The following is a 53,061-nucleotide window of genomic DNA, read 5'->3' as shown; positions in this document are numbered from 1 at the left end:
GACCACACCGTTGACCTGGGGATGCCAGGCGTCCGTCGCGATTAATACCCGCATGGGAAAATCCCGAGAGTTTGATGATTCTCAGGCATCGACCATCAACGAAGGATATTTCAGGCGTGTGACGTCACAGAAGTGTCGGCGCGCTGTTTTGTTCGTTAACGAGCCGGCGGGGCCACGAAACTGTCATGAAACAATTCTTGCCGCCGTGAAACCGTTTTCGGTTTTCCGCGCAAATGTCCCGAAACGTTTTGCCGTTAGGAATTCAGGCAACGGAGCACCGCAACGGTGCCGCGGTGAGCAAAACACCGAGCAAACAGGGGCGATCACATGTTCAATCTGGACACGTTCAAGACGTTTTCGCGCGCCGTTGCACTCAGTGCCGTCGCGGTTTCCGCAATCGCATTTGCAGGTGCAGCCAAGGCCGCGCCGGTGCAGATCTTCCCGTTCTTCCAGCCGCTGCCGCCGATGACCGCGCCGCAGCCGCTGCAGCCGTATCAGCCGTCGTATCAGCCCTATCAGGCGCCGACCTACCAGACCGAGCCCGAGGATCAGGAGGCGGTCGAGCTGCCGGCCCGCTTCCGCCGCCAGACCGTCTCTTACGCGACGCGCGAAGCGCCGGGCACGATCATCATCGATACGCCCAACACCTATCTCTATTACGTGCTCGGCAACGGCCAGGCATTGCGCTACGGCATCGGCGTCGGCCGCGACGGCTTCACCTGGTCCGGAATCCAGTCGGTGAGCCGCAAGGCCGAGTGGCCGGCCTGGACTCCGCCGCCGGAGATGATCGCCCGCCAGCCCTATCTGCCGCGCCACATGGCCGGCGGCCCCGGCAATCCGCTTGGCGCGCGCGCCATGTATCTCGGGGGCACCATCTACCGTATCCACGGCACCAACGCCCCCGAAACCATCGGCAAGCGCGTCTCGTCCGGCTGCATCCGCATGACCAACGAGGACGTCACCGACCTCTATTCCCGCGTCAACGTCGGCACCAAGGTGATCGTGCTGCCGATGACCGAGCGCCGCGCAGACCTCGGCGCCGCGAGCCGCTGAAGCGACAGGACAACGTAACGCGAACGGCCCCGGAACCCACCGGGGCCGTTTTCGTTTGCCCTGACATCCCGTTGCGCCTGTTGCGGCGCAATCCCCGATGGAGGCGCAAATGCGACCACGAAGGCAACCCTCGCCAAGCCCATGGCTGCACGCCCTCGCCGGCGCCGGAGCACTGACGCTGCTCGTGTCCGCGCCCGCCTCGCTCGCGCAGCAACCCGCGCCTGACGACGCCGGCAAGCAGGCTTTCAACAATTCCTGCCGCACCTGCCATTCCATGAAGGAAGGCGACAATCGCCTCGGTCCCAATCTCAACAAGATCGTCGGACGCAAGGCCGGCTCGCTGCCGGACTACAATTACTCCTCGTCCATGAAAGAAGCCGGCTTCGCCTGGGACCAGGACAAGCTCACCCGCTTCATGGTCAAGCCGGACGAGGTCGTGTCCGGCCACAAGATGCAGCCCTATGGTGGCATCTCGAAGGACGAAGCGGGTAAGGTGGTTGCGTATCTGCAAGCGGCGGGCGGAACGCAATAGAAGGCGCCACCGTGGGGCAATTGGCTTGCGAGGTGCGGCCATCCTTCGAGACGCCCGCCTCCGGCGGGCTCCTCAGGATGAGGGCTGCGTGCGCGGCCTCATCCTTGCAGCAAGCCTGGAACGTCAGTTAGCCTCTTCCTGAGGAGACCGCGAAGCGGTCGTCTCGAAGGACGAGGCGTTCACGATGACAGACGGCGCATACCTCTACATTCTCCAATGCGCGGACGGCAGTTACTAGATCGGCACGACCCGCACCGAGCTCGAGATCAGAGTCGCGCAGCACAACGCCGGCACGTTCGAGGGCTACACAAAGTCTCGTCGACCCGTCACTCTGGTCTTCTCTCAATGGTTCGATCGCATCACCGACGCAATCGAATGCGAGCGCAAGCTCAAGAAATGGAGCCGCGCGAAGAAGGAAGCGTTTATGCGCGGCGACTTCGCCAGGCTGCATGAGCTGGCAAAGCGAGGATCACATCATCCTTCGAGACGCCCGCCTCCGGCGGGCCCTCAGGATGAGGCCTGAGTGCGGGGCAGCTCTCTAGCCGCGGCTCCGATGTCGATTAGCCTCATCCTGAGGAGACCGCGGAGCGGTCGTCTCGAAGGACGAGGCGTTCACACCGGCGGCGCGCTTACCGGCTGACCGCGCCCCGCCATCAGCCTCAGCCACGCCGCGGCGTGGAACGCGCTCATCAAGAGATACATCGGCACCATCCCGCCGAGCAGAGAGCCCTGCCCGGCGCCGCACAGCATCTCCGCGGGCCCACCCCCGGGCAAAGCCGTCAGCACGGCCATGATGGCGAAGGTCGGCGTGGCCGCCAGCCCCAGCCATCTGGCGAGGTGGCGCGCGGCCGCGACGCCGTCGGGGCTGGCGCTGGGGACCGCGCTGACCGGACCGGTCATTTCCGCTCTCCCGCGGCCTCCTCGCGGAAGGCTTTCTCGCCGGCGTCCGAGATCTCCACCCATCGCTTGTCGGGCGCGGCGCCTTCGGTGTAGCTGTCGTGCCAATTCCACCATTTGTAGGTCGGGGTCTGGGGGTAACCTTCCGGCGAATCTTCCCACACCTCCTGGCGGCCGAGCGGGGTGATGTCGAGATAGTTCCAGGTCCCGCCCATCTGCTCGTCACCGCGGCTCTTGACGAAATAGGTGCGGAAGATGCGCGTCCCGTCGCGGTAGAACACATTCGTCCCGTGCCATTCGTCGACGCCGAAATCGGCATCGAAGCTGTCGGTGATGGTGACCCAGGGCATGATCCAGCCCATCCGCTGCTTCAGCCTGACGATGTCGGCTTGCGGCGCGCGCGAGGCGAACACCAGCGTGGTGTCGCGGGCATTCAAGTGCGAGACATGGGCGACCTGGTCGGCCACCATGGAGCAGCCGCGGCAGGCCTGATCGGGCCAGCCGAACACGCCGGGCTCGAAGAAGGCGCGATAGACGATCAGTTGCCGCCGGCCCTGGAACAGGTCGTGCAGACTGAGCTTGCCGCCGGGCCCCTCGAACGCATAGGTTTTGTCGACAGCCATCCACGGCATGCGGCGCCGCTCGGCGGCCAGGGCGTCGCGGGCACGGGTATGCGCCTTCTCCTTCACGAGCAGCTGCAGACGGGCCGCCTCCCAGTCCTGCGGCGACACCACCGGCGGTGTCTGCATGGCGGTCTTTCCGTTGGTTCCTGCTTTTTCTGCTGATGTCATCATGACTCTCCAAAGCTTTTGCTTGACGTCCTGCCAACGATTTCTGGCACCAACCGGCCGCGGTGCGGGAGTAACAAGTGTGGCGGGATTGACATGGAATCGCTGATCACTGCCGCTGCGCGCGCGTTAGAGGCCGGCGATCCGCTCGGCGCCTTGAACCGCGTCGCGCTGCGCAACGATGCGCCGTCGCTGGCGCTGCGCGGCATCGCGATGGCGCAGCTCGGCGATCTCGCCAAGGCCAAGTCGCTACTGCGCACCGCCGCGCGCGCCTTCGGTCCGCGCGAGGCGGTGGCACGCGCAAGATGCCTGGTGGCCGAAGCCGAGATCGCGCTGGTCTCACGCGATCTGAACTGGCCGGTGAAGACGCTCGCGGCGGCACGCGCGACGCTCGAACAGCACGGCGATCTCGTCAATGCCGCCCATGCAGGCCATGTCGAGGCCCGCCGCCTGCTTCTGGTCGGGCGCCTCGACGAGGCCGAGCGCACCCTCGCCGAAGTCCGTCCCGCCATGCTCCCGCCCGCGTCGCAGGTCGTCCGCGAGCTCGTGCTCGCCGGCATCGCCATCAGGCGGCTCAGAACGAACGACGCGCGCACAGCGCTCGGCCGCGCGGCTCACGCAGCGCGCCTTGCAGACATTCCGGCGCTCGTGGCCGAGGTCGACAGCGCGAGCCTGATCCTCGACACGCCGGCAGCGCGCCTGATCGCCCGCGGCAGCGAACATCCGCTGTTGCTGGGAGAGGTCGAACGTCTGGCGACCTCGACGGCGCTTGTCGTGGATACCTTCCATCACGTCGTGCGCAGGCAAGGCGTCGCGGTGTCGTTCGGAACGCGTCCCGTGCTGTTCGCGCTCGTGCGTCTCCTGGCCCAGGCATGGCCAGCGGATGTCTCGCGCGAGACGCTGATATCCGGCGCCTTTCAAGCCAGGCACGCCGACGAATCGCACCGCGCGCGCCTGCGCGTCGAGATCGGACGACTCCGCAGCAAGCTCGCGCCGCTGGCCGATATCAGCGCGACGAAGCAGGGCTTCGTGCTGGCGCCGCGGAAGACGCGCGACGTCCTCGTGCTGGCGCGGCCCGTTGAGGAGAAGCACGCCGCCGTCCTCGCCTTTCTTACCGACGGCGAGCCATGGTCGAGCTCGGCGCTCGCGCTTGCGCTTCGCATCAGTCCGCGCACCGTGCAGCGCGCGCTCGAGGAGCTGGCGCGGTCGGGCAAGGTGCAGTCGTTCGGACACGGACGGGCGCGCCGCTGGATGACGCCGCCCGTTCCGGGTTTCCCGACAGGCTTGTTACTCCCCACGCCGCTCCTGAAGACGTAGGATGGGCGCAAGCATGAGGGATCGAGCACATGAAACGTTCAGCCGCCGAGATCGTCACGGAGTATGGACCCTTTCCAGGCGTCGAGGCCGTGCATGGCGTCACCTATGACGGCACGCGCGTCTGGTTCGCTTCCGGCGACAAGTTGAACGCGCTCGATCCGGCCGACGGCAGGATCGCGCGCTCCATCGACGTCGCCGCGCATGCGGGAACGGCGTTCGACGGACGGCACCTGTTCCAGATCGCCGAGGACCGCATCCAGAAGATCGATGCGGCTTCGGGCAAGGTGCTCGGCACCATTCCGGCGCCGGGCGGCGGCGGCGATTCCGGCCTCGCCTGGGCCGAGGGCTCGCTCTGGGTCGGGCAATATCGCGACCGCAAGATCCATCAGATCGATCCCGAAACGGGGAAGATCCTCCGCACCATCGAGAGCAAGCGCTTCGTGACCGGGGTGACCTGGGTGGACGGCGAGCTCTGGCACGGCACCTGGGAGAACGAACAGAGCGATTTGCGTCGGATCGACCCGGAAACGGGACAAGTGATCGAGCAGATCGACATGCCCGCCGGCACGATCGTGTCAGGCCTGGAATCGGACGGCGGTGACCGCTTCTTCTGCGGCGGAGGCAATCGCGGCAAGGTGAGAGCGGTCCGGCGCCCGCGGCAAAGCTAGAGCATGATCCGGAAAAGTGCGAAGCGGTTTTCCGAAAAGATCATGCTCAAACAACAACCTAAAGCGCGATGACGATTCATCCTAATCGCATCGCGCTTTAGTCCTTGGGTCTGGCGTGACGGCACGCCGACGGCGCGTTCACAATCCATAACCTGTTCGCCCCAATTCCACCCAACGGGTGCGCTCTAGCGCCCTCCTCGCCCGCCCTGTAGAATCCCCGTCGGGGCGACTTGGGGGATTGATGCGTCTGACGTGGAATCTGAAGACTATCCTGATCGGTGTCGCGGTGCTCGCGGCGTCGTTCTTCATCAGCCTGAAGGCGATGGACTTGCTGGCGCCGCGCGCGACGAATTCGGCGCCGCCGGTCGCACAGCTGCCGCCGCTGCCGCCGGCTTCGAAGAGCTCCATCGTGATCGCGCCGGTCGCCATCGCGCTGTCGGCGATCCGCGAGCAGGCCGAGAGGGCCGCGCCGCGCAATTTCGCCGGCAAGGCCGACAACCCGATCTCGCAGATCCTGGAGAATGCCGATATCGGCTGGTCCGCCGTCCGGGGCCCGATGGCGGCAGCCGGCGACAAGGACGTGCTGACGATCTCGACCCCGCTCACCGGCAAGCTCAACGTGACCGGCTCTCTGTCGTCGAAGGCCACAGGCGCGCTCGGCGATGCGCTTGGCAGCGTGCTCGGCGGCGACGCCGCGAAGCGGATCGGCGCGGTCAACATCAAGAACCTGAACGCGAGCGCGGAGATCAAGGGCAACGTCGTCGTCACCTCGCGCCCGAAGCTCGCCGCCGCCTGGTATCTGGAGCCCAATCTCGGCGCCCAGGTCAATCTCGGTGACACCAACCTCAACGTCGCCGGCGCCAAGGTCAACGTGCCCGCGCAGGTCAAGCCGCTGATCGACAAGACCGTCGGCGAGCAGATCAACGCCGTCTCCGAGCGCATCCGCAACGATCCCAGCCTGCGCGAGAATGCCAAGGCGCAATGGATCAAGGCCTGCCGCTCGATCCCGCTGCAAGGATCCAGCGCCTCGGCGGCGCTGCCGCCGCTCTGGCTCGAGATGAAGCCGGTGCGCGCGATCGCGGCGCAGCCGCGCGTCGATGCGCAGGCCGTGACCTTATTGCTCGGCCTCGAAGCCGAGACACGCGTGACCTCGACGCCGACCAAGCCGGACTGTCCGTTCCCCGACAAGATCTCGATCGTGCCGCCGACCGGCACAGGCGTGAGTATCGGCGTGCCGATCGACGTGCCTTTCACCGAGATCAACAAGCTGATCGCAGCGCAGATGGTCGGCCGCACCTATCCGGAGGACGGCTCCGGCCCGGTCGACGTCACCGTCAAGAGCGCCAACGTCATCCCGTCGGGCGACCAACTGCTGATCTCGCTTCTGGTGCGCGCCAAGGAGAAGAAGAGCTGGTTCGGCCTCGGCGCCGAGGCGAATGTGCACATCTGGGGCCGGCCGGTGCTCGACCAGGCGCAACAGTCGCTGCGGCTCACCGACATCCAGCTCGCGCTGGAATCCGAGGCCGCGTTCGGCCTATTGGGTGCCGCCGCCCGCGCCGTCGTCCCGCAGATGCAGCAGGCGCTGCTGCAGAGGGCAACCCTGGATCTGAAGCCGATCGCCGCCAACGCCCGCGAGAAGATCGCCGCCGCGATCGCCGATTACCAGAAGAGCGAGGACGGCCTCAAGGTCGAGGCCAGGATCGACAGCCTCACTCTCGCCGACATCGCCTTCGATTCCAAGACCCTGCGCGTGGTCGCGGAAGCCGGCGGCTCGCTGAACGTATTCGTGACGAAGCTGTCGGGGATGTAGCGCGTCCCTGCGCATCGCAGGGCCGTCGCATGTGAGAGCTCTTCCCTGCGGCCATCCTTCGAGACGCCCGCTTGGGCGGGCTCCTCAGGATGAGGGCGGAGTGCGCGGCAGCTGTTGCAACGAGCACGGACGCCGATGAGCCTCATCCTGAGGAGGCGCGCAAGCGCCGTCTCGAAGGACGAGGCGTGCGTGCAGGCGCCGCCACCCGTCAGAGGCGGTTGTCCCGCCACTCGCCGGACCCGCACAATTCCTCGTCGCTTGCGCCGCTGGCATTCTCGCTGCAGGATGCTAATCTCGCACGCGCATTGTAGGGGACAACGCGAGGACAACATGGAAGCCGGCATGGTCACGCCTGCGCCGGCGCTGGTGCGTTTTTCCGGCATTCAAAAGACCTATGATGGCGAGCATCTCGTGGTGAAGAACCTCGACCTCGACATCAGGAAGGGCGAATTCATCACCCTGCTCGGCCCGTCGGGATCGGGCAAGACGACCACGCTGATGATGCTGGCCGGCTTCGAGGTGCCGACCCATGGCGAGATCTACCTCAGCGAGCGGCCGATCAAGAACGTGCCGCCGCACAGGCGCGACATCGGCATGGTGTTCCAGAACTACGCGCTGTTTCCGCACCTGACGATCGCGGAAAACATCGCCTTCCCGCTCTCGGTTCGCAAGTCGAGCAAGGCGGAGACGCAAGAGCGCGTCAGCGCGGCGCTGCGCATGATCAAGATGGAAACTTTTGCGCACCGGCGGCCCGGGCAATTGTCCGGCGGTCAGCAGCAACGCGTGGCGCTGGCCCGCGCGCTGGTGTTCAATCCGCAGCTCGTGCTGATGGACGAGCCCCTGGGCGCACTGGACAAGCGGCTGCGGGAGCAGATGCAGCTGGAGATCAAGCAGCTGCACGAGACGATGGGCATCACGATCGTCTATGTCACCCACGACCAGAGCGAAGCGCTCACGATGTCGGACCGCATCGCCGTATTCAACGACGGCATCGTGCAACAGATCGACCGCCCCGACGCGCTGTATGAGCATCCCGTGAACAGCTTCGTCGCCCACTTCATCGGTGAGAACAATGTGCTCGCCGGCACCGTGGAAACCGTGGAGAGGGATTATTGCCGCGTCGCGCTGGCCGGTGGCAGCACAGTCGCCGCACGGGCGGTCAACGTGTCAGGCGCAGGCGCATCGACCTCTCTGTCGGTGCGGCCGGAGCGTGTCGCAATAATTCCCAATGGCAATTCCAGTGAGGGACCGAACCGGCTGCCGGCAAAAGTGCAGAACACCATCTATCTCGGCGACCACGCGCTGGCCGTGCTAGATGTGGCCGGCAACGCCGAGTTCATGGTCAAGCTTCAGCCGGGAGCGCATCACGGCCTAAGACCTGGCGAAAGCGTGTTCATCACCTTCCGCCCGGAAGACTGCCTCGCCCTCGATCCCGTCTGATCTGCCGGCGACGAAACTGAAACAATCAATGTCAACGCAACTCACATGAAGAAGGAACGAAGACCATGCTGAAGCGCAAGATTGCTCTGGGTTTCGCCGCGGCATTGGGCGCCGGTGTCGCGCTGACCAATGTCGCAGAAGCGCGTGACCTCACTGTCGTCTCGTGGGGCGGCGCGTATCAGGAGGCCCAGAAGAAGGTCTATTTCGAGCCGTTCAAGAAAGCATCCGGCATCGCGATGAACGACGAATCCTGGGACGGCGGCGTCGGCGTGCTGCGCGCCAAGGTGCAGGGAGGCGCCGCCACCTGGGACGTCGTCCAGGTCGAGAGCGATGAGCTCGCGGTCGGCTGCGAGGAAGGCCTGTTCGAGAAACTGGACTATTCCAAGATCGGCGGAGAGGCCGCCTACATCCCGCCGTCGGTCAATCCTTGCGGGGTCGGCGCCATCCTCTACGATTTCGTCCTCGGCTACGACAAGGACAAGCTGAAGGAGGCCCCGAAAGGCTGGGCCGACTTCTTCGACACCAAGAAGATTCCGGGCAAGCGCGCGCTGCGCCAGGGCCCGAAGACCACGCTGGAGATCGCCCTCATGGCCGACGGCGTCGCACCGAAGGACGTCTACAAGGTGCTGGCGACCGACGAAGGCATCGAGCGCGCCTTCAAGAAGCTCGACACTATCAAGGGCGACCTTGTCTGGTGGAAGGCCGGCGCGCAGCCGCCGCAATTGCTCGCCTCCGGCGAGGTGGCGATGACCTCGGTCTACAATGGCCGCATCGACACCGCGAACAAGAACGAGAAGAAGAACTTCGGCATGGTGTGGGACGGCGCGCTCTTCACCCTCGACAGCTGGGTCATCCTGAAGGGGAGCCCGAACAAGGATGCGGCCTACAAGTTCCTGGACTTCGTCGGAAAGGCGGAGAACCAGTCCAAGCTGTCGGAGAACATTGCCTATGGCACTTCGAACAAGGATGCCGCCGGCCGGCTCGCGCCCGCCGTCCTGAAGGACCTGCCGACGGCGCCTGATAACATCAAGAACGCGGTCGAGATCAACGTGGCCTTCTGGCTCGAGAACATCGACCGCCTGACCGAGCGCTTCAACAAATGGGCCGCGAAATAGCGGGAGCAGCTAGAGGTGCGCGCGGACAACTCGCCCGTGGCGCATCCTTCGAGACGCCCGCCTACGGCGGGCCCTCAGGATGAGGTCTGAGTCTGTGGCAGCGACGTTACTGGCACCAATGTCAATGAGCCTCATCCTGAGGAGACCGCGAAGCGGTCGTCTCGAAGGACGAGGCGCTTGCTCAGGCTGCTCCAAGAGGCTTTCTCCATGACAGCAGCGCCCGCGCTCGGCGCCGATAACAAGACTGAGGTGCCGCTCAAACGCCGATTGAGGCGTGCGGAGCGGACACGCCAGGTCAAGGCATTGGCGCTGGTCCTGCCGCTTCTGCTGTTTCTGCTCTTCACCTTCGCAGGTCCCATCGCCGGCATGCTGTGGCGCTCGGTCGAGGACTGGGAGGTGCGTCAGGTCCTGCCGCAAACGGTCGCTGCTCTTGCCAGTTGGGACGGCAAGGACTTGCCGGATGAAAACGCCTATGCGGCGCTTGCAAGCGACATCCTGGCAGCGCGCGCCGCCGGCACCCTTGCGATTGCGGCCAAACGGCTCAACTACGCGCTGAACGGCTTCCGCACGATCCTGACCAGCACAGGACGCAATCTGAAGGCGGTGCCTGAGCCCGGTACGGCCAGGGAGACGCTGGGCAGGATCAACCCCGCCTGGCGCGAACGCGCCACCTGGACCACGATCAAGGACGCCGGCGGCCCGATCACCGGCTTCTACCTGCTCGCCGCGCTCGACCTGACGCGAAACGCCGACGGCGCGATCGTCGCCGCACCACCGGATCAGGCCATCTACCGCGACATTTTCCTCCGCACCTTCCTCATCAGCCTCGCTGTCACGGCCCTCTGCCTGATTCTCGGCTTTCCGGTCGCCTACCTCCTGGCGACGCTGCCGCCCGGCCGGTCGAACCTCTTGATGATCTTCGTGCTGCTGCCGTTCTGGACGTCGCTCCTGGTTCGCACCTGCGCCTGGATCGTCCTGTTGCAGAGCAAGGGCGTCGTGAACGATAGTCTGCTCTGGCTCGGCATCATCGACGCACCCTTGCGCCTGATCTACAACCGCTTCGGCGTCTGCGTTGCCATGACCCACGTTCTGCTGCCGTTCATGATCCTGCCGCTGTACAGCAGCATGAAGGCGATCTCGCCCGCCTACATGCGTGCCGCCGCTTCGCTCGGTGCACCGCCCCTCACCGCCTTCCTACGGATCTACCTGCCGCAGACCCTGCCTGGCATCGGCGCGGGAAGCCTGCTCGTCTTCATCCTGGCGCTCGGCTACTACATCACGCCGGCCCTCGTCGGCGGCGCCGCCGACCAGATGATCAGCTACTTCATCGCCCTCTACACGACCGAGACGGCCAATTGGGGCCTTGCTTCGGCGCTGGGCGCGGTGCTGCTGCTCGCCACCGTTCTGCTCGCTCTCGTCTACGGCAAGCTGGTGCAGGGCCAGCAGGTCACGGGAGGGATGAAGAATTGAGCGACAATTCCTCCTTGCGCACCCCCAGCCAGCGCATCGCGTGGACCGCGACTATCGTTGTCTCCACGCTGGTGTTCATCTTCCTGATCGCGCCGATCCTGGCGATCATGCCGCTGTCGTTCAGTTCTGGCTCGTACCTCACCTATCCGCTGCCGGGCCTTTCCTTGCGCTGGTACGACGACTTCATCAATTCGCCGCGATGGATGAACTCGCTCAAGAACAGCATGATCATCGGCATCGCCTCGACGCTGTTGTCCATGGTGCTCGGCACGCTGGCGGCGCTCGGGCTGGCGCAGTGGAAGAGCCGGTTCAAGCCGCTCGTGCTGGCCTTCGTGCTGTCGCCGGTGGTGGTGCCCGGGGTCATCACCGCGGTCGGCCTGTACTTCTTCTTCGCGCCGATCGGGCTGACCGGCAGCTATCTCGGCCTGATCCTGGCTCACACCGCGCTGGCGACGCCCTTCGTGGTGATCACGGTCGGGGCGACGCTGCAGAGCTTTGACACCAACCTGGCACGCGCCGCCGCCTCGCTCGGCGCCTCGCCAATCTACGCGTTCCGTCGCGTGATCCTGCCGCTGATCCTGCCGGGTCTGGCATCAGGCGCGCTGTTCGCGTTCGCAACCAGCTTCGACGAGGTGGTGATCGTGCTGTTCATGGCGGGCCCCGAGCAGCGCACCCTGCCGCGCGAGATGTTCAGCGGCATCCGCGAGAACATCAGCCCGACCATCACGGCAGCGGCCGTGATCTTGACGACCGTCTCGGTCATCTTGCTCGCCACCCTGGAAGCCCTGCGCCGACGCAATGAACGGCTCAAGGGCAGCGGGGGTTGAGGACGCAGGAAGTTAAAGACACGACAGCGCGCCCGGTGAAAACCAGGCGCGCTTCGTTCAGGCAGTTACGCGAGCCGCATTACTCCGCGTACTTGAACTGCGGCATGTTTTTCAGCTCGTCCTTGCTGGCATTGAACACGGCGTGGTCCGGGTACCATTTCGACGCGGACGACGTCGATGCGGTCGCTGCGGGCCTGTCGGTACCGGTCGCAGCGCCGGTCGTCGTGCCTGCGGGCCGGGCGCCGGTGTTCGCGCCGGTGCCGGTATAGGCGACGGGCTCGTTGACGAACTTCAGCTTCTCGTAGGGCACGGCGACCAGATGCTCGCCCATGCCGAGGAAGCCGCCGACTCCGATCACGGCGATCTTGATGTCACCGTTCTTGTCCATCAGCAGGTCGTTGATCGTGCCGATGTTCTCGTTGGCCTCGTTGTAGACCTTCAGGCCATCCATCTTCGAGGTGCGCCACTGGCCGGAAGCCGTCGTGGTCGTTGCGGTGGCCGCAGGGGCCGCCTTGTCGGTGGTGGCGGCGGGCGGCGTTTGCGCGATTGCGACGGTCGCAAGTAGCGCGGTACCGGCGAGGCCGGTGACGATCGATTTCATCAACATTGTTGTCCTCTCCTTCACAAAAAACTCGTGCGGAGAAAACCGCTCTGATCGGGCGCAGTTCCGTGCGTGCCGCAATTTCGTCGCGCCATGCGCGAACTGTTCCTGCGTCACTCAGGAACATTTTGCGGTGCACGGTTCCCCGCCGAGGATCATGCGCATTGGGGCAAGGCAGGACCGCGGCGAGGACCGCGCCGACCCGGCGTCGCCGAGGTCAGCTCTTGTAGTCGATCAGGAGCGCGGCGAGGCTCGAATTGCCGGTTGAGCTGCCATTGGCACCGTAGGAGGAGGCCGACGATTGCGATTGCTGCAGCGCCTGGAGGAATTGCTGGAGGATCTCGGCCGTGGTCTGGTCCGTCGAGCTGCTGCTCGTCGAATCCGTCGTCGTCGAATCCGAAGAACCGTCGTCCGGCGGCGGACCGCCTGGTCCACCCGCGCCGCCCGCGAAGGCCGACTGAAACACGCTTTTCAGCTCCTCGGCCTGTTCGGAGGTCAGCGTCCCGTTCGACACTTCGCTCGAGATGAGGTCCTCGATCCTCGACTGCATCTCGTCCTTGGAGGGAGGCGCGCCGCTCGACTGGCCGCTCGATCGGCTCTGCTGGAGCGCCGTGTCGATATCCGTCAGCGCCGTCGAGAGCGCGGACTGGTCCGACGACGAGATCGTGCCGGCGGAGACTTGCGATTGCAATTCCTGCTGAAGCCGTTGCAGTGGCGATTGATAGCTGCCGGCGGAGGCCGCCGAGATCGAGGTCATGATGGCTCCCTTGGTTTTGCGGGTTTCGCCGCGGACCACGCCACGGTATGGTTAACGGCCTTAACGAGAGCTTGCCGCTCGGCGGTGTGGCGATTGCCGTCCGTTGCTGATCGCCCGGTAGAAACAATTCGAAACAAAAATCTTCGCCTTTTGGCCGGAATTTTGGACAAACAAGGTCCATGGCCATTCCCAATCCCAACATCCTGGTCGTCGAGGACGACCGCGAAACCCGGACGCTGATTGCGAAATATCTGCGCAACAACGCCTGCAACGTCACCGCCGTCGCCGACGGCCGCGAGATGTCGCGCGCTATGGCCGACCACCGCGTCGATCTCATCATCCTCGACGTCATGCTGCCTGGCGACGACGGCCTCAGCCTGTGCCGCAAGGTGCGCGCCGAAAACCAGACGCCGATCATCATGCTGACCGCGCGCGGCGAGGACGTCGACCGCATCGTCGGCCTCGAGATGGGAGCGGACGATTATCTGCCGAAGCCGTTCAATCCGCGCGAGCTGCTCGCCCGCATCAACGCGGTGCTGCGTCGCCAGGCGGCCGCGCAAGCGGCGAGCTCGGTCGACGGTGCCTCCGCGCTCACCTTCGAAGGCTGGCGCATCGATCTGCGCTTGCGCGAGCTCCGCAATCCCGCAGGCGCGCGCGTTGCGGTGACCAGCGCCGAGTTCGACCTGCTGCGCACGTTCTGCGAGCGGCCCGGCCGCGTGCTGTCGCGCGACAGCCTGCTCGACCTCACGCAGGGGCGCAACACCGGCGCGTTCGAGCGGTCCATCGACGTCTTGGTCAGCCGCATCCGCCGCAAGATCGAGCCCAATCCGGCCGATCCCACCCTGATCAAGACGGTGCGCTCCGGCGGCTATCTGTTCACGCCACGAACCGAGGTCGCGAAAACCGAGGCAGCAAGCGCCGAAGCGACCACAGTGCCCGCGAGCAGCTGAGGGGGACGACGATGAAGCCGTTCTCGTTCTTCCACCTCAAGGGTATCGGCGGGCAGATCGCCGCGCTGGTGCTGGCCTCGACAGTGGCGCTCCATCTCGTCATCACCACCGCCTTCCTGATCATCCGGCAGGACCGCCCTGATGCCCCGCCGGACCGGGCGCATCAACTTGCCGATGCCGCGCTGCTGCTCGAGGCGGCGGAGGCGAGCGAGCGTCCGCGCCTCGTCACCGATCTCGCGCGCGCCTTCCCCGGGCTCGGCATCGAGATGCTGGCGCCCGGCACGGCCAATCTCGCGGAGAGCGACAGCCTGCATCTGCGCTGGATGCGCCGCCATCTCGGCCGCGCCTACAAGACCGGACGGCTGGCTTCAGGCAGCATCGAGCCCCGTATCGGCGTGCAATTGCCCGACGGCACCGTGATCGCGGGCCAGGTCGATGGCGCCCCGCGGCCGTTGTTCTCTGGCGCGCCCTGGCTGATGGCACTGATGAGCGCCTTCATCTGCGTCACCGTGCTCGGCCTGTGGGCGGCGCGCGCGCTGACGAGGCCGCTGTCGTCCTTCGCCGCGGCGGCGGAGAATTTCAGCCTCGAGGGCGCCGCCGAGCCGCTACCCGAGCGCGGCCCGGAGGAGATCCGCGCGGTGGCGCGCGCGCTCAACCGCATGCACGAGCGGATCGTGCGGCTGATGTCGGACCGCACGCGGATGCTGGCCGCGATCAGCCACGATTTGCGCACGCCGATCACGCGGCTGCGCCTGCGCGCCGAGTTCATCGAGGACGAGAGCAACCGCAAGCGCATGCTGATGGATCTCGACCAGATGCGCGCGATGCTGGAATCGGTGCTGTCGCTCTTGCGCGACGACCGCAAGGTCGAGGCGGTGACGCTGGTCGACATCGCCAGCACGCTCCAGCTCGTCGCCGATCAGTTCGGCGACATGGGCCATGTCGTGCACTATGTCGGGCCGGCGTCCGCGACCGCCGCCGCGCGGCCCGACGATCTGCATCGCGGCGTCACCAACCTGGTCGAGAACGCGGTGCGCTTCGGCGCCGAGGTGACGATCCGCCTCGACGTCTCGGACACCATGCTCGTCATCGACGTCGAGGACGACGGCCCCGGCATTTCGGATGCGCGCAAGCAGGAGATGCTGGAGCCGTTCGTGCGCGGCGACGACGCGCGCACCATGGACTACTCCACCGGCTTCGGGCTCGGCCTGTCGATCGCGCGCGCAATCGCGCTCGGCCACGGCGGCGAGCTGTCGCTGCATGACCGCGCCCCGCGCGGCCTGATCGTGCGGATGCGATTGCCGGTCTCGCAGGCACCGCGCCTTGCCGCCTGATCAAGCCGCGAGCGGCGGGTGCTCGATCGCCTCGTGCGGGAAGATCGCCACCGCCTCGAAGCGGTAATTGCAGGCGTGGCAGGTCCAGAGATAGGAGACGCGGCCTTCGCCCGGCTCGATCCAGTCAGGGAACGGGATCGGTGTGCCACATTGTGCACAAGGGTTCTGCTTGGGAATGTCGTCGATGTCTGCAGGGGTCATGGACGTCTCCCGAGTGCTGGCTTTGACTAGCGATTGTTGGGCGAATGCGCGAAATGGACAGACCCGCTGTCGCGTAAGGCGCTCCACCAGCTCCGAGCTTAACCCAGGTTTAAGTCGCAAAAGCGACGAGCCGGCGAAAATCGCCGTTGGTGACATTTCGCCACATCATCGCCGTGTTCCCACGGCCTAACGCGCTCGGGCGCGGGTCCGTTATGCCGAGGAATATTTCGATGAAAATCTTACGAATTGTCGCGCTGCTCGCGGCCGGATTGACGTTGCCGCAGGCAGCTTTCGCCGGGCAAGCCGAATATGCCGAGATGGTGGCCGCCCATGCCCGCGCCAACGGCGTGCCGGAAGCGCTGGTGCATCGCGTCATCATGCGCGAAAGCCGCTATCAGCCGCATGTGGTCGGTCGCGGCGGCACCATCGGGCTGATGCAGATCAAGCTCGCGACCGCCCGCGGGGTCGGCTACACCGGCGATGCAGCCGGCCTGCGCGATCCCAACACCAACCTCACCTACGCCGTGAAGTACCTCGCCGGCGCCTACCGCGCCGCCAATGGCGATCACGCGCGAGCCGTGCGTTATTTCGCGGGCGGCTATTACTACGCTGCAAAGCGCCAGCGGCAGGAGGCCGTCCAGGTCGCCAATGCCGGCGAGACCATGGGTCAGGGCACTATGGGCCAAACTTGGCTCGAGCCGAACGGCAACCCGCAGCCGATGTTCGGCGCGCCGACGCACAGGAAGCTCGCCCAGCGCGTCCGCAACGCGCGGGCACAGGTTCCCGCTCATTGATCTCCGTCATGGCCGGGCTTGACCCGGCCATCCACGTCTTTGCATCCGCGCCAAGAATGGATGCCCGGGCCTTCGCCTCGCCGAAGCGGCTTCGGCCGCGCAGGCGGGACAAGCCCGGGCATGACGACTGTTACCGCGTTGACCACCCCATCCTGCTGGCATACATTACCACCGTTCCGAGGGGTGCTCCGAGGAGGAGCTGAGATACCGCTAAATGGGCAATACCGCCCAGGACCGCGGTGACCCTTTGAACCTGATCCGGGTCATGCCGGCGAAGGGACAGGGATGTTGCAGACCATTAAGCGACCGGATTCACCGGTATCCATTATCGGCGCAGGCATCGCGGGCGCCTGGCAGGCGTTGCTATTCGCGCACGCCGGTCATGCCGTCACCTTGCACGAGCGCGGTGACGAGGCGATGACGGATGCCACCAGCCATTGGGCCGGCGGCATGCTCGCGCCCTATTGCGAGGCCGAAGTCGCCGAGCCCATCATCAGCCGCCTGGGGCTGCGCTCGCTCGATCTCTGGCGGCGCGAGCTGCCCGACACGCCGTTCAACGGCTCGCTGGTCGTCGCCCACCCGCGCGAGCGCAACGATTTCGAGCGGTTTGCGCGCATGACCGAGCATCACCGCCGGCTCGATGCCGCCGGCCTAGCCGCGCTCGAGCCGTCGCTGGAGGGCCGCTTCCGTGACGCGCTGTTCTTCCCTGCCGAGGGCCATGTCGAGCCGCGCCGCGTGCTGCCGCAGCTGCACGAGCGCATCAAGGCTGCCGGCGGCACCATCAAGTTCTGCAGCGACGTCACCGCGAACGAGCTTGCAAACCTGAATCCTAAAAGCATCGTCATCGACTGCCGCGGCCTTGGTGCCCGCGACGAGCAGAGCGAGCTTCGCGGCGTCAAGGGCGAGATGATCCTGATCGAGACGGACGAGGTGCAGCTGGCGCGCCCGGTGCGGCTGATCCATCCGCGTTGGCCGCTCTACGTGATCCCGCGCGAGAACGGCCTGTTCATGCTGGGCGCGACCTCGATCGAGGCCGAAGACACCGGCGTCAGCGTGCGCTCCGCGCTGGAGCTATTAGGGGCCGCCTACACCGTGCACCCGGCGTTCGGCGAAGCCCGCATCGTCGAATTCGGCTCGGGGCTGCGCCCCGCTTATCCCGACAATCTGCCGCGCATCGGCATTCGCGATCGTAAGATCAGCGTCAACGGCCTCTACCGCCACGGCTTCCTGATTGCGCCCGCGCTCGCCGAGCTGACGCTCGCCTATGTCGAGCGCGGCCAGATCGACAACGAGGTGATGCAATGCGCGTGATCGTCAATGGTGAGCAGCGCGAGGTGATTTCGTCCAGCGTGGACGCGCTGCTCGCCGAGCTCGACTACGAAGGCAGCCATTTCGCCATCGCGCTCAATTACGACGTCGTGCCGAAGAGCCGCTGGGCCGAGACGCTGCTGAAAGCCGGCGACGAGATCGAGATCATCACGCCGCGGCAGGGAGGGTGAGCCGAATGACGGAGCGCGCCTTCCATCTGCCGCCCGTTCAGGGTTCTTTCCGTCATTGCGAGGAGCGCAGCGACGAAGCAATCCAGAGTGTCTCCGCGGATGAATCTCTGGATTGCTTCGCTTCGCTCGCAATGACGGCGGAGAGAGCGTTAATCGAGGAAACACCGACATGGTGACCTTCTACGGCAAAACCTTCGCCTCCCGCCTGCTGATCGGCAGCGCGCTCTATCCCTCGCCTGCGATCATGCAAGGCGCGATCCGCGCCTCCGGCGCCAACATCGTCACGGTCTCGCTGCGGCGCGAATCTGCCGGCGGCAAGACCGGCGATGCGTTCTGGAAGCTGATCCGCGAGCTCGATGTGACAGTGCTGCCGAACACCGCGGGATGCCGCACCGTGCGCGAGGCGGTGACGACGGCCAAGCTCGCACGCGAATTGTTCGGCACGAGCTGGATCAAGCTCGAGGTCATCGCCGACAACGACACGCTGCAGCCCGACGTCGTCGGCCTGGTCGAAGCCGCCGGCATCCTGATCAAGGACGGTTTTGAAGTCTTCCCCTATTGCACGGAAGATCTCTCCGTCGCGAGCCGCCTGGTCGAAACGGGGTGCAAGGTGGTGATGCCGTGGGCCGCGCCGATTGGCAGCGCCAAGGGCATCACCAACCGCGATGCGCTAAAACTGTTGCGCGAGCGGCTGCCCGACATCACGCTGGTGGTCGACGCTGGCCTCGGCGCGCCCTCCCACGCCGCGCAGGCGTTCGAGCTCGGCTATGACGCCGTGCTGCTCAACACCGCCATCGCCAAAGCCGCCGATCCCGTCGCGATGGCCAACGCCTTCCGCCTCGGCTGCGAGGCCGGCCGCACCGCTTACGAGGCCGGGCTGATGAATGCCCGCGACTTCGCCTCGCCCTCCACCCCTGTCGTAGGGACCCCGTTCTGGCATGCCGTATCCTGATCGCTTCTATCCCGTGGTCGACAGCCTCCAATGGGTCGAACGCCTGACCAAGCTCGGCGTCGGCACCATCCAGCTGCGCGCCAAAGAGCTCGACGATTCGCAGGCGCTTCAGATCGTCTCCGACGCGCTGGCAATCACGAAAGGCACGCAGGCCAAGCTGGTCGTGAACGACTATTGGAGGGCCGCGATCGTCGCCGGCGCAGAATACCTGCATCTCGGTCAGGAGGATCTCGCTGACGCCGATCTCGGTGCGATCCGCGAGGCCGGCCTCAAGCTCGGCATCTCCACCCATGACGACGCGGAGCTGGAGACGGCGCTGGCAGCCAAGCCCGACTACGTCGCGCTCGGCCCGATCTTCTTCACGACCCTGAAATCGATGCGCTTCGAGCCGCAGGGCATTCCCAAAATCACCGAATGGAAGCAGCGCATCGGCACCATCCCGCTGGTTGCCATCGGCGGCATCAAGTTCGAGCACGCCGCGGAGATCTTTGCCGCCGGCGCGGATTCGATCGCGGTGGTGTCCGACGTCACCCAAAACCCCGACCCCGACGCCCGCGTGCGGCAATGGCTCGACGGTTCGAAGGAGGCGGCGTGACCGAAACTCTCTCCACCGTCATTGCGAGGAGCCCTTGCGACGAAGCAATCCAGACTGTCTCCGCGGACGCAGTTCTGGATTGCTTCGCCGCGCTCGCAATGACGAAGAACTTCGTCACCAGCGTCGTCCCGGCGCCCAAGCATACGAATTAACCGGAGGATCCCATGAACATCCGCTCCAACCCCGACAAGACCGTCCCGGCCGTCACCACCGGCCCGCTTCCCTCCTCGCGAAAGATCTTCGCGACCCCCGACGCCGCGCCTGACATCCGCGTGCCCTTGCGCGAGATCATCCTCTCCGAAGGCGCGGGCGAACCGAACCTGCCGGTCTACGACACCTCGGGCCCCTATACCGATCCCTCCGTCACCATCGACGTCAACGCCGGCTTGGCGCGCAACCGCAAGCAATGGGTGCTGGAGCGCGGCGGCGTCGAGGAATATGAGGGCCGGCAGATCAAGCCGGAGGACAATGGTAGCGTCTCCACCGACAAGGCCGCGCGCGCCTTCTCGGCCTATCACAAGCCGCTGCGCGGCCTCGACGGCCACAAGGTGACGCAGCTCGAATTCGCCCGCGCCGGCATCATCACCAAGGAGATGATCTACGTCGCGGAGCGCGAAAACCTCGGGCGCAAGCAGCAACTCGAGCGCGCCGAAGCCGCGCTCGCCGACGGCGAAAGTTTTGGCGCCTCGGTGCCCGCCTTCATCACCCCGGAGTTCGTGCGCTCGGAGATCGCGCGCGGCCGCGCCATCATCCCCTCCAACATCAATCACTCAGAGCTCGAGCCGATGATCATCGGCCGCAACTTCCTGACCAAGATCAACGCCAATATCGGCAACTCGGCGGTGACCTCGTCGGTCGAGGAAGAAGTCGAGAAGATGGTGTGGGCGATCCGCTGGGGCGCCGACACCGTGATGGACCTCTCCACGGGCCGCAACATCCACACCACGCGCGAATGGATCCTGCGCAACTCGCCGGTGCCGATCGGCACCGTGCCGATCTACCAGGCGCTGGAGAAGTGCAACGGCGATCCCGTCAAGCTGACCTGGGAGCTCTACAAGGACACCTTGATTGAGCAGTGCGAGCAGGGCGTCGACTATTTCACCATGCACGCCGGCGTCCGCCTGCAATACATCCACCTCACCGCCAGCCGAGTCACCGGCATCGTCTCCCGCGGCGGCTCGATCATGGCGAAGTGGTGCCTGGCGCATCACAAGGAGAGCTTCCTCTACACCCATTTCGACGAGATCTGCGACCTCATGCGCAAGTATGACGTCTCGTTCTCGCTCGGCGACGGCCTGCGTCCGGGCTCGATCGCCGACGCCAACGACCGCGCGCAGTTTGCGGAGCTGGAGACGCTCGGTGAGCTCACAAAGATCGCATGGGACAAGGGCTGCCAGGTCATGATCGAAGGCCCCGGCCACGTGCCGATGCACAAGATCAAGATCAACATGGACAAGCAGCTCAAGGAGTGCGGCGAGGCGCCGTTCTACACGCTCGGGCCGCTGACCACCGACATCGCGCCGGGCTATGACCACATCACCTCGGGCATTGGCGCAGCCATGATCGGCTGGTTCGGCTGCGCCATGCTCTGCTACGTCACGCCGAAGGAGCATCTCGGCCTGCCCGACCGCAACGACGTCAAGACCGGCGTCATCACCTACAAGATCGCCGCCCACGCCGCCGACCTCGCCAAGGGCCACCCCGCCGCGCAACTGCGCGACGACGCCCTCTCCCGCGCGCGGTTCGAATTCCGCTGGACCGACCAGTTCAACCTCGGCCTCGATCCCGACACCGCGAAAAACTTCCACGACGAGACGCTGCCGAAGGAAGCCCACAAGGTCGCCCATTTCTGCTCGATGTGCGGCCCAAAATTCTGCTCGATGAAGATCACGCAGGACGTGCGGGATTACGCGGCAACGCTGAACGACCCGAACAGCGTGGGGATGTCGATGAGCGGCACCGCCGAGGACGGCATGGCGAAGATGAGCGCGAAGTTCAAGGAGATGGGCGAGAGCTTGTACCTGGATGCGGAGAAGGTGAAGGAGAGCAATCGCGTGTTGTGAGAGAGTTCTCCTCGTCATGCCCGGGCTTGACCCGGCAGCCATCCGAAAAAGAGGAGCCGGGCCGACAGCCCGGCTTTCTCTTCGAAACTCGCTTTAAGAAATCCTCTTCTTCAATAACGGCTGGTCCTCTTTGACCGCGGGCAAACATTCCACTTCCCAAGGGAAGCGCCGATTGACGTCCTGCCAGATGACCTGCAGACAGGGGAATGCACGCCGCGATTTCCAGTAGAACCAACCAGATCGCCGTGCCGAGATATTCGGGATAGGCCACGAACGGCACTTCCCAGAAGCCGAGCTTGTAGCCGTTCTCCAGCAAATCATCGGAGACATCGCCATCGACGAATTTATGGCCGGACTGCACTCGGTCACGGACAAGGTTGATGATGGCCTGCGCCGTTTCGGCTCTCTGGCCGAAAATGATGAGTTCGGGATGACCATAGTTCAGATGCAGACCAATTGAAAATGCAAACGGTGGATTTGCATCTGGTATGCCCGTGATATGGCAGCCGTGATTGCGGACGTTGCGCAAAATGACTTTATCGGCTTCGTGCTCGGGCTCGGGCCATTCGAACTGATCTTGCATTTTCAACCCAGATGAAACAAGCGCAGCCAGGACGAGCATAGCGACATCCGGGGTCTTTGTCGCTAGCATATCGCTGACGCTCCTGCCGGCTACAACTCCACGGATAAGTGATTTTGTCCGATAGCAAGCTCCACCGCCTCCCCGATCAGCTCCGTCCCCACCTCCGCCTCGTTTTCGTCGGCACCGCCGCCTCGACGCGCTCGGCGGAGGTCGGACACTATTACGCCCATCCCGGCAACCGCTTCTGGCGTGCGATCCATGAGGCCGGCATCACGCCACGGCGCTGTCAGCCGAGCGAGTTCGCATCGCTGATCGAGCTCGGGATCGGCTTCACCGATCTCTGCAAGACGGGCGCCGGGATGGATCACCAGATCGCGGCGGGGACGTTCGACGTGCCGGGCTTCAGGGCGAAGATCGACAAGTACCGGCCGCGGACGATTGCGTTCACGAGCAAGAAGGCGGCGAGCTTGTTTTACGACAGGCCGTCAGCTGCGATTGCGCTGGGGCGACAGCCGCCGGATGGAAGCTGGCCGGAGATTTTTGTGCTGCCGTCGCCGTCGGGTGCGGCGTCCGGGCATTGGACGCTGGAGCCGTGGCGAGAGCTTGCGGCGTGGGTCGCTGCGTAGGGTGGATTAGCCCACGGCTGCGCGAAGCGCAGTCCGCCGGCGTAATCCACCAACTTCGTCCAGCAACCGAGGAAGGATGGTGGGTTACGGCTTCGACTAACCCACCCTACCGCACCGTCGCCTCACCCCGCATACGCCCTGTCCAGCTCCGCGATCACGATCTTCCGCATCCCCATCATCGCCTGCATCACGCGGTTCGCCTTGGTGCGGTCGGGGTCGCCGAGATAGCGGCCGAGCGCCGTCGGGATCACCTGCCAGGACAGACCGAACTTGTCCTTGAGCCAGCCGCACTGCGATTCCTCGCCCCCGTCGGCGGTCAGTGCTTTCCAGAAATAGTCGACCTCGCCTTGCGTCTCAACGTTGATGAAGAACGACACCGCTTCGTTGAAGCGGTATTTCGACCCGCCATTGAGCGCGTGGAAGCGCTGGCCTTCGAGCTCGAACACCGCCATGAAGTCGCTGACGGTTTCGATCTTGGCATTGGGAAACACCGATTTGTAGAAGGCGACGGCCGCCGGGACGTTGTTATCGAACCAGAGAAACGGCGTGATGGATGTCATGAATGGGGCTCCTTTCGGCCCGGGCGGCGCGCGGGTACTTCAAGGACGCGGGCGGGAGGGGCGTTCCGACGAGGCCGGCCGATTTTTTTTGCCCGGCGCAATTGTAGCGCGGAAAACGCGATACCTGTCGGCCGCCGCCCCAGTCGTTCGTCCTCTGAACACGATCACCCCGGAGCCCCCCATGCCCACCATCACCGCCTTCGAAGCCTCCCCCGACCGCGGCAAGGGCCACGCGCGCGACATGCGGGTGCGCTGGGCGCTGGAGAAGGTCGGCCAGCCCTACGACGTTCGCCTCCTCTCCTTCGCCGCGATGAAGCAGCCGGCGCATCTTGCGCTGCATCCGTTCGGGCAGATCCCGACCTATGAGGACGGCGATCTCACCCTGTTCGAGTCCGGCGCGATCGTGCTCCATATCGCCGAACGCCATGATGGCTTGCTGCCGAAGGATGCCAATGCGCGCGCCCGCGCGATCGCATGGATGTTTGCTGCGCTGAGCACGGTGGAGCCGCCGATCGTCGAGCTCGGCATGGCCATGCTGTTCGAGCGCGACAGGAGCTGGTACGCCGAGCGCTTGCCGAGCTTGCAGGAGCGCGTGCGCACCAGGCTCAGCAAATTGTCCCGCCACATCAGTAAGGCCGACTGGCTCGACGGCGCTTTCAGCGCCGGCGATCTCATGATGGTGACGGTGCTACGGCGGTTGAACACATCGGGCCTGCTCGACGAATACCCTGATATCGCCGCCTATGTGGCCCGCGGCGAGGCGCGGCCGGCGTTCCGGCGGGCGTTCGAGGCGCAACTGGCGGTTTTCACGGCCGCTTTGCGTGCGTAGGTGGGGAGCCCGCTTCAGCTCAGCTGGGCCAGTTCGCGGGCGAGGTTCGCGCGGGCTTGGCGATCAAAGGTCGCGGCGAAGGCCGGATCGGGAAAGATGACCTCGCGTGCCGCGAAACGGCGCAGCACGCGGGCGCGGCCGGTGCGATACTCCTCGTCGGCGACATGGCTGAACTCCCGGCGGATCGCGGCGGCATAGGCGTCGTAGCGGGCGGGATCGGCGCCGAGAATACTGAGGTCGATCGAGATCAGGATCGCGCCGAGACGATCGCCGGCGGGAACGTCGTGCGTTCTGGTCAAGCGGATCAGGCGGCCGACCTCCTGGCGAAGCTCGGCGCGAACGTGCTGCTCGGCAAGCTCCGCGCTGCGCTCCTCGTTGTCCGTTCGCGTCGGATCGTAGACGGCGTCGTGCCACCAGATCGCTTCCGACAACGTCTCGCGCTCGGCGACCGAGAGGCCATCGATCCGCGCGAGCGCCGCCAGGCAATCCTCGATATGCGCGAGATTGTGATAGTGGCGGCCGGGTGCCGCATAGGCAGCGGCCAATTCGTCGCGGGTCATGGGCGAAGTCTCACGTCGTCGATCTTGTCCTTGTTGATGGCCGGTGATCTCCCGGACCAGAGGATTGCGGTCATCCTATTGCGCAAAAGGCAATTCGCAAATGGCACTCTGACGCAAGCGATATCCGGGGAGCCCATTCCCGCATGTCGCTGCGCTCATTCGGACCACGAGGATTGCATCCGTTTCCACTCCCTAGCATGCTGGCCTCCGCCACCCCGGAGGAGCCCGCCCATGCTGACCCTCTACTCCTACCCAGAACTCTTCGGTGTCGCCGACAACAACGGCTACGGCCTCAAGGTCTACGCCTTCCTCAAGCTCGCAAGCGTGCCGTTCGTGCATGAGCACGTCTTCGATGCCTCCGCCGCGCCGCGTGGGCAGCTGCCTTACATCGTCAACGACAGCGAGATCATCGGCGACAGCGAGACCATCATCGCGCACGCGACTAAGAAATACCGCCTCACGATCGACGCCGGCTTGTCATCGGAACAGCGCCGCACCGACCATCTCGTCACGCGCATGCTGGACGATCTCTACTGGGTGATGTCATATTCGCGCTGGAAGGACGAGCGCTTCTATCCGGCGTTCCGCGACGCCTTCATCGCGCAGCATCCGCAGATCGACGCTGATGGATTCGAGAAGGCCAAGGCCTACAACGCGCAGCGCTATCATTTCCAGGGCATCGGTCGCTACACGCCCGAGCAGGCCTACGCGCGGGGGCTCGCCGATTTGCAGGTGCTGGCAGATATCGTGCCGGCGCAAGGCTTCGTGCACGGCGCGGCGCCGACGAGCGTTGATGCCGGCATCTACGGCTTCATCGCCAACATCTATTACTTTCCGATCCCGACGCCGCTCAAGGCCTTCGTCGATGCGCACGCAAACCTCGTCGCGTATTGCGAGCGGCTGCATGCGAGGGTCGGGAAATCGTAGGGTGGGTTAGCTTCGGGCGGCGCGAAGCGCTGTCCGAAGCGTAACCCACCACTGTTCGTCTCCGGAGACGCCAAAGAGGTGGGTTACGCCCCGCGGATTCGCTGCGCGGATCCGCAGGGCTAACCCACCCTACGGCACCGTCTTCTACCGCATCGTGATCGCAAGCCCGCTGAGATCCGCATTCGCCATCAGGCCGACCTGCGTGCCCGACAGCTCCAGCACTGCGCCCTTCTGGTTGGTCAGCACGATGGCGCGGGCGCCGGAGCCGACGGCGATGCCGGCACCGGCGGCGCCGTAGACGCCGGCAACATCGGAGGGACGGTTGATGTTGGAGACGCGGCCGCGCAGCACGGTCTTGGATCCCCCGAACACGAGGCCGTAGTCGAGGCCACCGGTGGAAAGCCCGTAAGTGCGACCGCGGAAGTTCAGCACGCCCGAGCCGCCGGAGCCGCCGATGATCCAGCCCGCCTTGTAGATCGTCAGCGTCACGAAGCCGCTGTCGGCCTGCGCGGTCGTCGAGAGGCCAGCCAGGGCGACGATGGCGACGCACGCGGCGCGGAGGGTGGATGCGAGCTTCATGGGGGTCTCCGGGGGCTGTTTTTTAAAGGAGGATTCGAATCAGACCGAGCGAATGTACCTGATCGATCGAGGCGGCAACATGATGAGCGGGCGTTTCCGCAAACAAGGCGGCGGCGAGACTCGCGGAAGGTCCTCATGCTCCGTCATTGCGAGCGCAGCGAAGCAATCCAGAATCGCTCCGCGGCGGCAGTCTGGATTGCTTCGTCGCAAGGGCTCCTCGCAATGACGGGGTGAATGGCCTGTTCTCTCACCACGCGCAGGCCGCACGCGGGGAGAGGCGAAGACCACCATCGCCAGCATGCCATACTACCCCTGTTTTGCCCGACGGAGCAAACGCGTACTTCCGTAATCCCGAATTTTCGAAAACCCCAACGATCTCCGCGCCATCCCTACTGTGCATGGGGTTGTTTTCGCACTTTTGTTTTGAGCATCCCCGCGCCAGCCGCTACGCTCATGCCCCCGCCCCCGTCCTGAGGTGATCCCATGCCGATCCAGCATTTCGCGCCCCCGCCGCACGTCAAGGCGCCGCCGCTGTCCTTTGCGACGCGGGTTGGCGACCTCCTGTTCGTCTCCGGCATTCCCGGCTTCGATGCCAATGGTGCGCTGCCCGACGGCTTCGAGGCGCAGTTCGCCAATGTCGTCGTCAACATCAAGCGCGTGCTGGGCGAGGCCGGCGCCGGCATGCACGATCTCGTCAAGGTCAACGTGCTCCTGACCCGCGCCTCGGACGTCGCCGCGATGAACGCGCTCTATGCCGGCGCCTTCGGCCCGCCGCCCTACCCGGCGCGCACCACCTGCGTGGTGCAGGCGCTGCCCGATCCGAAGATGCTGATCGAGATCGAGGCGGTCGCTTCGCTGGCCAAGTAGGAGCGGATTAAGCTGCGTGTGACCTATCGGGCACGCGTCCAAACCAAATGCTCATGGCACGGCTGACATGTCCGTGAATGGCGGCTCCCCGGCTTGCAAAGGACCTGCTTTTACCGCACGAATTTTTTCGGTCCCATGTCCCACCGCCCATGTCCCACCAGGAGATACTTCATGCGTCGCCTTCTCGCGCTCAGTGCCGTTGCCGGCATCGCTAGTTCCGTGTTCGCCGTGCCCGCCTCCGCGAAGGTCGGCTATTACGTGATCCGCTGGGACAACACCGGCATCTGCCAGGTCTGGAACGAGGACCTGCAGTACAAGCCGTTCCAGTTCGGGGTCTCGACCTACAAGGTCGTCAGCAAGCCGCTCCCGACCTTCCAGCAGGCCTCGGACCTGCAGATCAAGATGCGCACCGAGCGGAAGTGCACGCTCTGAGCCGGGCGCGAGAGTAGCGTTTGGAGGGCGGGTCGCGCGGGCGATCCGCCCTTTTGCTTTGCGTGGCCTGAAGCGCTTCCCCGGCCGCAATCAGACCTGTCCCACGCACATTTTTTGAACCTCGGCGGCGGGTGGAACTACTCACATCTTGTCCGGGGCGCATGCCAAGCGCGTCCCGCACCACCCCTCCCCGTCATTGTCGGGAGGCGCATCACATCATTCATTTGAGGAGCTGATCATGCGTCGTATTTCCATGCTGTGCGCTGCCGCCGGTCTTGCCGTCACCGCGTTCGTCGCCGCGAGCCCGGCCGAAGCCAGCTATCATCTGATCCGCTGGCAGGACACCGGCTTCTGCCAGATCTGGGACGAGAGCATCCCGACCACGCCGTGGCCGGCCGGCTATCACCGCGCCAGCGCCAGCGTGCCGACCTTCGTCGATGCACTCATGGTCAAGGACGCCGCGCTCAAGAGCGGCAGCTGCAAGTGGTAAGGTAATCGATCGGCGGACGAAGAACCGGGCAAGGACGCGGGCGTCCTTGCCCGGTTTGCTTTTCGAAGGCCCGAGACGCTCACGCGTCCTTGTGCGCGCCGGGATGGATCAGGATGTCGCGCGCGGCGGCGAGGTCGATGAAGGCTTCGGCGCTGCCGCCCTGGTCGGGATGCAGGCCCTTGGCGGCGCGGCGATAGGCCTGGTTGATGTCCTCGCAAGTGAGCTGCACCGCGAGCGGCAGGCCGAGCACCTTGCGGGCGCGGTCCTCGCTGGAAAGCTTCTTCGGCGCGGCGTTGCGGCGGCCGAAGCGCGGCGCGGTCAGATCGTGCGCGACCTCGAGCACCACACTGATACGGCGCTGGGCCGCCAGCGTCACGCTATGATCGTCATTGTCGACTGCCTGGCGCAGCACCGGCAGCGCCTGCTCGGCAGCCTGGCGCAGCGTGACGTCGCTGCTCATCCGCGCGATCTCGGCCACCAGCCGGCCGGCCTCGGCCCAGTCAGGCGCTTGCGCCGACCGCAGCCGCTCCAGAGCGAGTTTCCAGGTTTCGAGCCGTTCCATCATGCGCGCAACGTTTAGCAATCAGGATCAGTATGCCAAGGCCGCCGTTTCCGACCCCTTAATTTCGCGTTAGCGTTTCGTGAAACTTCGAAACGAAAACGGGAGGAAACTGCCATGGCGCTGCTCGCAAACCACATCGCTGTCGTCACCGGCGCCGGTTCCGGAATCGGCCGGGCGATCGCCACCGGCTATGCGCGGGAGGGCGCGCAGGTCGTGCTGCTCGACGTCAACGCCGAGACGGTGGCGGAGGCGGCGCAGGAGATCCGGCAAGCGGGCGGCAAGGCCGAGAGCTTTGCCCTCGACGTTGTCAGGCGCGAGGATTGCTTCGCGCTCGCCAGGCAGATCGCGGACAAAGTCGGGCAGGTCTCGATTCTCGTTAACAATGCCGGGATCACCCGTCGTAACGCCTTCACCGCGGAGACCGAGACGGTGGCGAAGGACTGGAACGACATCATCTCGCTCAACCTCACCGGCGTCTTCAACGTGACGCAGGCGTTCCTCGCGCCGTTGCGCGCGAGCAAGGGCCGCATCGTTAACATCGGCTCGATCCAGTCCTTCGTGCATCTGCGCACGCCGAGCTCGGCGGCCTACACCACCTCGAAGCACGGCGTGCTCGGCTTCACCAAGGCGCTCGCGGTCGAGCTCGGCAAGGAAGGCGTGCGCGTCAACGCGATCGGCCCCGGCTTCATCGAGACCAACCTCAACGCCAATGTGCGCGCGACCAATCCGGCGCTGGTGCAGGCTTTCATCGATCACACCCCGCTGGCGCGCACCGGCAAGCCCGAGGACATCGTCGGCCCCGCGGTGTTCCTCGCCTCCGATCTGTCGGCCTATGTCACCGGAACCATCGTGATGGTGGACGGCGGCTATCGCACGGTGTGAGGGACGCGAGGCTCGCACCAATCGCGGCGGCATCTGGGCATTCTCAAGATCAATTCGGTGCAGCCCCTCCAATTAACCTTTCATTAACCAAACCGGACCACCGTAGATTCACGGCTTGGGGGTCGTTGGTTCTCGATCCGCTTCCGACGATGGAAGCGGGCGTTGATCGGGAGGTGTTTTGATGACCACTGTTCATGTCGCCGCGTCCGGGCCGGACGCACAATTCCTTGCCCCGAACCAGATCGTTCCGCTTCTGATCGGTGCCACCGTCGACGAGGTCGAGCGTGAGCTCGTGATCCAGACGCTGGCGCGCTGTGACGGCAACCGCACGCGCGCCTCGCGCGTGCTCGGCCTTTCCGTACGCACGCTGCGCAACAAGATCAGGCTCTATGCCGCCTCCGGCATCGACGTGCCCGCCTGTCAGGATTAGCGCACGACATCAATCGGCCAGCGACGACGCGCTGCGCAGCCGCGCGATCGATGAGGCGGCCGCTCGCGCCGCCGATTGATGTTGATCAAGCCTGGCACGATGCACGGGCAGAATTGCTGCTGTCGTCAAACGCCGCTAAGTAGCTTGCTCCAGGTGAAGGGAGCGGTGCCGTGGCAGACGACCAGGGACGACGGCCGGGGCCTCAGGGGCCTCGCGGGCGGCAAGGCGAGCCGGGACGGCCGGGGCCACAGGGGCATCCGGGCCGGCGCGGCCCCGACGGCGCACGCGGCAAGCCCGGGCCGCAGGGCAAGCCGGGCCCGGTCGGAAAGGCCGGGCCGCCCGGCAAGCCCGGTCCGCAAGGCAAACAGGGCGAAGCCGGTCCGCGAGGGCCAGCCGGCGCACCGGGACCTGCCGGGCCGCAGGGACCGGCGGGGCCGCAAGGCCCGCGCGGCGAGCCGGGTCCGCCCGGCCAATTGCCGTCGATCGAGCAGGTGCTGCCCTGGCTCGACCAGCTCTTCGATGCCTGGGACGAACGCCGCCGCCAACGCGAGCGCGAAGCCGCCGAGCGCGAAGCGCTCGAAGCCGCCGTCCAGGAGACCGACGAGGCAATCGTCGATGACGAGGGCGATGACGTCGACGATCACAGGAAGAAAAAGAAAAAGAAGAAGCAGGGCAAGGATAGCCGACGGGTCTAGTCGGGCCGATCCTCGCGCCGCGGCAGCATGCCCATGCGCTCGAATTGCCAGCGCATGGCGCGATACCAGAAATAGCCGACCGCCGCGCCGCACAGGGCGAGGATGATCACGTTCGCGCTCGAGAACGAGCCGCTCCACCACATCATCCACGCGGTCCACAGCAGCGTGAAGACGATGGCACCTGCTTTCAAAGGAAGAAGGGGGTGGCTCATGTCGTGCTCCGGGCGATCAAAACCCCGGCCGCCACCATCGCAAGCCGAGGCAGCAGATACCGTGAGCCAGATCACGGAGCACGCTGCCTGACCTCACGTACCGAAGCGCAGCCGCGAACGCTCTTTCGCCTTCTCCGCCTCAACCTCGCGGTCGCGCGCCGGCGCGTTCGTATGCAGCGAGGTCAGGAGTTTTCGCGCCGCCTCGGAGACCTCGGCCACCGCACGATCGAACGCCGCCTCGTTGGCCTGCGATGGCTTGTTGAAACCCGACAGCTTTCGCACGAATTGCAGCGCGCTGGCGTGGATCTCATCCTCCGTCGCCGGCGGCTCGAAGTTGAACAGCGTCTTGATGTTGCGGCACATGCACTTTCTCCCGGCGTTTTCCTTAAGACGAAGGTCCGAGCCGAAATCCTACATCCGCCTTCTCGCTTCTGCGACCAACTTGGTGGATGCGCCACAAGCTGATCTCGCAGCGCATCATAAGCGGGGGCGCCGGCATCGCATATTATTTGAGCATGCATTGCAGTGACGGCTCAGGCTTAATCCGTGCCAACGATAGGGAAAGACGCGCAGGACAATCGCGCGCCCATGGCACGATACGCGACGAGGAGGATCGCATGCACAGGCTCGCACTGTGCGTTTGGTTGGTTGCGACGACAGCGCTGGCAAACGTTGCGTTCGCGCGCGACAATGGCCAATACGACCACGTTCCGCCCGACATCCGCGCCTGGTTCAAGAGCGTGATCGCGCCGAACGGGGTTCCCTGCTGCGACATCTCCGATGGCCATCGCACCGAGTATGACGTGCGCAATGGCGCTTATTGGGTGCCGATCGAGGGACAATGGATCGAGGTGCCCGGACGCGCCATCATCCGCGACCAGGGCAATCCGATCGGCCAGGCCGTGGTGTGGTACGTCCACCACCGCGGCTCCATCATCATCAGCTGCTTCGTGCCGGCGGATGCGGTGTAACGCGCCTTGGTGATTTCCATTGGCTGGCGACGGCCCGATCGGGTAGCTTGAAGCGTAGCTGAAGCGGAGGCACGCCGTTGACCGATCTTAGCGCCGAAGACCTCGCCACCATCTATGCTATGCCGAGCCCGCGCGTGATCGCGAAGGCACGGCCCGCGATCGATGCGCATGCGAAGAAATTCATCGAGATGTCGCCATTCTGCGTGCTCGCGACATCGGGAGCGGACGGCAGCGTCGACGCTTCGCCGCGCGGCGGCGGCATCGGCTTCGTCCGCGTCGCCGGCCCCAACCAGCTGCTGATGCCCGACCGCTCCGGCAACAACCGCATCGACAGTTTTCGCAACGTGGTCGAAGGCTCAGGCTTCGTGCATTTGCTGTTCTTCGTGCCGGGCATCGAGGAGACGCTGCGCGTCGGCGGCCGCGGCACGCTGTCGGCCGACCCGGATCTGCTCGCCTCGATGGTGGAATTCGGCAAGCCGCCGCGCGCGGTGCTGAACGTCGCGGTCAGCGAGGTCTATTTCCATTGCGGCAAGGCGCTGATGCGCTCGAATCTGTGGGGGTCGGAGAAGGTGCAGCGCTCGGTGATGCCGAGCATCGTCACGGTCATTCACGAGCAGACCGGCCTCGGCGAACCGGCGAGCCAGGAGGCCGTGGAAGAGCTCTACAAGACGCAGCTGTAGCCGAGAGCGGTTCCGCAAAACGAAACGACGTGCGGCAACACGTGAATGGCCGGGGTCAAGCCCGGCCATGACGGTGGAGGGAGCCGGGCCCGAGCTTAGTGCCCCTCGCCCTCGAGCCCGCCGACATGCTTCTGGGTGTAGAGCTCGAGGCCGATGCGGCCGATCAGATCGAGCTGGGTCTCGAGGAAGTCGATGTGGTGCTCCTCGTCGCTCATCAGCTTCTCGAACAGGTCGCGTGTGACATAGTCCTTGGCGCTGTGACAGTAGGTCGCCGCTTCCTGATAGAGCGCCCGCGCGCTCATCTCGGCGGCGAGATCGCACTCGATGATCTCCTTGACGTTCTGGCCGATGCGCAGGGGATCGAGCACCTGCATGTTCGGAAAGCCGTCGAAGAACAGGATCCGCTCGGTGAGCTTGTCGGCGTGCTCCATCTCCTCGATGGATTCCTTGCGCCAGACCTTGGCCATGTCCAGCAGGCCCCAATTGTCGAGGAAGCGGTAATGCAGCCAGTACTGATTGATCGCAGTCAGCTCATGACGCAGTGCCTTGTTGAGATAGTCGATGACTTTTGCGTCGCCCTGCATGGTTCACTCCAGCTCTTGCAGTCCAAATCGGTCCCAAACCGAGTTTAGAACGCTTCTAAATCACTTTGCGAGCGAGAGCAACCGGCTACGGGAACCCAGCCGGGGAAAAGCTCAGCCGGAATTGCGGAAGTTTTCAGCAGGCCGCGAGGGCGAACTCGGCGGGTTCGGCGGTCTCGTCGTTGGCGGCCACGGTGTGGCTATGCGGGCAGCCGGCGCAGCAGGACTGCGCACAGGGGCCGAGCGCTTCGTCGATGATACTCTTGATCGTCCGGGCGCAGCGCCCGCATTCGGCGCTGCAGCCGAGACAGCCATAGACCTGTTTGGCATGCCGCACGGCGTCGTCGGACTCGGCGACGGCGGCGCGGATATCATCATCGCTCAGCACGTTACAGGAACAAACGATCATGGAAGCGGCAGGCCCTTCGGTGATGCGCCATCATCGATATTTAACAGGCCGGCCGGATGCAAAAGGAAAAACAGGTATTTGAAGCTATTCCAAACTGGCCTGATCAAAGCCTAGAACGGCTCTAAATCAAGCTCTTGCGCTGGATCAAGATTGTAGCCCACTAGTCGCCGCCACCGCCGCCTCCTCCTCCGCCATCGCCACCGCCTCCGCAGTCGCCGCCGCTACTGCTGCTATCGCTGCTGGAACAGCTTGCGCCGTCGCCAGAGCTCCCCGAACTGCCGCCGGAAAACCAGCTTCCCCGCGAGAAGCCGTCATTCGTCCCGGAATAGGTGCTGTCCCCGCTACTCCCTCCGTGGCTGCCGGCGGTAGCGCGGGAGCGCCGTGCGCGGTTCTGGAGATGTGCGATCCAGCCGTAGCCGACCGCGAAAACGATCCCGGCCGCAATCAAAGCATTAACCATCGCGTTGCCCATCATCGTCTCCCGGTGGGACCCATACCAATTGGTCGTCTCCGGCAAAGGTGCCGTTCATTGATCATTCAAGCGGAATATGGAACCTTGCGGCCCAAAGGTTCCCGCGTGTTCGTCTGAAAGGTCAAGCAATGAAGAAGTCGCTCCTGGCGGTCGTCGCCGTCGCCATTCTGGCCCTGACGGCCGGAACGCCGGCCCATGCCCAGCGCGGTGTCGCGGCAGGCGTGGCCGCCGGGATCATCGGCGGCGCCATTGTCGGCGGCGCGCTGGCTTCTCCGTATTATTACGGGCCTAGCTATGGCTACTATGGGCCGGGCTACTACCCGCCGCGCTACTACGCCCCGGGTCCAGGCTATGTTGCCGACGACTATTACGGCGGCTGCGTCTGGCAGAAGCAGCGCTTCTGGGATGGCTATGCCTGGCGCGTCCGTCGCGTCCGAGTCTGCGGCTGAGGCGCGCCAAGCCGGTTCACTACGGATGCGCCGTTCATCTCAGGGCCTGAAAAAGACCGCTTTTTCTCGTCACAGCTCCGTGTGCGTTTACCGTGGATTGACCATTTGCGCGCTTCCTAGCTGCAAGGCCAATTCCATCAGAGTGTGCGTGAACCTTTGAAACCCGGGCGCCTCTAGCAGGAGGAACCCATCTCCCAGGAGAGCCAAGAGCATGAACAAGACTTTAGTTGCCGCCCTCACGGTCGCGACGGTCGCCGGTTCGCTGGTGACCGCCGCTCCGTCCGCGAAGGCCCATGACGGCGTCGGCGCCGGTATCGCAGCCGGCCTGATCGGTGGCGCCATCGTCGGCGGCGCCATCGCCTCCAGCCGTCCCGCCTATGGCGGCCCCGTTTACATCGCCGAGCCCCCGCCGCCCGCGCCCTGCTACTGGCGCCGCGAGCGCTATTGGGACGGCTACGGCTGGGTCAGCCGTCCGGTTCGCGTTTGCTACTGATCTGATTGCCTGGCGCATGCGCGCCGCGATCGGAAAGCCCGGCCGAGAGCATTGGCCGGGCTTTTTGTTTGCGCACGCTAAAGCGCGATGCGGTTAGGATGAAGCGTCATCGCGCTTTAGGTTATTGTTTGAGCATGATCTTTTCGGAAAACCGCTTCACACTTTTCCGGATCATGCTCTATCGCGCCGCCTGGATCGAACGCAGCACCTCTTCGCTCGGCCAGCAATCGACCTTGAGGCCCGCCGACTTCTGATAGGCGCCAAGCGCCGCACGCGTCTGCATGCCGGCCTTGCCGTCGATCTTGTCCTTGTAGAGTCCGGTCCGCATCAATCCGCGCTGCATGGTCTCGACGTCCTTGGTGCGCAATTGCTTCGAGGCGGACCAGGGCGTTGCGAACGGCAGCGGGCTCGTCATGCGGTCGCTGAGATGGCCGACGAACAGCACGTAGAGATCGGAGAAATTGTATTCCTTGATGACGAAGTAATTCTTCGTGGTCAGGAATGACGGGCCGTAGATGCCTTCGGGCTGGAGCAGCGAGGCCGGCTGCGCCTGCTCGGCGGCGCTGAGCTTTTGGCCGCGTACCGGGACAAAACCCTCGCGCAGCCATTGGCCGATCGGCTTCGTCACCTCCGGCACGCCCGTCGTGCAATCGACCTTCGCCGGCGCCTGCACCTCGTAAGCCCAGCGCACGCCGCTCTGCCAGCCCTTGTTGACGAGCTGCTGCGCAGCCGAGGCCAGCGCATCCGGCACCGAGTGCCAGATGTCGATGCGGCCATCGCCGTCGAAATCGACGCCATGCTTGTAATATTCGGACGGCAGGAACTGGGTGAGGCCGGTCGCGCCGGCCCAGGACGAGCGCATGTCCTTGCGCGTGACGACGCCTTCATCGAGGATCTTGAGCGCGGCAATGAACTCGTTGCGATACTGATCCTTTCGGCGTCCGACATAGGCCTGCGTCGCCAGTACGCGCACCAGATCGTAGGGCAACGTGTGCCGGCCATAGTCTGTCTCGCGGCCCCAGATGGCGAGCATGACGGTCGCCGGCACCCCGGACTTCTTCTCGATCTCGTTCAGCGAGGTACGATGCTTTTGGAGCAGCCGCTGCCCCTCGCCTGCAAACCGCGCGATCGAGGCTTCCTTGACGTAGTCGGCCGGCACCTGCACGAACTCGGCCTGCGACGGCGCACCCGTTGCCGGCCGCCCGGGCAAGAGCAGATCGGGCAGCTTGTAGTCGGGCTCCAGCCCGCGCGTTTGCGCATCGAACGTTGCGCGCGAAACGCCGGCCTGTTGGGCCTCCGGCCACAATGAGGCGATGAACTGGGTGAAAGCGGCGTCGGCAGCACGGACGGGCGACCAGCTGCAGGCGATGACGATCCCCGCAGCGATGAGCGCCCGTCGCATCATGCCGCCATCACCGCGTCAGCTTCTTGTACTTCACGCGGTGCGGGATGATGCTGTCCTGGCCGAGCCGGCGCATCTTGTCTTTCTCGTAGTCCTGGAAATTGCCTTCGAACCATTCGACGTGGCTCTCGCCCTCGAAGGCGAGGATGTGCGTCGCGATGCGGTCGAGGAACCAGCGATCGTGGCTGATGATGACCGCGCAGCCGGCAAAATCCTCCAGCGCCTCTTCGAGCGCGCGCAGCGTATCGACGTCGAGGTCGTTGGTCGGCTCGTCGAGCAGCAGGACGTTGGCGCCGGACTTCAGCATTTTCGCCAGATGCACGCGGTTGCGTTCACCGCCCGAGAGCGCGCCGACCTTCTTCTGCTGGTCCGCGCCCTTGAAGTTGAACGACGAGCAATAGCCGCGCGAGTTGACTTCCTTCTTGCCGAGCAGGATCAGTTCGTTGCCGCCAGAGATCTCCTCCCACACGGTCTTCTTGCCGTCGAGCGCGTCGCGCGACTGGTCGACGTAGCCGAGATGCACGGTCTCGCCGACCGTGATCGTGCCGGAGTCCGGCTTCTCCTGAGCGGTGATCATCCTGAACAACGTGGTCTTGCCGGCGCCGTTGGGACCGATCACGCCGACGATGCCGCCGGGCGGCAGCTTGAAGGTGAGGTTGTCGATCAGGAGACGATCGCCAAAGCCTTTGCTGAGCCCCTCGAAATCGACCACGTTGGCGCCGAGCCGCTCGGCCACTGGAATGATGATTTGCGCGGTCTGGGTCTGCTTCTCGCTCGCCTTCTTCAGCAGCTCCTCATAGCGCTGATAGCGCGCCTTCGACTTGGCCTGGCGGGCCTTCGGCGACGAGGCGACCCATTCCTGCTCGCGCGCGAGCGTCTTCTGGTGCGCCGCATCCTCGCGGCCCTCCTGCTCCAGACGCTTCTGCTTCTGCACCAGCCAGGACGAGTAATTGCCCTCGTACGGGATGCCGCGGCCGCGATCGAGCTCGAGGATCCAGCCCGTGACGTTGTCGAGGAAGTAGCGGTCGTGGGTGACGATCAGGATCGCACCGGGATAGTTGCGCAGGTGCCCTTCCAGCCACGACACGGATTCCGCGTCGAGATGGTTGGTCGGCTCGTCCAGCAGCAAGAGTTCGGGCTGGTCGAGCAGCAGGCGGCACAGCGCGACGCGGCGGCGCTCACCGCCCGAGAGTTTCGTCACGTCGGCATCGTCGGGCGGACAGCGCAGCGCGTCCATGGCCTGGTCGACCTTGCTGTCGAGATCCCACAGGCCCTGGGCCTCGATCTCGTCCTGCAGCTTGGTCATCTCGTCGGCGGTCTCGTCGGAATAATTGACCGCGAGCTCGTTGTAACGGTCCAGGATCGCCTTCTGCTTGGCGACGCCCTGCATGACGTTTTCGCGCACGGTCAGCTTGGAATCGAGCTGCGGCTCCTGCTCGAGATAGCCGACGCGGGCGCCCTCGGCGACCCAGGCCTCGCCGGTGTATTCCTTGTCGAGACCGGCCATGATCTTGAGCAGGGTCGACTTACCCGAGCCGTTGACGCCGAGCACGCCGATCTTGGCGTCCGGGTAGAAGCTCAGATGGATGTTATCGAGCACCTTCCGGGTCGGGTAGCTCTTGGTCAGGCCCTGCATGAAATAGATGAACTGGCGCGCCATCGGTCCCGTGAAACCTTCGATTTGAGGAAATTTGCTTCGCCAGCGATGTAGCGATCCCGCCCCCAAAGGGCAACGTTTTCCGTCCGTTCACCACGGATGAATACGGTCAGGAAACCATCCGGCCACCGATCCGGACAATTGAAACCATCTTTTAATAAATCAGGCCAAAGCTCGGTTTCGCGCGGAAACAGCGCCACCCGCTCAGAACGAACGGGGAGCACAGCGAGGCCGCATCATGGCTCTGATCGAGACCCATTCTCTTCCTGTTCCGGCAGGAGCCGGGCGCGACTCCGGGTTCGCCTCGGAGATCAAGGCCTTCTGGAAGCGCTTCTTCGTCACCGCCTTCAATCCCTACCGGCCCGAACTGCATTACATGCGCGGCCCCGGCCCCGCCTGGCGCGCCAAGCACGGCATGGATGCACCGTTCCGCCTGAAGCCCCGCGACGTCTGAGCGTATCGGACTTTTGAAGACGCAGGCTGCTTGCGCGCCGGCGCGATTGCGCGCAAACCATGGCCAGGTTCCGATGACGGCGCCCGCCTGGCGCCTTCACCTCTCGCCATGGATGAACGCTGATGAGCCGGCTGCGCTGCGCAATCCTCGACGACTATTTCAATCTCGCCCTCGACGTCGCCGACTGGCCGAAATTGTCGGATCGCGTCGACGTCACCGTGTTCAGCCATCCCTTCGCCTCCGAGCAGGCCGCAGCCAGTGCGCTCACCGACTTCGAAATCATCTGCGCGATGCGCGAGCGCACGGCGTTTCCCAAGAGCCTGTTCGATCGCCTGCCGAAGCTTAAGCTGCTGCTGACCTCGGGCATGCGCAACGCTGCGATCGACATCGAGGCCGCGAAAGCGCGCGGCATCGCCATCGGCGGCACGCAATATTCCCGTGATCCGACGGCGCCGCTCGCCATGGGTCTGATCCTGGAGTTGACCCGCGGCATCGGCCGAGAGAACGCGCGCATGCATGCGGGCGAGTCCTGGCAGACATTTGCCGGAGTCGAGATCGAAGGGCTGACGCTCGGCATCGTCGGGCTCGGCAAGCTCGGCAGCAAGATGGCGGGCATTGCGAAAGCGTTCGGCATGAACGTGATCGCCTGGAGCCCGAACCTGACGCCGGAAAAGTGCGCTTCTGTTGGCGTCGGCTACGCCTCCAAGGAGGAGCTGTTCGCCAAGGCCGACATCGTCACCATCCACGTGGTGCTGAGCGAGCGCTCGCGTGGCCTCGTCAGCCGCGCGGATCTTGCGCGGATGAAACCGACGGCCTTCCTGGTCAATACCGCGCGCGGGCCGATCGTGGATGAGCAGGCGCTGCTGGACGCTTTGCAGCAGCGCAAGATCGCAGGCGCCGGCCTGGACGTGTTCTCGGTCGAGCCGCTGCCGGTCGACCATCCCTTCCGCAAGCTCGACAATCTCGTGCTGACGCCGCATCTGGGCTACGCCACCACGGATGGTCTGCGCATCCATTACGGCCAGATGGTCGAGGCGATCGACGCCTTCACCAAAGGCGGCGAGCTGCCGCGGAAGCTGGCCTGAAACGAAAAGGGCGTGCCGACGGCACGCCCTTCGCAATCTCATCGAGTTGAGGCCCTCAGCGCACGGTGACCGGCGCGGGCAGCGGCGGCACAACGGTGGGCTGCGTCCCCGGGACCGGGCCCGCCTGGGCGGACATCGGAGCCGGCCCGGCAGCGCTCTGCGTCGGCGCGGCGGAGGCCGTCGCCGTTCCCGGCGGCGGACCACCCGGCATCACGACAACGCGGGTGCCGACCTTGACGCGCTCGAACAGGTCGGAGACGTCCTCGTTCAGCATGCCGATGCAGCCGGAGGAGACGAACTTGCCGATCGTCGAGGGCTGGTTGGTGCCGTGGATGCGGTAGACGGTCGAACCTAGATACATCGCGCGGGCGCCGAGCGGATTACCCGGGCCGCCGGCCATGAAGCGCGGCAGATAGGGCTGACGCTCGATCATCTCGGTCGGCGGATGCCAATCCGGCCACTCGGCCTTGCGGGTGATCTTCTGCACGCCCGTCCAGGTGAAGCCGTCGCGGCCGACTCGGACGCCGTAGCGGATCGCACGGCCGCCTCCGAGCACGTAATAGAGGTAGGTGTTGGGCGTATCGACCACGAGCGTGCCGGCCGGCTCCTTGGTCTGGAACGCGACCTCCTGACGGCGCAGGTTCGGCGGCAGCTGCACCGGCGCGGCATCGGGCTGCTCCTCGGGCGGCAGCGCGGCCAGGGTCACCGGGCGGCCATCCGTGCCCACGGGCGGCTGTCCGGCCTGGACCGTCCCAGTCGCGGCGGGACCGCCCACAGCCTCGGGCGGACGCAGGCCATCGTTGGCGGGCGATTGCTGAGGCGGACGGTCGGCGTAGATCACCGCCGGCGGACCGGCGGGGCGGCCGTAGCGGGGATCGTCGGGCGACATCACGGGGCCTTGCGGCGCGGCCGAATAGACCGGCGGGGCGCCAGCCGGGCGCCCATAGCGCGGATCATCCGGCGACATCACCGGACCTTGGGGCGGGGCGGCCGAATAGACCGGAGGCGCGCCCATCGGACGACCGTAGCGCGGATCGTCGGCCGGACCGGGCGGGGGCGGCGAGGCATGCGGCATCGCCTCGTCGTCTTCGTCGAGCGCGTCGAAATTCGGCATGCGGTCACCGGGCCGATATTCGGCCGGCGCGCCATAGCTTGGCACCTGCTGGATCGGATAGCTCTGAGCCTGAGCGAGCGAGGTTCCCGCCGCAGCGACTGTTGCGGCAGCGCATATCGTCAGAAAGTGTTTGATCATCATCGCTCTTGTATAGTCCCCAAGCCCGACCGGACCGTTAACGGCCAGATGACGGAAGATAGCGGCACATTCAAGACATATCAGGCTTATTTGCGCCGGACTTGCCGATTTGTGATCCGCAAGACTACCGTTGCCCCGTTGCATCACGGGGCTGAAATCGTATCGCGCCTTCGATTGGCGCGATGGTCGGCCGCGATTTTAACGGAACGATGCGGAGACGTTGCGATATGGTCGAATCAGCCTGATTCGCCACCTTTTTGAGCTCCGATCCCGCGTGGCGAACGCGGCAAGCAGTACCGTCACCGCGTTCAGATGGCTCTTGAGCCCCGGCTACTTCCGCCGCCGGGGCGGAAATTCGCAATCGCTCAATGCTTCCCGGCTTTCGCTTCCTGTTTGCCGCGATCCTGCTGTCAACCTCCATCCTGGTGTTCGGCCTAGGGGCCGCCGCGCTGCTCCGGGCGACCCATCAGCAATATGTCAACAACCCCGGCTGGCGGAACGGGCCGCAGGAGCAAATGTTTGCGCAGGCGCCCGAGCCGGCCCAGCCGGTGCTCGCGGTGCTGCGGACCGAGCCGGAGCCACCTGCCGAGACCACGCCATCGCTGCGCGACCAGGTGCCGACCATCGCTTTGCCCCTGAGCGAGCCCGAACAGATTGCTGCACTGACGACCGAGACGGACGTCCAGCCCGAGGCCGCCGCGCCCCTGGCTGAAGTGCCGGCCATCGAAGCAGCCAAGCCCGAACCAGCCAAGCCCGAACCGATGGTGACGGCCGCAGCGCCGGCTTCGATCGATACGCTGACCTCCGCCGACACCACGGCCGGGATTCCCGAGGCCCAGCCTGCCGCAATCGCCAGCGAGCCGGAACCAGCTGACCCGGCCCTCGCCGCCGCGGCGCTCGATGTCGCCTCCGCAAGGCTCGCTGCGCTGAACGCCGCCACAGCGGCGACGGACGCGCCGGCGAAGGTCAAGGCCGAGAGCAGCAAGGCCGAGAGCACCAAGTCGGACAGCAAGGCGACCAAGCGCAAGGCGAAAGCCAAGAAGCGAGCCCGCGTGGTGCGGCGCCCGCCGCCTCAGCAGTTGCAGCAGCAGCTCGATCCGTTCGGTCAGCAGCAGCCGGCCTTCGCGACAACGACGACCGCACGCACGCGGTGATCTTACTTCTTCACCTCTCCCCGCTTGCGGGGAGAGGTCGGAATACGCGCGTCGCGCGGATTCCGGGTGAGGGGGTACAGGTCCCTCGATAATCTCATCCTGCGGAGAGAGGCCCCTCACCCCAACCCTCTCCCCGCAAGAACGGGGCGAGGGAGCGCACCGTCATCGTGGCTGCAACCTCAAGCCGGGCCGGTCGCGATGGCCGGGCCGCCGGCCTGGCCCCATTCCGACCACGAGCCGTCATAAAGCGCGGTGTCGGTGATGCCGAGGCGGTAGAGCGCGAGCGTCAGCACGCCGGCCGAGACGCCGGAGCCGCAGCTCGTCACGATCGGCGCATCCAGCTTGACGCCGGCATTGGTGAAGGCGGCGCGGAGCTCGTCGAGCGGCTTCATCTCGCCGGTCGCGGCGTCGAACAGCAGATTGTAGGGCACGTTGCGGGCGCCGGGGATGTGACCGGAGCGGATGCCCGGGCGCGGCTCGGGCGCGCGGCCTTCGAAGCGATCGGCGGCGCGCGCGTCGATCACCTGCTCGTTGCGGCTTGTGACATTGGCGATCAGTTGCTGCATGCTGCGCACGCGGTTTGCGTCATAGCTCGCCGTGAAGGTCTCCGGCTTCGGCTTGACCTCGCCGCTCTCGGTCGCGCGTCCCTCAGTGCGCCACTTCTTCAGGCCGCCATTGAGAATGCGTACGTTGCTGTGGCCATAGGACAGGAACATCCACCACGCACGCGGCGCTGCGACCCAGCCGCCGGCATCATAGAGCACGACGGTGTCCGCGTTGGAGATGCCGAGATTGCCGACGTCGCGGCCGAACTGCTCTGCGCTCGGAAACATGTGCGGCAGCGGGTTGGAATGATCCGACACCGCATCGACGTCGAAGAACACGGCGCCCGGCAGATGCGCGGCGAGATAGTCGTCCTTCGGCAGCGGCAGCACGCCCGGCAGCTTGAAGCTGGCGTCGAGGATCTTGACGTTGGCATCGCCGATGTGAGCTGCGAGCCATTCGGTGGAGACGAGGGGGTCGGTGGCGGTGGTCATTGAAGCATTCTCCGTTGGTCATTCCGGGGCGTGCGAAGCACGAGCCCGGAATCCATCGTGCCTCAGACTCTGTGGATCAATGGATTCCGGGCTCACGCTTCGCGTGCCCCGGAATGACGGGTGGAGAGGGCAAGGCCCTCACCCCTTCTTCTTCGGCTCCCACTTCTCCGTGGGCCCGCCGGCATCGCGCCAGGCGGCGTAGCCGCCGGCGATATGGGCGACGGGCTTGAGGCCCATGTCCTGCGCGGTCTTGGCCGCGAGCGCAGAGCGTAAGCCCCCCGCACAGTGGAACACGAACTTCTTGTCTTCCTGGAAGATCGGTTTTGCGTACGGGCTCTGCGGGTCGATCCAAAATTCGAGCATGCCGCGGGTGCAGGCGAAGGCGCCGGGGATGCGGCCGTCGCGCTCGATCTCGCGGGGATCGCGGATGTCGACGATGACAACGTCGCCGTTCTTGGAGATCTCGATCGCGTCCTTGGCGGTGAGCGTCTCGATCTCGGCATTGGCCTCGTCGATCAGCGCCTTGATGCCGCGGGTGATGGTCTGGGGCACGTGCTTCTCCCTCTTGTTGTCATTCCGGGGCGCGCGTAGCGCGAGCCCGGAATCTATTCCTCTACATGCACTGCGGCCCGATGGATTCTGGGTTCGCCCTTCGGGCGCCCCGGAATAACGACGGGAGGCATCAATGCGTCAATTCCTTCATCGCAGCTTCCAGCCCCTCGATCGTGATCGGATACATACGATTGGCGAAGATGCGCTTGATGATGGTGGTGGATTCCGAATAGTCCCAGTGCTTCTGCTGCACCGGGTTCAGCCACACCGTATGCGGATAGGTGCGGATGATGCGGTCGAGCCAGACCGAGCCGGGCTCCTCGTTGACATGCTCCACCGAGCCGCCGGGCACCATGATCTCGTAAGGCGACATCGAGGCATCGCCGACGAACACGACCTTGTAGTCGTGCGGGTATTTGTGCAGCACGTCCCAGGTCGGCGTGCGGTCGGTGAAGCGGCGCTTGTTCTGCTTCCACACGCCTTCATAGAGGCAATTGTGGAAGTAGAAATACTCCATGTGCTTGAACTCGCTCTTCGCCGCCGAGAACAGCTCCTCGACCTGCTCGATATGCGCATCCATCGAGCCGCCAATGTCGAAGAACACCAAGAGCTTCACTGCATTGCGCCGCTCGGGTCGCATGTGCACGTCGAGATAACCGTGATTGGCGGTCTCGCGAATGGTGGTGTCGAGATCGAGCTCGTCGGGCGCGCCGGTGCGCGCGAATTTGCGCAGGCGGCGCAGCGCCACCTTGATGTTGCGGATGCCGAGCTCGACATTGCCGTCGAGATCCCGAAACTCGCGCTTGTCCCACACCTTCACGGCGCGGTTGTTGCGGTTCTTCTCCTGGCCGATGCGCACGCCTTCGGGGTTGTAGCCGTGCGCGCCGAACGGCGAGGTGCCGGCGGTGCCAATCCATTTGGAGCCGCCCTGGTGGCGACCCTTCTGCTCCTCGAGGCGCTTCTTCAGCGTCTCCATGAGCTTGTCCCAGCCCATGGCCTCGATCTGCTTCTTTTCTTCTTCGGTCAGGTATTTCTCGGCGAGCTTCTTCAGCCACTCCTCGGGGATCTCCGCCTTCTCCATGGCGTCGAGCAGGCTTTCCAGCCCCTTGAACACCGTGCCGAAGACGCGGTCGAACTTGTCGAGATTGCGCTCGTCCTTCACCAGCGAGGCGCGCGACAGGTAATAGAAGTTCTCGACCGTGTAGTCCGCAAGGTCGGCGTCGAGCGCCTCCATCAGCGTGAGGTATTCGCGCAGCGTCACGGGGACCTGCGCATCGCGCAGAGAGGTGAAGAATTGCAGGAACATGGGTGACAGATTGCCCGTCGGGTGGCGAACGTCAAGGGGCGGAGGCCGCTGCGGGACGCTGGACCGGCAGGCTTTTTGCTCTAGAATTGGCGACGTCAAGGGGTTGTTTGGGGGACGTTTGCAATGGGAATTCTCGCAGCACTGATCATCGGTGCCATCGCCGGCTGGCTTGCGGGCAAGATTGTCCACGGGGCGGGATTTGGGCTGATCGGCAACATCGTCGTCGGCATCATCGGCGCGCTGGTGGCGAGCTGGGTTCTGCCACAGCTGCACATCCAGCTGGCAACAGGCACAATCGGCGCCATCGTCAACGCCACGATCGGCGCGGTGATTGTGCTCGTCATCCTTTCGCTGATAAAACGGGTCTGAAAGCCTGACCGAACCAGGAACGGCCGCCGCGAGCGGCCGTTCGCTTGTCGTGACCGAGGCCATTGATACTGGCAATGCGTTGCGACGACGACCAACAAGGACGCGCGATGAAATTTACCGGCACCAAGGACTATGTTGCGACCGACGATCTCAAGGTCGCCGTCAATGCTTCGATCGTGCTCGAGCGCCCGCTCCTGGTGAAGGGCGAGCCCGGCACCGGCAAGACGGTGCTGGCGGAGGAAGTGGCGAAGGCGCTGAACGCGCCGCTGCTGACCTGGCACATCAAGTCCACCACCAAGGCGCAGCAGGGCCTCTACGAATATGACGCGGTGTCGCGCCTGCGCGACAGCCAGCTCGGCGATGCGCGCGTGTCCGACATCCGGAACTACATCAAGCGCGGCAAGCTGTGGGACGCCTTCACCAGCGAGCAGCGCCCGGTGCTCCTGATCGACGAGATCGACAAGGCCGACATCGAATTCCCCAACGATCTGCTGCTCGAGCTCGACCGCATGGAATTCCATGTCTACGAGACCGGCGAGACGATCAAGGCGAAGCAGCGCCCGATCATGATGATCACCTCCAACAACGAGAAGGAGCTGCCCGACGCGTTCCTGCGCCGCTGCTTCTTCCACTACATCAAGTTCCCCGATGCCGACACGATGGGCCGCATCGTCGACGTCCACTTCCCCGGCATCAAGAAGCGCCTGGTCGAGGAAGCGCTGCGCATCTTCTTTGAGGTGCGCGAGGTCCCGGGCCTGAAGAAGAAGCCGTCGACCTCGGAGCTGCTCGACTGGCTCAAGCTGCTGCTCAACGAGGACATGAGCGCCGAGCAGCTGCGCGAACGCGACCCGCGCAAGCTGATTCCACCGCTGCACGGCGCGCTGCTCAAGAACGAGCAGGACGTGCATCTGTTCGAGCGGCTGGCGTTCTTGAGCCGAAGGGAAGTGTAGGCACGCCGTAACGCGTCGCACGGTGCCGTAGGGTGGGCAAAGGCGCATAGCGCCGTGCCCACCATTCCTCCGTGATGGATGCAGATCGTGGGCACGCTTCGCTTTGCCCACCCTACGATATCGAGTGTGTCGCGAGCAGCCTCCCGATCCCGTCATTGCGAGCGCAGCGAAGCAATCCAGTATCCCTCCACCGCAGTAGTCTGGATTGCTTCGCTGCGCTCGCAATGACGGAGCAAGGAGCAACGGCGTCGTTCTCCGCTGGCAATTCAATTTGCAGACACACCTTCGCAGCCTCGCGGCTCATCTCGCCCGAGCTTTGCTTCATTCCGTCGCCCCAAAAGAAAGAGGGCGCAGGGAAGACCGGGTGCCGACGGGCACCCGCGGTCCGCTGCGCGAAAAGCACACGCAGAGAAACCGCACAGCAGCATACAGGTGTCGCCGATCACTCGGCCTTCCCTGCGCGATGGTCGGACGGCTTATGCCGTGCTCTCCCGGGAGCCGAATTCCTTCTGGCCTCCCTCGCCCCGCGAATTGACGATGCCGTCCGCCCGGTTGGGCTGGCGCGCATCTCCGCAAGAGGCTTGACCGTAGCAACGACGGCCAGGACCACACGGTTTTGCCGTACGCAGCTCATCCGGCTTCGCCAAGAGGCTTCGCCGGACTTCAGCGCCGTTCGTCTGCACGGGGCCTCGGGCTCACAGGGACTACCCGCCCTGCCCGCACCCATCGTGCCGACGCTGCCGCGTCCACCGCAACCCGGCCCGCGTTTCGAACGACTCGCGAACCGCCCCTCTTTCGTGAGCCGGGCTGTTTCGATCTATGCCGCAATTCCGAATTTCGGTAAAGCGGAATATTTTTATGGAAAGGGGTTGACGAGGTGACGGGGTGTTTTGTCCGACGGGCTACGGGCCGTGAAGCGTCGCCGCCCACTCCAGCGCCGGCAGCACCGTGCCACGAGCAGACCATATGAGAGGGCCTTTTGAACTGGTGTGCGCCGTGGAAACCATCCTACTCCGCCCATGAAGTACATTATCGCCCAGAGGCCGGCAAAGAGGGTCCAATCGCGCCAGCCCACGCGGAGCAGCAGACCGAGCGGAATAGCGGTGCAGAGAAAGACGATGCCGCAGATGGCAATCTGGCCAACGGATTGCCGCTCAGCGCCGGATTGGGGCATTTGGCGTTTTGCCTATCGGTGAAGCGCGTAGGGCGGATTGGCCGAAGGCGTAACCGCCACGGCTCGTTTTCACATCGAAAGAAACGGTGGGTTACGCCTACGGCCGCGCTTCGCGCCGCCGCTGGCTAACCCACCCTACGAAGATATCACGCCACCGCCGCCTCCGGAATCCTTGCGGCTTCCATCGGCGCCTTGCCGCGGATGAGGTCGGAGGCGCGGTCGGCGATCATCATCGTTGACGCATTCAAATTCGCCGAGATCATCCGTGGCATGACGGAGGCGTCGATGACGCGGAGGCCTTCGAGGCCGTGGACGCGGAGCTGGTCGTCGACGACCGCCCACGTCGAGTCCGCCGGGCCCATGCGGCAGGTGCAGCCGGGGTGGAAGGTGGTGGTGCCGCGTTGGGTGGCGGCGGCTAGGAATTCGTCGTCGGTGTTGACGTTGGGGCCGGGGAAATCCTCGTAGGCGTAATAGGGCGAGAGCGGCGCACTCTTCAAGAGGCGCCGCGCCAGCTTCATGCCGCCGACGATGACGCGGCGGTCGAGCTCGGCGTCGAGATAATTGGTCTGGATGATCGGCGGCGCGAACGGATCGCTGGAGCGGATCCGGACATAGCCGCGGCTCTCGGGACGCTGCTGCCAGGACGCCACGGTCATGCCGGGCTCGTCCTCGAGCTGGCCCTGCACGCCTTCTTTGTAAGAAGCCGGCGTGAAGGTGAGCTGCAGGTCGGAGCTCTCGGCGCTCTCGCCGGAATGCCAGAAGCAATAGACCATGGTCGGCGACAGCGACAGCAGGCCCTTGCGCTGGGTCGCCCATTTCAACGCCTCGATCCACAGCGAGAAGCCGCGGCGGAGCTCGTTGATGGTCTTGATGTCCTTGACGCGCGCCACCGTGCGCGGGGCGTAATGGTCTTGCAGGCCCTCGCCGACAGGCAGCGCGTGACGCACGGCGATGCCGTGCTGCTGCAACAGGTCGGGCGAACCGATACCGGAGAGCTGCAGCAGCTGCGGCGAATTATAGCTGCCGCCGGACAGGATCACCTCCTTGTTGGCGCGCACCTCGACCGGCTGGCCGCCGCGGCCGCCCTTCATGTAGCGCACGCCGACCGCGCGCTTGCCCTCGAAGATGATCTCGGTCGCGTGCGCATGCGTATGCACATGCACGTTGGGCCGCTTCATCGCCGGCTTGAGGAACGCGGTCGCGCCGGAGACGCGCAGGCCGTTGTTGATGGTGCGCTGGCAGTAGGAGACGCCTTCCTGGGTCTTGCCGTTGTAATCGGGGTTGCGGGGAATGCCGAGCGAGACCGCGCCTTCCATGAAGGCCTCGCAGAGCGGATCGCGCCAGTTCATGGTGGTGACGATGAGGCTGCCGTCGCGGCCGCGATAGGTGTCCTCGCCCTCGCCGATCCGCTTCTCCAGCCGCCGGAAGTAGGGCAGCACGTCGGCATAGCCCCAGCCGCGATTGCCCATCTGCGCCCAGGTGTCGAAATCCATGCGCTGGCCGCGATTGTAGATGTGGCCGTTGATCGAGGACGAGCCGCCGAGCGTCTTGCCGCGCGGCGCGTAGATGCTGCGCCCGCCGGTCCACGGACCGGGCTCCTGCTGGTAGGCCCAGTTGATGCTCTTCATGTGGAAGGTCTTGATGAAGCCCGCCGGCAGATGGATGTAAGGATGCCAGTCGGACGGGCCCGCCTCGAGCACGCAAACGGAGGTGTTGGGGTCCTCGCTGAGCCGGCTGGTGAGCACGCAACCGGCGGAGCCCGCGCCTACGATCACATAATCAAATCTATCCATGGTCCCTCGGCCGCCCCTAGCGCGGCTTGTCGTTGAGTTGAAATTCGAGATGCGCCTGCACCGTCGGCCATTCGGCGGCGGTGATGCTGTAAACGACAGTATCGCGCAGCGTGCCGTTCGGCGCGATCTGATGGCTGCGCAGGATACCGTCCTGCTTGGCGCCCAGGCGCTCGATGGCGCGGCGGCTCTGGTGGTTGAAGAAATGCGTGCGGAACTCGACCGCGATGCAGTTCAGCGTCTCGAAGGCATGGCGCAGCAGCAGCAGCTTGCACTGCGTGTTGAGCGGGCCGCGCTGCGCGCTCTTGCCATACCAGGTCGAGCCGATCTCGACGCGGCGGTTGGTGGCATCGATGTTCATGTAGGTGGTCATGCCGACGATCCGGCCGCCGGCATCGAACACGGTGAAGGGCAGCATCGAGCCCGCGGCCTGCAGGCCTAAGCGGCGGTCGATCTCCTTGCCCATGTTCTCCGGCAACGGGATTGCGGTGTACCACAGCTTCGACAGCTCGCCGTCCTTGACCGCCTCGACCAGCCCTTCGCGATGGTCATGCGACAGCGGCTCGAGACGGGCATGCTGTCCGCGCAGGGTGACGGGATCGGGCCAGGGCATTCTATCGTTCCTTATGATTGTCATTCCGGGGCGGCTTGAAGAGCCGAACCCGGAATCTCGAGATCCCGGGTTCTATGCTCCGCATAGCCCCGGGATGACAATCGCGTTTTACGCGATTGTCACTTGTTCAGAAAATTCAACGGCAATCCGCCGCGCGGCCAGTCCATGGCGATCAGCTCGCCCTTGCCCGACAGCGTGATGTAGGCGGTCTTCAGCTCGGGGCCGCCGAAGGCGATGTTGGTGGTGACGCGGTCGCCGGTCGGAACCTGTTCCACCAGGGTGCCGTCGGGCGCGATCACCGAGATGCAGCCGGAGACGAGCGTGGCGACACAGACATTGCCGTTCGCTTCCACCGCGAGCGAGTCGAACATCTGGTAGCCGCCAAGGCCGCAGATCGGCTGGCCGCGCTCGCCGCGATAGATCGGATCGCGCGGCTTGAGCGTGCCCGGCGCCGAGAGCTCATAGGCCCAAAGCCGCCCGGTCGGCGTCTCCCCGATGTAGACCGTATTCTCGTCCGGGGACAGGCCGATGCCGTTCGCCGGCAATACGCCATGCACGATTTCGACGATCTCGCTCATGCCGGGCTTGAGGTAATACATGCCGCCGACGTCCATATCGCGCGCGCGGCGCTTGCCGAGATCGGAGAACCAGAGGCCGCCGTGCTTGTCGAAGACGAGGTCGTTCGGCCCGCGCAGATCGTGCGCGCCACATTTGGTCACGACGGTCTCGACCTTGCCGGATTGCAGATCGACGCGCTGGATCGCGCCGCCGAGATAATCGTCCGGCTGCGGGCCGGGCATGATCATCTTGCCGGCCGGAATCCAGGAGAAGCCGCCATTGTTGCAGATGTAGATCTTGCCGTCGGGTCCGAGCGCCGCGCCATTCGGGCCGCCGGGAATCTTCGCCACGATCTCCTTGCGGCCGTCGGGATAGACACGCGTCAGGCGCTGGCCGCGGATCTCCACCAGCACCACCGAGCCGTCCGGCATCACGACCGGCCCTTCGGGAAATTCGAGGTCGGTGGCGAGAACGCGGACGTTGGACATTGGAGACCCTCCCGGCGGCTTGTTATGGCTTGCGCGGGATGTCCGGCACGGGCCCCCGCAGGCAAGATTTGCCTGCGGTTATGGCAAAGTCGCCGGAGCTTGCCAAGCAAGCGGGACGGTATGCCAGCGTTGCGTGTTATTCTCTGACCGGTATCCAGATTTCGAAGCCGCCGTTGCCGGTCGCGGGATCGAATTTTTCGTCATAACGCTCGAAGTTCGGCGCGTCCGCGGCTTTCAGGCCAGACGCCGGCAGCCATTGATTCCAGATCGTGTTGACGGTGCGCCGGATCGAGGCGACGTGATCCTTGTGCGTGAACACCGCATAGCGCTGCTCCGGAATGCGGATGCGACCGAAGCGGCGCGGCAGGTCGGAGAAATCGGCGACCTCGACGCCGGCAATGTAATCGAAATTGCCGGCATCATCGCCGTTGCAGCAGACGCCGTAGGCGACGTGACCGACCCGCGCGGGGATGTCGGCGACCTCCTGATTGAAGCGCTGCCACAGACCAGGGATCATGGCACCGTTGTCGCAGGAGATGCGCTCGGCGCAACCGGCGACGAGGAAGGCCTTTGCGGTCTCGAAACGCGGTGGGGCAAGATGGTCGAGCATGGTGGAATCCATGAGGATCGGCTCCTGTAGCCTGAGCTGGTTGACGCACGCTGCCGCCCTCACCGCTTCGGGCGTGGTGCCGAATTGGTCGCGGAACGCGCGGGTGAAAGCTTCGTGCGAGCCGTAATCCGCCTCCAGTGCCAGCGACAGGATGTCAGGTGCGCCCTTTGCCAGACTGCGCGCCGCCTCCGTCAGCCGCCGCGCGCGCACGTAGCGCATCACCGGCAGACCGACGGCTGCGGCAAACGCACGCACAATGTGGAACCGCGACACGCCCGAGATCGCAGCGATCTCGTCGAGCGTCATCGGCTCGGCCAGATGGCTCTCGATATACCAGAGCGCGCGCTGGGCTGGATTCATGGCGGTTCAGGCTCTCGTTCGAAGCGCGGTGATGATGCGCCGATCGGCATCACTTTGCTTGATCGGCATTGCTGTCGTTTGCATGAGGATAGCCGGTCAATGGAAGCTGGCAACGCCCCGGTGTTCGTGGCTACACTCGCCGAAACCGCTCACGAGAAAGAGGAACCGGGTCATGGAAATCACCGATGTGCGGGCGCACCATATCCGCATCCCCTATGATGCCGGTGTCGCGAGCTTCCGCCAGGGCGCGTCCGCCATCACCGCACTCGACATGGTCCTCGTCGAGGTCACGACCGATGCCGGGCTGACCGGCTGGGGCGATGCTTTCGCCTATGTCTGCCCGCGCACGACGCGCAGCGCCGTCGAGGAGATGATCGCACCGCAGGCCCGCGGGCTGGAGGTGCCCGATGCGGCCGGCATCCCCGCCGTGATGGAGCAGATCCAGCGCAATTTGCATCTGTTCGGCCGCTACGGCATCACCATGTTCGCGATCTCCGGGCTCGATATCGCATTGTGGGACCTCGCCGCGAAGGTCGCGGGCGTGCCGCTGCACCGCCTGCTGGGCGAGATCAGGCGCACGGCGATCCCGGCTTACGCGAGCCTGCTCCGGATCGGCTCGCCCGACAACATCGCCGCCGAATGCAGGAAGGCGCTCGCGCTCGGCTATGGCGCGATCAAGCTGCACGAGACCACGACGCCTGCGGTGCTTGCCGCGCGCGAAGCGATCGGTCCGAGGATTCCACTGATGGTCGACATGAACTGCCCGCTGACCGGGGACCAGGCGATCGCTTTCGCGGCGACATGCCGCGACGCGCAGCCGATGTTCCTGGAAGAGCCGGTCTGGCCGCCGGAAGACTTCGCCACGCTTGCCGAGGTGCGCAGCAAGAGCGGGCTCGGAATTGCCGCCGGCGAGAATGCCTGCACCGAATATCAATTCCGCCAGATGATGGAAGCGGGCGCGGTCAGCCACGCCCAGCCGTCAGTCATCAAGGTCGGCGGCATCACGGAATTCCTGAAGGTCGCAGGCTTGGCCGATCGGCTCGGCATCAGGATCGTGCCGCACTCGCCTTACTTTGGCCCGGGCCTGCTGGCGACGCTGCATCTGCTCGCGACGCGCGACGACGGGCTGGTCGAGATGTTCTATTTAAAGCGCGAAGCCTGCCTCTGGGGCGGCCGCGCCGATGTCGATGCAAGCGGCCATGTCGCGGTGCCGGCGGGTCCCGGGCTCGGCTACGAGCCCGATCGTGGCGTGATGGAGCGATATCGCGTCGCGTGATCGAGGCGCCTATTTCGCAGCA

Annotated in this window: 65 protein-coding genes and 1 riboswitch (2 of these 66 running past the window's edge); of the genes, 38 read left to right on the top strand and 27 right to left on the bottom strand. The window is 65.0% G+C overall.

Going from position 1 to position 53,061, the window contains the following annotated elements:
* Positions 1–54 carry the beginning of a glycosyltransferase family 1 protein gene (locus tag I6F12_RS01605; protein WP_225155354.1) on the bottom strand. Its footprint begins 999 nt before the window's first position, so only the first 54 of its 1,053 coding nucleotides appear in the window; its start codon is at positions 52–54; its stop codon lies beyond the left edge, outside the window.
* 273 nt (positions 55–327) lie between these two features.
* On the opposite strand from I6F12_RS01605, the gene I6F12_RS01600 reads away from it, so the two are divergent.
* The 3 genes from I6F12_RS01600 (at position 328) to I6F12_RS01590 (ending at position 2,108) form a co-directional block, all read left to right on the top strand.
* Positions 328–1,053, top strand: a complete 726-nt coding sequence (locus tag I6F12_RS01600) for a L,D-transpeptidase (RefSeq protein WP_225128362.1) — start codon at positions 328–330, stop codon at positions 1,051–1,053.
* A 97-nt stretch (positions 1,054–1,150) separates the two neighbouring features.
* Positions 1,151–1,585: a c-type cytochrome gene (locus I6F12_RS01595; RefSeq protein WP_036028446.1), complete on the top strand. Its 435-nt coding sequence runs from the start codon at positions 1,151–1,153 to the stop codon at positions 1,583–1,585.
* A 238-nt stretch (positions 1,586–1,823) separates the two neighbouring features.
* On the top strand, positions 1,824–2,108 hold the full coding sequence (locus I6F12_RS01590) for a GIY-YIG nuclease family protein (protein ID WP_225155732.1): 285 nt from the start codon (positions 1,824–1,826) through the stop codon (positions 2,106–2,108).
* An 89-nt stretch (positions 2,109–2,197) separates the two neighbouring features.
* Here the strand turns inward: I6F12_RS01590 and I6F12_RS01585 are convergent, their stop codons facing one another.
* Both I6F12_RS01585 and I6F12_RS01580 read right to left on the bottom strand, forming a co-directional pair.
* On the bottom strand, positions 2,198–2,485 hold the full coding sequence (locus I6F12_RS01585) for a hypothetical protein (RefSeq protein WP_036028447.1): 288 nt from the start codon (positions 2,483–2,485) through the stop codon (positions 2,198–2,200).
* Positions 2,482–3,276 (bottom strand): thioredoxin family protein, encoded by a 795-nt coding sequence (locus I6F12_RS01580; protein ID WP_036028450.1) that lies wholly within the window; start codon positions 3,274–3,276, stop codon positions 2,482–2,484. The genes I6F12_RS01585 and I6F12_RS01580 overlap by 4 nt, the downstream gene beginning before the upstream one ends.
* Positions 3,277–3,366: 90 nt before the next feature.
* Here I6F12_RS01580 and I6F12_RS01575 point away from each other — a divergent pair, with 90 nt between their 5' ends.
* The 7 genes from I6F12_RS01575 to I6F12_RS01545 all read left to right on the top strand — a co-directional run bounded on the left by I6F12_RS01575 (position 3,367) and on the right by I6F12_RS01545 (position 11,917).
* Positions 3,367–4,587: a hypothetical protein gene (locus tag I6F12_RS01575; RefSeq protein ID WP_036028452.1), complete on the top strand. Its 1,221-nt coding sequence runs from the start codon at positions 3,367–3,369 to the stop codon at positions 4,585–4,587.
* A gap of 29 nt (positions 4,588–4,616) precedes the next feature.
* Positions 4,617–5,255 (top strand): glutaminyl-peptide cyclotransferase, encoded by a 639-nt coding sequence (locus I6F12_RS01570; protein ID WP_036028454.1) that lies wholly within the window; start codon positions 4,617–4,619, stop codon positions 5,253–5,255.
* A 241-nt stretch (positions 5,256–5,496) separates the two neighbouring features.
* Positions 5,497–7,065 (top strand): DUF4403 family protein, encoded by a 1,569-nt coding sequence (locus tag I6F12_RS01565; RefSeq protein WP_225155353.1) that lies wholly within the window; start codon positions 5,497–5,499, stop codon positions 7,063–7,065.
* A gap of 330 nt (positions 7,066–7,395) precedes the next feature.
* Positions 7,396–8,505 carry an ABC transporter ATP-binding protein gene (locus tag I6F12_RS01560; RefSeq protein WP_036028460.1) on the top strand — a complete coding sequence of 370 codons (1,110 nt, stop codon included), beginning with the start codon at positions 7,396–7,398 and terminating at the stop codon, positions 8,503–8,505.
* A gap of 65 nt (positions 8,506–8,570) precedes the next feature.
* Complete coding sequence (locus I6F12_RS01555; protein ID WP_036013275.1) at positions 8,571–9,620, top strand: ABC transporter substrate-binding protein; 1,050 nt, start codon at positions 8,571–8,573, stop codon at positions 9,618–9,620.
* A 207-nt stretch (positions 9,621–9,827) separates the two neighbouring features.
* Positions 9,828–11,090, top strand: a complete 1,263-nt coding sequence (locus I6F12_RS01550; protein WP_036013273.1) for an ABC transporter permease — start codon at positions 9,828–9,830, stop codon at positions 11,088–11,090.
* A complete protein-coding gene (locus tag I6F12_RS01545; protein WP_225155352.1) occupies positions 11,087–11,917 on the top strand; it encodes an ABC transporter permease in 831 nt (276 codons plus the stop codon). Before I6F12_RS01550 ends, I6F12_RS01545 begins: the two co-directional genes overlap by 4 nt.
* Positions 11,918–11,996: 79 nt before the next feature.
* On the opposite strand, the gene I6F12_RS01540 is transcribed toward I6F12_RS01545, so the two are convergent.
* Positions 11,997–12,524, bottom strand: coding sequence for a PRC-barrel domain-containing protein (locus I6F12_RS01540; protein WP_036013268.1), 528 nt, complete (start codon positions 12,522–12,524; stop codon positions 11,997–11,999).
* A gap of 211 nt (positions 12,525–12,735) precedes the next feature.
* Positions 12,736–13,275 (bottom strand): hypothetical protein, encoded by a 540-nt coding sequence (locus I6F12_RS01535; RefSeq protein ID WP_225155351.1) that lies wholly within the window; start codon positions 13,273–13,275, stop codon positions 12,736–12,738.
* Positions 13,276–13,454: 179 nt separating this feature from the next.
* Between I6F12_RS01535 and I6F12_RS01530 the strand changes: the two genes are divergently transcribed.
* Positions 13,455–14,225: a response regulator gene (locus tag I6F12_RS01530; RefSeq protein WP_225155350.1), complete on the top strand. Its 771-nt coding sequence runs from the start codon at positions 13,455–13,457 to the stop codon at positions 14,223–14,225.
* Positions 14,226–14,236: 11 nt separating this feature from the next.
* Entirely contained in the window at positions 14,237–15,559 is a 1,323-nt protein-coding gene (locus tag I6F12_RS01525; RefSeq protein WP_225155349.1) for an ATP-binding protein, read from the top strand.
* Here I6F12_RS01525 and I6F12_RS01520 read toward each other — a convergent pair whose 3' ends face one another.
* A complete protein-coding gene (locus tag I6F12_RS01520) occupies positions 15,560–15,760 on the bottom strand; it encodes a hypothetical protein (protein WP_036013259.1) in 201 nt (66 codons plus the stop codon).
* A 230-nt stretch (positions 15,761–15,990) separates the two neighbouring features.
* Between I6F12_RS01520 and I6F12_RS01515 the strand changes: the two genes are divergently transcribed.
* The 7 genes from I6F12_RS01515 to thiC all read left to right on the top strand — a co-directional run bounded on the left by I6F12_RS01515 (position 15,991) and on the right by thiC (position 21,663).
* Positions 15,991–16,554 (top strand): lytic transglycosylase domain-containing protein, encoded by a 564-nt coding sequence (locus I6F12_RS01515; protein ID WP_225155348.1) that lies wholly within the window; start codon positions 15,991–15,993, stop codon positions 16,552–16,554.
* A 169-nt stretch (positions 16,555–16,723) separates the two neighbouring features.
* Positions 16,724–16,852: riboswitch (TPP riboswitch) on the top strand.
* A complete protein-coding gene (locus tag I6F12_RS01510; RefSeq protein WP_225155347.1) occupies positions 16,840–17,865 on the top strand; it encodes an FAD-dependent oxidoreductase in 1,026 nt (341 codons plus the stop codon). (Overlaps the previous riboswitch by 13 nt.)
* A complete protein-coding gene (thiS, locus tag I6F12_RS01505) occupies positions 17,856–18,053 on the top strand; it encodes a sulfur carrier protein ThiS (RefSeq protein WP_036028477.1) in 198 nt (65 codons plus the stop codon). Before I6F12_RS01510 ends, thiS begins: the two co-directional genes overlap by 10 nt.
* Before the next feature lie 5 nt (positions 18,054–18,058).
* Positions 18,059–18,229 (top strand): hypothetical protein, encoded by a 171-nt coding sequence (locus I6F12_RS01500; protein WP_225149094.1) that lies wholly within the window; start codon positions 18,059–18,061, stop codon positions 18,227–18,229.
* Positions 18,223–19,005, top strand: coding sequence for a thiazole synthase (locus tag I6F12_RS01495; RefSeq protein ID WP_036028480.1), 783 nt, complete (start codon positions 18,223–18,225; stop codon positions 19,003–19,005). The genes I6F12_RS01500 and I6F12_RS01495 overlap by 7 nt, the downstream gene beginning before the upstream one ends.
* On the top strand, positions 18,992–19,600 hold the full coding sequence (locus tag I6F12_RS01490; protein WP_225155346.1) for a thiamine phosphate synthase: 609 nt from the start codon (positions 18,992–18,994) through the stop codon (positions 19,598–19,600). The genes I6F12_RS01495 and I6F12_RS01490 overlap by 14 nt, the downstream gene beginning before the upstream one ends.
* A 164-nt stretch (positions 19,601–19,764) precedes the next feature.
* On the top strand, positions 19,765–21,663 hold the full coding sequence (thiC, locus tag I6F12_RS01485) for a phosphomethylpyrimidine synthase ThiC (protein WP_225155345.1): 1,899 nt from the start codon (positions 19,765–19,767) through the stop codon (positions 21,661–21,663).
* On the opposite strand, the gene I6F12_RS01480 is transcribed toward thiC, so the two are convergent.
* Positions 21,596–22,285, bottom strand: coding sequence for a DUF4262 domain-containing protein (locus tag I6F12_RS01480; RefSeq protein WP_225155344.1), 690 nt, complete (start codon positions 22,283–22,285; stop codon positions 21,596–21,598). The two genes, thiC and I6F12_RS01480, sit on opposite strands and share 68 nt — an antisense overlap.
* A 74-nt stretch (positions 22,286–22,359) precedes the next feature.
* On the opposite strand from I6F12_RS01480, the gene I6F12_RS01475 reads away from it, so the two are divergent.
* The gene (locus I6F12_RS01475) at positions 22,360–22,872 is read left to right on the top strand and encodes a mismatch-specific DNA-glycosylase (RefSeq protein WP_225155343.1); all 513 of its coding nucleotides are present in this window, start codon (positions 22,360–22,362) and stop codon (positions 22,870–22,872) included.
* 122 nt (positions 22,873–22,994) lie between these two features.
* Here I6F12_RS01475 and I6F12_RS01470 read toward each other — a convergent pair whose 3' ends face one another.
* Entirely contained in the window at positions 22,995–23,432 is a 438-nt protein-coding gene (locus I6F12_RS01470; RefSeq protein WP_225155342.1) for a VOC family protein, read from the bottom strand.
* Positions 23,433–23,613: 181 nt separating this feature from the next.
* On the opposite strand from I6F12_RS01470, the gene I6F12_RS01465 reads away from it, so the two are divergent.
* Positions 23,614–24,261, top strand: a complete 648-nt coding sequence (locus I6F12_RS01465; protein WP_225155341.1) for a glutathione S-transferase family protein — start codon at positions 23,614–23,616, stop codon at positions 24,259–24,261.
* 14 nt (positions 24,262–24,275) lie between these two features.
* Here the strand turns inward: I6F12_RS01465 and I6F12_RS01460 are convergent, their stop codons facing one another.
* Positions 24,276–24,821 carry a phosphohydrolase gene (locus tag I6F12_RS01460; protein WP_225155340.1) on the bottom strand — a complete coding sequence of 182 codons (546 nt, stop codon included), beginning with the start codon at positions 24,819–24,821 and terminating at the stop codon, positions 24,276–24,278.
* Between the two features lie 231 nt (positions 24,822–25,052).
* Here I6F12_RS01460 and I6F12_RS01455 point away from each other — a divergent pair, with 231 nt between their 5' ends.
* Positions 25,053–25,748: a glutathione S-transferase family protein gene (locus tag I6F12_RS01455; RefSeq protein WP_225155339.1), complete on the top strand. Its 696-nt coding sequence runs from the start codon at positions 25,053–25,055 to the stop codon at positions 25,746–25,748.
* Positions 25,749–25,892: 144 nt separating this feature from the next.
* Here the strand turns inward: I6F12_RS01455 and I6F12_RS01450 are convergent, their stop codons facing one another.
* Positions 25,893–26,327 carry a hypothetical protein gene (locus I6F12_RS01450; protein ID WP_036042094.1) on the bottom strand — a complete coding sequence of 145 codons (435 nt, stop codon included), beginning with the start codon at positions 26,325–26,327 and terminating at the stop codon, positions 25,893–25,895.
* A 483-nt stretch (positions 26,328–26,810) separates the two neighbouring features.
* On the opposite strand from I6F12_RS01450, the gene I6F12_RS01445 reads away from it, so the two are divergent.
* From I6F12_RS01445 to I6F12_RS01435, 3 genes are all read left to right on the top strand, one after another.
* Entirely contained in the window at positions 26,811–27,194 is a 384-nt protein-coding gene (locus I6F12_RS01445; protein WP_157281647.1) for a RidA family protein, read from the top strand.
* 171 nt (positions 27,195–27,365) lie between these two features.
* Entirely contained in the window at positions 27,366–27,626 is a 261-nt protein-coding gene (locus I6F12_RS01440) for a hypothetical protein (RefSeq protein ID WP_225155338.1), read from the top strand.
* A 238-nt stretch (positions 27,627–27,864) separates the two neighbouring features.
* On the top strand, positions 27,865–28,116 hold the full coding sequence (locus tag I6F12_RS01435) for a hypothetical protein (protein WP_036013225.1): 252 nt from the start codon (positions 27,865–27,867) through the stop codon (positions 28,114–28,116).
* Positions 28,117–28,195: 79 nt separating this feature from the next.
* On the opposite strand, the gene I6F12_RS01430 is transcribed toward I6F12_RS01435, so the two are convergent.
* Positions 28,196–28,681 (bottom strand): J domain-containing protein, encoded by a 486-nt coding sequence (locus I6F12_RS01430; RefSeq protein ID WP_225155337.1) that lies wholly within the window; start codon positions 28,679–28,681, stop codon positions 28,196–28,198.
* A gap of 111 nt (positions 28,682–28,792) precedes the next feature.
* Between I6F12_RS01430 and fabG the strand changes: the two genes are divergently transcribed.
* The 3 genes from fabG (at position 28,793) to I6F12_RS01415 (ending at position 30,685) form a co-directional block, all read left to right on the top strand.
* Positions 28,793–29,560: a 3-oxoacyl-ACP reductase FabG gene (gene fabG, locus I6F12_RS01425; RefSeq protein ID WP_225155336.1), complete on the top strand. Its 768-nt coding sequence runs from the start codon at positions 28,793–28,795 to the stop codon at positions 29,558–29,560.
* Between the two features lie 181 nt (positions 29,561–29,741).
* Positions 29,742–29,990 (top strand): helix-turn-helix domain-containing protein, encoded by a 249-nt coding sequence (locus tag I6F12_RS01420; RefSeq protein WP_036013218.1) that lies wholly within the window; start codon positions 29,742–29,744, stop codon positions 29,988–29,990.
* Positions 29,991–30,160: 170 nt separating this feature from the next.
* Positions 30,161–30,685, top strand: coding sequence for a collagen-like protein (locus I6F12_RS01415; protein WP_036013214.1), 525 nt, complete (start codon positions 30,161–30,163; stop codon positions 30,683–30,685).
* Here the strand turns inward: I6F12_RS01415 and I6F12_RS01410 are convergent.
* Positions 30,682–30,897 (bottom strand): hypothetical protein, encoded by a 216-nt coding sequence (locus I6F12_RS01410; protein ID WP_036013212.1) that lies wholly within the window; start codon positions 30,895–30,897, stop codon positions 30,682–30,684. The genes I6F12_RS01415 and I6F12_RS01410 overlap by 4 nt on opposite strands.
* 93 nt (positions 30,898–30,990) lie before the next feature.
* A complete protein-coding gene (locus tag I6F12_RS01405) occupies positions 30,991–31,260 on the bottom strand; it encodes a DUF2277 domain-containing protein (RefSeq protein WP_036013210.1) in 270 nt (89 codons plus the stop codon).
* 254 nt (positions 31,261–31,514) lie between these two features.
* On the opposite strand from I6F12_RS01405, the gene I6F12_RS01400 reads away from it, so the two are divergent.
* Positions 31,515–31,868: a hypothetical protein gene (locus I6F12_RS01400; RefSeq protein ID WP_036013289.1), complete on the top strand. Its 354-nt coding sequence runs from the start codon at positions 31,515–31,517 to the stop codon at positions 31,866–31,868.
* 77 nt (positions 31,869–31,945) lie between these two features.
* Positions 31,946–32,548, top strand: coding sequence for an MSMEG_1061 family FMN-dependent PPOX-type flavoprotein (locus I6F12_RS01395; protein ID WP_225155335.1), 603 nt, complete (start codon positions 31,946–31,948; stop codon positions 32,546–32,548).
* Between the two features lie 95 nt (positions 32,549–32,643).
* On the opposite strand, the gene bfr is transcribed toward I6F12_RS01395, so the two are convergent.
* The 3 genes from bfr to I6F12_RS01380 all read right to left on the bottom strand — a co-directional run bounded on the left by bfr (position 32,644) and on the right by I6F12_RS01380 (position 34,013).
* Positions 32,644–33,132, bottom strand: coding sequence for a bacterioferritin (bfr, locus tag I6F12_RS01390; protein WP_036013205.1), 489 nt, complete (start codon positions 33,130–33,132; stop codon positions 32,644–32,646).
* Between the two features lie 133 nt (positions 33,133–33,265).
* Complete coding sequence (locus I6F12_RS01385; RefSeq protein WP_036013202.1) at positions 33,266–33,538, bottom strand: (2Fe-2S)-binding protein; 273 nt, start codon at positions 33,536–33,538, stop codon at positions 33,266–33,268.
* A gap of 160 nt (positions 33,539–33,698) precedes the next feature.
* Positions 33,699–34,013, bottom strand: coding sequence for a hypothetical protein (locus I6F12_RS01380; protein WP_225155334.1), 315 nt, complete (start codon positions 34,011–34,013; stop codon positions 33,699–33,701).
* A gap of 125 nt (positions 34,014–34,138) precedes the next feature.
* On the opposite strand from I6F12_RS01380, the gene I6F12_RS01375 reads away from it, so the two are divergent.
* On the top strand, positions 34,139–34,459 hold the full coding sequence (locus I6F12_RS01375; RefSeq protein ID WP_225155333.1) for a hypothetical protein: 321 nt from the start codon (positions 34,139–34,141) through the stop codon (positions 34,457–34,459).
* Between the two features lie 211 nt (positions 34,460–34,670).
* Positions 34,671–34,952 carry a hypothetical protein gene (locus tag I6F12_RS01370; protein WP_036013199.1) on the top strand — a complete coding sequence of 94 codons (282 nt, stop codon included), beginning with the start codon at positions 34,671–34,673 and terminating at the stop codon, positions 34,950–34,952.
* A 178-nt stretch (positions 34,953–35,130) separates the two neighbouring features.
* Here the strand turns inward: I6F12_RS01370 and I6F12_RS01365 are convergent, their stop codons facing one another.
* The gene (locus I6F12_RS01365) at positions 35,131–36,357 is read right to left on the bottom strand and encodes a lytic murein transglycosylase (protein ID WP_225155332.1); all 1,227 of its coding nucleotides are present in this window, start codon (positions 36,355–36,357) and stop codon (positions 35,131–35,133) included.
* Between the two features lie 7 nt (positions 36,358–36,364).
* Complete coding sequence (gene ettA / locus I6F12_RS01360) at positions 36,365–38,014, bottom strand: energy-dependent translational throttle protein EttA (RefSeq protein ID WP_036028509.1); 1,650 nt, start codon at positions 38,012–38,014, stop codon at positions 36,365–36,367.
* 235 nt (positions 38,015–38,249) lie between these two features.
* On the opposite strand from ettA, the gene I6F12_RS01355 reads away from it, so the two are divergent.
* On the top strand, positions 38,250–38,465 hold the full coding sequence (locus I6F12_RS01355; RefSeq protein ID WP_036013194.1) for a hypothetical protein: 216 nt from the start codon (positions 38,250–38,252) through the stop codon (positions 38,463–38,465).
* Positions 38,466–38,587: 122 nt separating this feature from the next.
* Positions 38,588–39,550, top strand: coding sequence for a D-2-hydroxyacid dehydrogenase family protein (locus tag I6F12_RS01350; protein WP_225155331.1), 963 nt, complete (start codon positions 38,588–38,590; stop codon positions 39,548–39,550).
* A gap of 55 nt (positions 39,551–39,605) precedes the next feature.
* Here I6F12_RS01350 and I6F12_RS01345 read toward each other — a convergent pair whose 3' ends face one another.
* Positions 39,606–40,802 carry a L,D-transpeptidase gene (locus I6F12_RS01345; protein ID WP_225155731.1) on the bottom strand — a complete coding sequence of 399 codons (1,197 nt, stop codon included), beginning with the start codon at positions 40,800–40,802 and terminating at the stop codon, positions 39,606–39,608.
* Between the two features lie 368 nt (positions 40,803–41,170).
* On the opposite strand from I6F12_RS01345, the gene I6F12_RS01340 reads away from it, so the two are divergent.
* A complete protein-coding gene (locus tag I6F12_RS01340) occupies positions 41,171–41,956 on the top strand; it encodes a hypothetical protein (protein WP_225155330.1) in 786 nt (261 codons plus the stop codon).
* A 179-nt stretch (positions 41,957–42,135) separates the two neighbouring features.
* Here the strand turns inward: I6F12_RS01340 and sseA are convergent, their stop codons facing one another.
* The 3 genes from sseA to I6F12_RS01325 all read right to left on the bottom strand — a co-directional run bounded on the left by sseA (position 42,136) and on the right by I6F12_RS01325 (position 44,851).
* A complete protein-coding gene (gene sseA / locus I6F12_RS01335; protein ID WP_225155329.1) occupies positions 42,136–42,993 on the bottom strand; it encodes a 3-mercaptopyruvate sulfurtransferase in 858 nt (285 codons plus the stop codon).
* A gap of 138 nt (positions 42,994–43,131) precedes the next feature.
* Positions 43,132–43,545 carry a rhodanese-like domain-containing protein gene (locus I6F12_RS01330; protein ID WP_028179894.1) on the bottom strand — a complete coding sequence of 138 codons (414 nt, stop codon included), beginning with the start codon at positions 43,543–43,545 and terminating at the stop codon, positions 43,132–43,134.
* A gap of 130 nt (positions 43,546–43,675) precedes the next feature.
* On the bottom strand, positions 43,676–44,851 hold the full coding sequence (locus tag I6F12_RS01325; protein ID WP_036028524.1) for a VWA domain-containing protein: 1,176 nt from the start codon (positions 44,849–44,851) through the stop codon (positions 43,676–43,678).
* A gap of 123 nt (positions 44,852–44,974) precedes the next feature.
* Here I6F12_RS01325 and I6F12_RS01320 point away from each other — a divergent pair, with 123 nt between their 5' ends.
* Both I6F12_RS01320 and I6F12_RS01315 read left to right on the top strand, forming a co-directional pair.
* Entirely contained in the window at positions 44,975–45,220 is a 246-nt protein-coding gene (locus I6F12_RS01320; protein ID WP_225155328.1) for a GlsB/YeaQ/YmgE family stress response membrane protein, read from the top strand.
* A gap of 107 nt (positions 45,221–45,327) precedes the next feature.
* Positions 45,328–46,170, top strand: coding sequence for a MoxR family ATPase (locus I6F12_RS01315; RefSeq protein ID WP_036042145.1), 843 nt, complete (start codon positions 45,328–45,330; stop codon positions 46,168–46,170).
* Between the two features lie 1,320 nt (positions 46,171–47,490).
* Here the strand turns inward: I6F12_RS01315 and I6F12_RS01310 are convergent.
* From I6F12_RS01310 to I6F12_RS01295, 4 genes are all read right to left on the bottom strand, one after another.
* A complete protein-coding gene (locus I6F12_RS01310) occupies positions 47,491–49,137 on the bottom strand; it encodes a GMC family oxidoreductase N-terminal domain-containing protein (protein WP_225155327.1) in 1,647 nt (548 codons plus the stop codon).
* Positions 49,138–49,153: 16 nt separating this feature from the next.
* Complete coding sequence (locus I6F12_RS01305) at positions 49,154–49,747, bottom strand: GNAT family protein (protein WP_225155326.1); 594 nt, start codon at positions 49,745–49,747, stop codon at positions 49,154–49,156.
* A gap of 119 nt (positions 49,748–49,866) precedes the next feature.
* Positions 49,867–50,793 (bottom strand): SMP-30/gluconolactonase/LRE family protein, encoded by a 927-nt coding sequence (locus tag I6F12_RS01300; RefSeq protein ID WP_225155325.1) that lies wholly within the window; start codon positions 50,791–50,793, stop codon positions 49,867–49,869.
* A 136-nt stretch (positions 50,794–50,929) separates the two neighbouring features.
* Entirely contained in the window at positions 50,930–51,763 is an 834-nt protein-coding gene (locus tag I6F12_RS01295) for an AraC family transcriptional regulator (RefSeq protein ID WP_225155324.1), read from the bottom strand.
* A 172-nt stretch (positions 51,764–51,935) separates the two neighbouring features.
* Between I6F12_RS01295 and I6F12_RS01290 the strand changes: the two genes are divergently transcribed.
* On the top strand, positions 51,936–53,039 hold the full coding sequence (locus I6F12_RS01290) for a mandelate racemase/muconate lactonizing enzyme family protein (protein WP_036028533.1): 1,104 nt from the start codon (positions 51,936–51,938) through the stop codon (positions 53,037–53,039).
* Positions 53,040–53,048: 9 nt separating this feature from the next.
* Here the strand turns inward: I6F12_RS01290 and I6F12_RS01285 are convergent, their stop codons facing one another.
* Positions 53,049–53,061 carry the 3' portion of a hypothetical protein gene (locus tag I6F12_RS01285; protein ID WP_036028535.1) on the bottom strand. Its footprint extends 344 nt past the window's final position, so the window shows 13 of its 357 coding nt (coding positions 345–357); its start codon lies off the right edge, out of view — the gene reads right to left on this strand; the stop codon is at positions 53,049–53,051.

This window comes from Bradyrhizobium sp. IC4059 (genome assembly GCF_020193615.1).
In the GTDB taxonomy this organism is placed as follows: domain Bacteria; phylum Pseudomonadota; class Alphaproteobacteria; order Rhizobiales; family Xanthobacteraceae; genus Bradyrhizobium; species Bradyrhizobium yuanmingense.
Note: the sequence above shows the minus strand (reverse complement) of the source record. Positions and strands in the feature narration are given on the sequence as shown.

Coding starts and splice junctions, on each gene's coding strand:
- I6F12_RS01600 (WP_225128362.1), top strand. CDS start 328: ATGTTCAATCTGGACACGTTCAAGACGTTTTCGCGCGCCGTTGCACTC.
- I6F12_RS01595 (WP_036028446.1), top strand. CDS start 1,151: ATGGAGGCGCAAATGCGACCACGAAGGCAACCCTCGCCAAGCCCATGG.
- I6F12_RS01585 (WP_036028447.1), bottom strand. CDS start 2,485: ATGACCGGTCCGGTCAGCGCGGTCCCCAGCGCCAGCCCCGACGGCGTC.
- I6F12_RS01580 (WP_036028450.1), bottom strand. CDS start 3,276: ATGATGACATCAGCAGAAAAAGCAGGAACCAACGGAAAGACCGCCATG.
- I6F12_RS01575 (WP_036028452.1), top strand. CDS start 3,367: ATGGAATCGCTGATCACTGCCGCTGCGCGCGCGTTAGAGGCCGGCGAT.
- I6F12_RS01570 (WP_036028454.1), top strand. CDS start 4,617: ATGAAACGTTCAGCCGCCGAGATCGTCACGGAGTATGGACCCTTTCCA.
- I6F12_RS01565 (WP_225155353.1), top strand. CDS start 5,497: ATGCGTCTGACGTGGAATCTGAAGACTATCCTGATCGGTGTCGCGGTG.
- I6F12_RS01560 (WP_036028460.1), top strand. CDS start 7,396: ATGGAAGCCGGCATGGTCACGCCTGCGCCGGCGCTGGTGCGTTTTTCC.
- I6F12_RS01555 (WP_036013275.1), top strand. CDS start 8,571: ATGCTGAAGCGCAAGATTGCTCTGGGTTTCGCCGCGGCATTGGGCGCC.
- I6F12_RS01550 (WP_036013273.1), top strand. CDS start 9,828: ATGACAGCAGCGCCCGCGCTCGGCGCCGATAACAAGACTGAGGTGCCG.
- I6F12_RS01540 (WP_036013268.1), bottom strand. CDS start 12,524: ATGTTGATGAAATCGATCGTCACCGGCCTCGCCGGTACCGCGCTACTT.
- I6F12_RS01535 (WP_225155351.1), bottom strand. CDS start 13,275: ATGACCTCGATCTCGGCGGCCTCCGCCGGCAGCTATCAATCGCCACTG.
- I6F12_RS01530 (WP_225155350.1), top strand. CDS start 13,455: ATGGCCATTCCCAATCCCAACATCCTGGTCGTCGAGGACGACCGCGAA.
- I6F12_RS01525 (WP_225155349.1), top strand. CDS start 14,237: ATGAAGCCGTTCTCGTTCTTCCACCTCAAGGGTATCGGCGGGCAGATC.
- I6F12_RS01520 (WP_036013259.1), bottom strand. CDS start 15,760: ATGACCCCTGCAGACATCGACGACATTCCCAAGCAGAACCCTTGTGCA.
- I6F12_RS01515 (WP_225155348.1), top strand. CDS start 15,991: ATGAAAATCTTACGAATTGTCGCGCTGCTCGCGGCCGGATTGACGTTG.
- I6F12_RS01510 (WP_225155347.1), top strand. CDS start 16,840: ATGTTGCAGACCATTAAGCGACCGGATTCACCGGTATCCATTATCGGC.
- thiS (WP_036028477.1), top strand. CDS start 17,856: ATGCGCGTGATCGTCAATGGTGAGCAGCGCGAGGTGATTTCGTCCAGC.
- I6F12_RS01500 (WP_225149094.1), top strand. CDS start 18,059: ATGACGGAGCGCGCCTTCCATCTGCCGCCCGTTCAGGGTTCTTTCCGT.
- I6F12_RS01495 (WP_036028480.1), top strand. CDS start 18,223: ATGGTGACCTTCTACGGCAAAACCTTCGCCTCCCGCCTGCTGATCGGC.
- I6F12_RS01490 (WP_225155346.1), top strand. CDS start 18,992: ATGCCGTATCCTGATCGCTTCTATCCCGTGGTCGACAGCCTCCAATGG.
- thiC (WP_225155345.1), top strand. CDS start 19,765: ATGAACATCCGCTCCAACCCCGACAAGACCGTCCCGGCCGTCACCACC.
- I6F12_RS01480 (WP_225155344.1), bottom strand. CDS start 22,285: ATGCTCGTCCTGGCTGCGCTTGTTTCATCTGGGTTGAAAATGCAAGAT.
- I6F12_RS01470 (WP_225155342.1), bottom strand. CDS start 23,432: ATGACATCCATCACGCCGTTTCTCTGGTTCGATAACAACGTCCCGGCG.
- I6F12_RS01465 (WP_225155341.1), top strand. CDS start 23,614: ATGCCCACCATCACCGCCTTCGAAGCCTCCCCCGACCGCGGCAAGGGC.
- I6F12_RS01460 (WP_225155340.1), bottom strand. CDS start 24,821: ATGACCCGCGACGAATTGGCCGCTGCCTATGCGGCACCCGGCCGCCAC.
- I6F12_RS01455 (WP_225155339.1), top strand. CDS start 25,053: ATGCTGACCCTCTACTCCTACCCAGAACTCTTCGGTGTCGCCGACAAC.
- I6F12_RS01450 (WP_036042094.1), bottom strand. CDS start 26,327: ATGAAGCTCGCATCCACCCTCCGCGCCGCGTGCGTCGCCATCGTCGCC.
- I6F12_RS01445 (WP_157281647.1), top strand. CDS start 26,811: ATGCCGATCCAGCATTTCGCGCCCCCGCCGCACGTCAAGGCGCCGCCG.
- I6F12_RS01440 (WP_225155338.1), top strand. CDS start 27,366: ATGCGTCGCCTTCTCGCGCTCAGTGCCGTTGCCGGCATCGCTAGTTCC.
- I6F12_RS01435 (WP_036013225.1), top strand. CDS start 27,865: ATGCGTCGTATTTCCATGCTGTGCGCTGCCGCCGGTCTTGCCGTCACC.
- I6F12_RS01430 (WP_225155337.1), bottom strand. CDS start 28,681: ATGATGGAACGGCTCGAAACCTGGAAACTCGCTCTGGAGCGGCTGCGG.
- fabG (WP_225155336.1), top strand. CDS start 28,793: ATGGCGCTGCTCGCAAACCACATCGCTGTCGTCACCGGCGCCGGTTCC.
- I6F12_RS01420 (WP_036013218.1), top strand. CDS start 29,742: ATGACCACTGTTCATGTCGCCGCGTCCGGGCCGGACGCACAATTCCTT.
- I6F12_RS01410 (WP_036013212.1), bottom strand. CDS start 30,897: ATGAGCCACCCCCTTCTTCCTTTGAAAGCAGGTGCCATCGTCTTCACG.
- I6F12_RS01405 (WP_036013210.1), bottom strand. CDS start 31,260: ATGTGCCGCAACATCAAGACGCTGTTCAACTTCGAGCCGCCGGCGACG.
- I6F12_RS01400 (WP_036013289.1), top strand. CDS start 31,515: ATGCACAGGCTCGCACTGTGCGTTTGGTTGGTTGCGACGACAGCGCTG.
- bfr (WP_036013205.1), bottom strand. CDS start 33,132: ATGCAGGGCGACGCAAAAGTCATCGACTATCTCAACAAGGCACTGCGT.
- I6F12_RS01385 (WP_036013202.1), bottom strand. CDS start 33,538: ATGATCGTTTGTTCCTGTAACGTGCTGAGCGATGATGATATCCGCGCC.
- I6F12_RS01380 (WP_225155334.1), bottom strand. CDS start 34,013: ATGATGGGCAACGCGATGGTTAATGCTTTGATTGCGGCCGGGATCGTT.
- I6F12_RS01375 (WP_225155333.1), top strand. CDS start 34,139: ATGAAGAAGTCGCTCCTGGCGGTCGTCGCCGTCGCCATTCTGGCCCTG.
- I6F12_RS01370 (WP_036013199.1), top strand. CDS start 34,671: ATGAACAAGACTTTAGTTGCCGCCCTCACGGTCGCGACGGTCGCCGGT.
- I6F12_RS01365 (WP_225155332.1), bottom strand. CDS start 36,357: ATGATGCGACGGGCGCTCATCGCTGCGGGGATCGTCATCGCCTGCAGC.
- ettA (WP_036028509.1), bottom strand. CDS start 38,014: ATGGCGCGCCAGTTCATCTATTTCATGCAGGGCCTGACCAAGAGCTAC.
- I6F12_RS01355 (WP_036013194.1), top strand. CDS start 38,250: ATGGCTCTGATCGAGACCCATTCTCTTCCTGTTCCGGCAGGAGCCGGG.
- I6F12_RS01350 (WP_225155331.1), top strand. CDS start 38,588: ATGAGCCGGCTGCGCTGCGCAATCCTCGACGACTATTTCAATCTCGCC.
- I6F12_RS01345 (WP_225155731.1), bottom strand. CDS start 40,802: ATGATCAAACACTTTCTGACGATATGCGCTGCCGCAACAGTCGCTGCG.
- I6F12_RS01340 (WP_225155330.1), top strand. CDS start 41,171: ATGCTTCCCGGCTTTCGCTTCCTGTTTGCCGCGATCCTGCTGTCAACC.
- sseA (WP_225155329.1), bottom strand. CDS start 42,993: ATGACCACCGCCACCGACCCCCTCGTCTCCACCGAATGGCTCGCAGCT.
- I6F12_RS01325 (WP_036028524.1), bottom strand. CDS start 44,851: ATGTTCCTGCAATTCTTCACCTCTCTGCGCGATGCGCAGGTCCCCGTG.
- I6F12_RS01320 (WP_225155328.1), top strand. CDS start 44,975: ATGGGAATTCTCGCAGCACTGATCATCGGTGCCATCGCCGGCTGGCTT.
- I6F12_RS01315 (WP_036042145.1), top strand. CDS start 45,328: ATGAAATTTACCGGCACCAAGGACTATGTTGCGACCGACGATCTCAAG.
- I6F12_RS01310 (WP_225155327.1), bottom strand. CDS start 49,137: ATGGATAGATTTGATTATGTGATCGTAGGCGCGGGCTCCGCCGGTTGC.
- I6F12_RS01305 (WP_225155326.1), bottom strand. CDS start 49,747: ATGCCCTGGCCCGATCCCGTCACCCTGCGCGGACAGCATGCCCGTCTC.
- I6F12_RS01300 (WP_225155325.1), bottom strand. CDS start 50,793: ATGTCCAACGTCCGCGTTCTCGCCACCGACCTCGAATTTCCCGAAGGG.
- I6F12_RS01295 (WP_225155324.1), bottom strand. CDS start 51,763: ATGAATCCAGCCCAGCGCGCGCTCTGGTATATCGAGAGCCATCTGGCC.
- I6F12_RS01290 (WP_036028533.1), top strand. CDS start 51,936: ATGGAAATCACCGATGTGCGGGCGCACCATATCCGCATCCCCTATGAT.